The organism is Halioglobus japonicus, from assembly GCF_001983995.1.
Lineage (GTDB): Bacteria > Pseudomonadota > Gammaproteobacteria > Pseudomonadales > Halieaceae > Halioglobus > Halioglobus japonicus.
In genome coordinates this window covers 689,669-746,847 of record NZ_CP019450.1, presented here as the reverse complement: position 1 = coordinate 746,847, position 57,179 = coordinate 689,669, and the positions used below count along the sequence as shown (strand labels likewise).

Genomic DNA, 57,179 nt, shown 5'->3' with positions numbered 1-57,179 from the left:
TACCAACACCTGCACCGCAATCCCGAACTATCGCTGCAGGAAGAACAAACCGCCGCCTATCTTGCCGCAGAACTCAAGCGTATGGGCTATGCCATCAGCACCGGCATTGGCGGCCACGGTATCGTCGCCCTACTGGAGAACGGCGAGGGCCCCACGCTGATGTTTCGCGCCGATATGGATGGCCTGCCGATACCCGAGGCCACCGGCCTGCCCTATGCGAGCCAGGCAACCGGCGTTATCCCCTCCGGTGATGAAGTGCCGGTCATGCACGGCTGCGGCCACGACGTTCACATGACGGTGCTGCTCGGCGTTGCCAGCCAACTGGCCGAACGCCGCGACGAATGGCAGGGCACGCTTATGCTGGTGGGCCAGCCTGCCGAAGAAGTGGGCAAGGGCGCCAAAGCCATGCTCGAAGACGGTCTGTTCGAGCGCTTCCCACTACCGGAGGTCAACCTGGCGCTGCACGTCAGCGCCGGTCTACCCGCCGGAAAAATTGCCTGGGTAAGCGGCTACGCCATGGCCAACGTCGACTCCGTGGATGTGAGTGTTTATGGCCAGGGCGGCCATGGCGCCTACCCGCATAAAACCAAAGATCCGGTAGTCATGGCGGCGCAAATCGTCACCACCCTACAAACCATTATCAGCCGCGAGATCTCGCCGCTGGACTCGGCTGTTATTACGGTCGGATCAATTCACGGCGGTACCAAGCACAACATCATCTCTGACGAGGTGAAGCTGCAACTCACGGTGCGCAGCTATTCCGATGAATCCCGCGCTTACCTGCTTAGGCGGATTGAGGAAATCAGCCAGGGCGTCGCGCGCACCGCGGGCATGCCCGAAGACAGGCTGCCACTGGTGGAGGTCAAGGACGAATACACCCCGGCGGTATACAACAACCCGGAGCTGGTAGCACAGGTTGTGCCGCTACTGGAGCAGAGTCTGGGGGCAGACGCGGTCATCAAGACCAGTCCGGTCATGGGCGGTGAAGACTTTGCCCGCTACGGGCGCACCGAACACGCCATTCCGGGTAGCCTGATGTGGTTGGGTGCGGTGAAACCTGCCGACTATGCCGCTTCGGAGCGCGGTGAGCTGTCGCTCCCCAGCCTGCATTCAGCAAAGTTTGCGCCGGATGCTGCACCGGCTATCGACACGGGCGTACAGGCAGTCACTGACACACTACTGGGGCTGTTCAAGCCCTGATGGAGAGCGGGGCTCCGGACAGGCGCCCCGCGTCAATCAGCTCAGCCCTGGCCGAGCGCCTTGCTGGCCTCATCGGCTGCATCAGAAGCCGCTTTTTCAGCATCGTCAGCTGCATCGGCAGCCGCATCAGCCGCATCGCTGGCCATATCAGACGCTGCATCTGCCGCATCACTGGCCATTTCACCAGCGGCATCAACAGCGTCTTCCGCCATAGCCTGGGCGCTGTCCGCCGCATCGTCAATGGCATCGCCGGCCGCATCAGCTGCATCTTCAATAGCGTCGCCAGCATCTGCCATGGCCTCGCCGGTGGCCTTCGCGGCATCATTGGCGGCTTCCTCGGCGGCATCCACAGCGTCAGACGCGGCCTCAGACACTGAATCGACGGTTGATTGCGCAGAAGCTTTCGCGGAATCCATGTCTTCCTTGCTGCAAGCAGTAATCGACATGGCGAGAAGGGCCGCACAACTCGCGGCAAATAGTTTATTAATATTCATAAGAATCCCTAAATCGTTAGCGCCAGGTTGAGCACTTGTTTATTGATATTGGCCACCTGCGCCCAAGGCACAGGATTGACTGAGCCTATAACTGTACCCGCGGTCTGTAAAGCCTACAGATTTACAGGTGTCTGGAAGCAAACCATACTTCATTAAAAAATACGATTCAGGGAGCTCGACATATGCGATTTTTGTGGCTGGGTATTTTTGCAGCGGTACTGGTCTGGTCAGCCATTGAACCCAACGATCGGGTGACCTGGTGGCTGGAGGTTGCGCCAGCCCTCGTCGGCCTGATGGTGCTAGTCATCACGCGCCAGCGCTTTGTGCTTACCCCTCTACTCTACGGCCTGATTCTACTGCACTGCATTGTACTCATGGTTGGCGCCCACTATACCTATGCCGAGGTGCCCCTGTTCGACGGCCTGTTTGGCGCCGAGCGCAACAACTATGACAAGGTAGCTCACTTTGTGCAGGGCTTTGTGCCGGCCATGATTGCGCGGGAATTACTTATCAGGCAGCAGGTGATTAACGGCGTCTTCTGGCGCAACTTCGTCATCGTTTGTTTCTGCCTCGCCTTTTCCGCCTTTTATGAACTGCTCGAATGGCTGGCTGCCGTGGCCATGGGCAGCTCCGCAGACGCGTTCCTTGGCACCCAGGGCTACGAATGGGATACCCAGACCGACATGGCGCTGGCGCTATTGGGCAGTATCATTGCTCTGGTAACACTGGGCCGGGTTCACGACAAACAGCTGGAGAAACTGTAAATGGCTGACATACACATCCGTGCCGCTGTGCCCGAAGACAGCGGCCTGATCTTCCACTTTGTGCGGGAGCTGGCGATTTATGAAAAAGCCCTCGATGAGGTGGTCACCGATGAAGCGGGGCTGCGCGAGGCCCTGTTTGGAGACAAGCCTCTTGCCCACGGCCTGATCTGCAGCCTCGACGACACGCCCGTGGGCTTTGCCATCTATTTTTACAATTTCTCCACCTGGCTGGGAAAGTACGGCATCTTTCTAGAAGATCTGTATGTCTCCCCGGATTATCGCGGCCACGGCGCCGGCAAGGCACTTCTGCAATACCTGGCCAGGCAGACTGTGGTGGAAGGCTGCGGCCGGTTCGAATGGAACGTGCTGGACTGGAATGAGCCCTCCATTCGTTTCTATGAAGCCTGTGGCGCTGTGGCCATGAGTGAATGGGTTGGATACCGCTTGAGCGGGCAGGCCTTGCAGGACTTTGCCAATGCTGACTAGATCTCAGCTGCAACTCACCGCAGCCCGCTAACCACTCACCGCAATCCGCGGGCGATTCACCCGCACCCTTGCTAAATTCAGCCTGACATAAACCAGGTTGGCATGCAGGGGTGTAACGTGAACCTGACTGAGAAATCACTCAAAAATCCCGCCGGCGTTGCGGTGGCCGTGGCTGTCATTCTATTTTTTGGCGCCTACAGCCTGAGCCAGCTGCCGATCCAGCTGTTTCCCAATATCGAGAATCCAACCATCTCTATCCAGACGGGCTGGCGCGCGGCCTCACCGCGCGAGATCGAGTCGGAAATTGTTGAGCCCATCGAATCAGTGTTGCGCGGCATTCCGGGGCTGCAGGAAATGGCGGCCTATGCCAATGCGGGCAACGCCTGGATTAACCTCGAGTTCGGCCTGGAAACCGACATGCAGCGCACGCTCATTGAAGTGATCTCCCGCATGAACAGGCTCGATCCACTGCCGCGGGATGCCACCCAGCCGGTCATCATGCTTGGTGGTGGCAATGGTGACACCCCGGCCCTGACCTTCTTCTTCTTACAATTACTGCCGGGCACGCCCGGGCAGATTAACGATTACATTCAGTTTGCCGAGGATGTACTGCGCCCGGCCATTGAGGCTGTGCCGGGTGTGGCCCGCGTCAACACCATGGACAACGGCGCCGGCGAGCAGGAACTGGAAATCCTGTTTGATCCGGAGCGCGCCGCACAGCTGGGCATTACCCTTACCAACACTGCAGCGATGCTCGGTCGCGCCAACGATGTCAGCGGCGGCTTTGTCGAAGTGGGTCGGCGCCAGTACACCCTGCGGTTTGCCGGCCGCTATGAGCCCGAAGAACTGAGCGAGTTTGTACTCGAATGGCGCGACGGCCGCCCGGTACGCCTGGGTGATATCGCCGAAGTGAAAGTCACTCGCGGGGAGCAATGGGTAGGCCGCACCCAGAATGGCAACCCGGCCATCTCGCTGCGCATCGACAAGGAGAGCAGTGCCAACGCATTGCAAACACTCAACGCCGTAAAGGCCGTGGTGGAAGAACTCAACGAGGGGCCGGTGAAAGATCGCGGCCTGGTCATGGTCCAGTCCTTCGATGCATCAGTGTTTATCAACCGCGCCATTGGCATGGTCGGCGGCAATATCCTGCTGGGTATTCTGCTCGCCGTTGGCATTCTATGGTGGTTTCTGCGCCGCTTCCGGGCCACGCTCATCGTTGCCATCGCTATACCCGTGTCGCTATTGGCCACGTTCATCGTTCTCAAGCTCACGGGCCGTACGTTGAATATTATTTCCCTCGCCGGCCTGGCGTTCGCGGTGGGCATGGTGCTCGATGCGGCCATCGTCGTACTGGAGAACATTGTCCGCCTGCGCGAGAAAGGGCTGAGTACTTACGATGCATCGCTGCAGGGCGCCCGCCAGGTCTGGGGGGCGCTCCTCGCCTCCACCGCCACCACGGTGGCCATCTTCCTGCCGGTCATTTTCATGCGCGAGGTTGAGGGGCAATTGTTCGGCGACCTCGCCATCACGATTGCCATTGCAGTGGTGGTTTCACTCATAGTGGCGGTCACCATATTGCCGCTCGCCGCCAATACCTGGCTGCGCGATAGCACCCTGGAAGATCACAACAAAGCCCGCTGGCGCAGCATTGCCAATGTCATCATGCGCGCCACCTCCACCCCCACCAAGCGCTGGATGCTAAGCGCAGCACTCATCAGTGTGCCGCTGCTAGGCAGCTACACCCTGATGCCGGAGATGGACTACCTGCCACCGGTGAAGCGCGATGCAGTCGACGCCTATTTCCAATTCCCCCCGGGATTAGCGAACGCACCGTGGCTGAAGAATATGTGCGGGTACTGGATGAGCGGATGGCGCCGCTGATGAGCGGTGAACGCGAGCCCGCCCTGAAGAACTACTACATCCTCACCTGGGGTGACGGCGGCGGCATGGGTGCCCGAGTTAAAGACCAGTCGCGGGTGAAGGAACTTGAAAAAATCATCAACGAGGAGATCTTCGCCGACCTGCCCGACCTGCAGCACTTTGCTTCCCAGGGCAATTTGTTCGGCGGTTTTGGCGGAGACCGGGTTATCGACCTGCACCTGCAGGCCCGTGATCGCGAAGTGCTCACCGAGGCTGCGGCCCTGGGTGAAACGTTGCTGCGCGAGGCTCTCCCGGAGGCCAGCATCCGCGTGGGGCCCAACCTCGAACAATCGGAACCGGAACTCAAGCTCACTCCCCGTGACCGGCAGATCGCCGAAGCCGGCTGGGCCCGTCGCGATATGGGTACCCTGGTACGCGCCCTCGGCAACGGTCTCTATGTGGGCGAACATTTCGACGGCGAAAAACGCATGAATATCATCCTGCGTTCCGCCAAGTGGGATTCGCCAGAGGAACTCGGGTCGGTGCCGTTGGCCACGCCAGCGGGCAGCCTGGTACCGCTGGCCGAGCTAGTGGAGATTGATCGCACCGTTGGCCCCAGCCAGCTGCGCCGTATCGACAGCCGCCGCACCATTACCCTCAGCGTGCGTCCGCCCGAGGACATGTCGCTCGAGCACGTACTGAGCACCATCGAGACCCAGGCCGAGCCACAGATCGTCGCCGCTCTCGGCGAAGAGGGCAGCATTCTCTACGGCGGCAGTGCCAGCGCACTGAACCGGGCCATCGCATCCATGGCCAGCAACTTCGGGCTGGCGCTGGTGGTGTTGTTCCTGCTCATGGCCGCCCTGTTCCGCTCCATGAAAGATAGCCTGCTGGTCGTACTGGCCATGCCGCTGGCCATGGCTGGCGGTATCTTCGCCATTCGTCTGCTCAACCTGGTGACCTTCCAGCCCCTGGACCTGCTGACCATGATCGGCTTTGTGATTCTGCTGGGGCTGGTGGTGAACAATGCCATCTTGCTGGTGCACCAGACCCGCAGCGCCGAGCGCGAAGGCGTCAGCCGCCACCGGGCCGTGGAACAGGCCCTGCTTACCCGGCTGCGGCCCATCTTTATGAGCACTCTCACCAGCATCTTCGGCATGCTGCCGCTGCTGCTCATGCCCGCTGAAGGCAGCGTAATTTACCGCGGCCTCGCGGCGGTGATTGTCGGCGGTATGTGCGTGAGTACCTTATTCACCCTGTTATTACTCCCATGTTTCCTGCGCATGGGTGAAAGTCACAGCGGCGTGATTACCGGCGATGGTGGCCGTAAACCCACCCCCGCCCTGCAGTCCGTCGCCTGAGATGAGGAACCTATTATGAACTTCAACAAACGCTCCCTAGCCTCCCCACTGCTCGCACTGGCGCTGCTGGCCAGCCCAACGCTTGCGGAGGGCACCGCGGTCGCCGTTGAGGTAGCAGATGTCAGCGAAGGCGTGACCAGTGCGGTTGTGCGCCTGCCCGGCACCGTCATCAGTACCCGCGACGCCATGATTGCCACCGAGATCAGCGGCCGTCTGACCTGGGTCGCCCAGGTGGGCCAACAAGTAGCCGCCGGCGACGCCGTGGCCCGCATCGACGACCATCGCCTGCAACTACAGCTGCGCGACAACGAAGCGGAAATTGCCCGGCTGGAAGCAGATATTCAGTACAACCAGCGCCAGATCGGGCGCCTGGAAAAGCTCGCCATCACCAACAACATGGCCCAATCGGAGCTGGATCAGGTGCGCTCCCAGCTGGAAATGTTATTGCAGCAACAACGTATTGCCGAGGTGGCCCGAGACCGGACCCGCTACGACCTGGAACTCGCCCAGGTGCGCGCACCCTTCCCTGGCGTGGTGGCCAGCCGCGAAATGATGACCGGTGAGTACACCAATATCGGCGCCGCCATCGTGCGCCTGGTCGATACCCAGGCGCTGGAAGTGTCTGTTAATGCGCCGCTGCGCGCTGCACACTTTAATGAGCTCAATGCCGAGGTGCAGGTAGAGGCCGGCGACCGCCGCGCCATGGCGCCCATCCGCGGCATGGTGCCGGTCGGTGACAGTCGCTCGCGCATGATGGAACTACGCCTGGCGATTCCCGCCGGTAACTGGCTGATCGGCGAGGCGGTGACTGTCGAAATCCCCGACGGCGAAACCGGTAGCGCCCTCAGCGTTCCGCGCGATGCACTGGTGCTGCGCGACAAGGAGGCCTATGTCTATACCGTCTCTGCCGAAGGCACAGCGGTGAAAGTACCGGTACAACCGCTGGCTGGCCGCGGCAGTATGATTGCGGTGGATGGCGAATTGAATCGTGACGATCAGGTTGTAGTGCGCGGTGCTGAACGCCTGCAGGAAGGTCAGCAAGTGCGGATTACCCAGGGCAACCTGGCAGGCGTCTGGCCCTAGCTGAGCCGGACCGGAGCAACTCCGCGGGGCTCGGCACGGCCAATAATGCTCGCCTCGGCATACCCGGCATCATGCAGGGCCTGGCAGTAGGCGTCGGCTTTGCCGGCGGGCAGTGCCACCAACAAGCCACCACTGGTCTGGGGATCGACCAGAATCTCAAACCCTGTATCCGCGCCTACATACAGTGCCGCAAGCGCCTGCGCATTGGCTTCGTGCATGGAACTGCGCACGCCCGCAGCGAGCTGCTCCCTGGCACCCGACAGTGCCGGAATCACTTCAGCAATCAACTGCACACTGACCTGCTCGTCGAGCATTTCCAGCAGATGGCCGAGCAGACCAAAGCCGGTGATATCGGTACAGGCCCGGGCACCGTGGCCAAGCGCCAGTTCCGCTGCCCACGCATTGCTCTGCAGCATCATGTCGATAGCCGCCTGAACATCGCGGCCATCGGCGTGCAGCGCCATGTGCGCTGCGAACAACACGCCTGTGCCCAGCGGTTTAGTCAGCACCAGCATATCCCCGGCCTGCATACCGCGTTTTGTCATCACGCCCCGGGCGCTGTCCATGGGCTGGCCGTTAACGGTAAACCCAAGCTGTAATTCCGGGCCCTGCATACTGTGGCCGCCAGCCAGCTGGCAATCCACTTGGCTGAACTCGTGCAGGGCCCGGCGAGCAACTGCTCCAACTCGCGCTGCAGCAGTGAGCCGCTGGCAAAGGGCAATGTCACCGCTGCCAGCGCAGACACCGGGCGCACACCGCAGGCGTAAAGATCACTCAGGGCATGGTTGGCCGCAATGCGCCCCATCAGCCAGGGATCGGCCACCAGCTGGCGCAGCACATCAACGCTTTGCAAGGTGGGCTGGCCGGCCTCACCCAGGATTGTCGCTGCATCGTCGCCATCACCTGGTACCGGGCAATGGTCAGGAAATGCCATCGCCAGCCTCGCCAGAGTGGCGGCCAGACCGCGAGCCCCTACCTTGGCGCCACAGCCGCCACAGTGGGCCTGGCGATGTGGGTCCAGGGCACCGGGTATCGCCTCGCCGGTTGTCGTCGCAGGCATTGGCGGCAGGTTTTCGAAACGGCCCATAAATTCGCGGTCGATGCGATCTTTCCAGCGCCAGACCCAGCCACCGGAGGCATACAGTGGCCCGCGATCGGCAGCGGCGTTGCGATCCCCCAGCGACACCAGTGACAGAAAACGCTGCTGCGGGCGGTGCTCGCGCAATGGCTTGCCCAGCAAATAGGCGCGCAGGTTGGCCGCCAGCACGGGGCCCTGGCGCACCGCATATACGCCGGCCTTGGGCCGCGGGTATTCGTCTTGCGAAGCGATATCGCCAGCGCCAAATACATCGGGGTGATCTACGGACTGCAAGGTGTTGCTAATTCGGAGGAAACCCCGGTCGTCACAGGCTAGGCCGCTGTCTGCCACCCAGGCTGCGGCAGCGGCGCCGGTACACCAGAACAAATCGTCGTAGAGGTGGCGCGTGCCGTCGGTTAACACCAGCGCGGCGTCTTCCACTTCGGCGACGCGGCTGTCGAGGTGCAGGTTAATGCCGAAGGCTTTCAGGGCGCGCTCGGTTGCCGCTCTGGCACCCCGGTTATAACCCTGCAGGATTTCCGTCGCCCCACAAATCAGGTCGAACTTCAAATGGTTATGCGCCTGGGCGTGGGCCATCGCCAACACCAGTTCTACGCTGCCGGCGCCGCCGCCCACGACGACCACGCGATGGTCAGCGGTCGATTCCGCCAGGCGACCCTCGAGTTCACGCCAGCGCTGCCACAGGCCGGCAACCGGTTTCACAGGTACAGAATGCGCGCGGGCGCCGGGCACGGAATCAAGCTCAGGTTGAGAGCCAATATCCAGGCTGACCACGTCATATTCCACAGGCGGGCGCCCGGCCAGTTGCAGGGTCTTCGCATGCGGGTCCAAACCAGTCACTTCAGCAGCGACGAACCGCGCTCCTGCCCACTGACACAGGCGGGCCAGATCGATGTGGGTGTCTTCAAACTGATAGTGTTCCGCCACCAGGCCCGGCAACATGCCCGAGTATGGCGTATGGCTGGCCGGTGAAATCAGGGTGGTACGCAATCCGGCCAGTGGCTGCATGGCCAGCATCCGCAGTGCGAGTACATGGGCATGGCCGCCGCCGACCAGCACCAGGTCGCGCACATACTCGGCCTGGGCCTGCATTCAGCGCGCTCCCTCACACCAGCACACCACTTCATCCCGGCTGCCGCTGAACAGTACTTCACCCTCGCGTTGTTCCAGCTGGTATTCGTACATGGGGTCGTAATATTTCTCGAGCAGAAAGCCGATCCATTCCCGGTGGCCCTGCAGGTCTCCGCTTGCTGCCTGGGCGGCAAATGCATCGGCCATAACCGCGCTCATCTGCTGGTGGCGCTCACCCCCGAGGCGTTTGCGAATTTTGGCAAGATCGTCCTGCAACTTCTGGGCGTGGCGCGCATGGCCGTCGTCACCGTACAACGTGCGGTAGCGCTCACCGAGATCGACAATGTAATCGTCGATAACGACATCCACCCGCTCCGCCAGGTTTTGCTCGACAATCACCAGCGGTGCATGCTTCATTTTGTCGCGCAGAATTTCCGGCAGGTACAGGCGGCCGATCAGGCGGCCCTCATCTTCGAGATATACCCGCGGCCCGGCGCGATTGAGCAGTTTCATAAACGCAATGCTGAGCTGGTTCTCGAAGTCGATCTGGCTGGGCTGAGGGCTGGGCATCTGGCCAAAGGTAGAGCCGCGGTGATTGGCCAGCCCTTCGAGATCAATGCAGTCGGACAAATCCCACACAACCCGTGTTTTACCGGTGCCGGTTTTTCCGCCGATCAGGACAATATCTGCGGTAGCGAGGGAGCGCTCCAGTTCGTCGATGAGAAACCGGCGCATGGCCTTGTAGCCGCCTATCACCAGCGGGTAATCGATACCCTCGTCGCGCAGCCACTGGCGCACCGTCTGCGAGCGCAGGCCGCCGCGAAAGCAATAGAGATAACCGTCGGGGTGGGCCTGGGCAAATTCGCGCCATGCCGCCAGACGCTCGGCGCGCACCTCGCCACTCACCAGGCGATGGCCCAGCTCGATTGCGGCCTCCTGGCCATCGCGCTTGTAACAGGTGCCCACCTTGGCGCGCTCGATGTCAGTCATCACCGGCAGGCTGTGGGCGCTGGGAAAGGCGCCCTTATCGAATTCCTGAGGCGCCCGCATGTCCATCATGGGCGCGTCGGCAAGAAAAAGCGCTCGGTAATCCTGGGTGTCCGGGCGCTGGCTCAAAACCTATTCCGCCTCGCCACCGAAAATGGTGATGACGCGATCCTGCAGGCCGGTAATAGCGTCGGACATCAGCGCGAAATCCGCGTCGAGACGAGCGGCGTTATCGGCTTCGGGAATGTCGTCGTTTTCTTTCATCAGCTCTTCTGAGAACTTCAGGCGCCTAAGGCACAGATCTTCCGCCAGCACCAGTTTTACGCGCTCTTCCCACTGCAGGGCCAGGCGCGAAACCTGTTTACCGGCATTGAGGTGAGTTTCCACCTCTTCACTTAACAAATCAACGCCGCGACAGCGCACCACGCCACCTTCCTCGCCGAGTTCACGGAGCTCACACTCTTCCCCCAGAACGAAATCGTCAGGCAGGTTCTGGTGGGCCAGCCAACCGGTCATGGTCGCCGAAGGGGCGTTGTTCACCTGAGGCAGCACCACCGGAAAGCTGCCGATACATTCGCGCAACAGGTTGAGCAATTCCTCGGCCCGGGCGGCGCTGGCGGCATCCACAAAAATCCAGTTGGCGCGGGTGTCAATGTAGGCGAAAACCGCACTGGAGCGGCTGAATGCGCGGGGCAGGCAATCCTGGATGATCTCGTCTTTGAGGGTCAGGCGCTCCTTGCGATACACCTTGCGGGCCTGCTCTTCCTCGATGTGTGCCACTTTTTCCTCGAGCTGCTCACGCACCACCGTGGAGGGCAGGAGCTTCTCTTCACGCTTGAGCTTGATCAGCAGGCGACCGCCCGCAGAATGGGCAAGCTCACCGGATTCTTCGCCCAGGGGGGCAACCCATCCCAGGGACAGCGCCTGGGACTTGGCGCAGGGCTCAAAGGCCCGCTGCGCCAGTTGTTCTCCCAGCTGTTCGGCGGACAAATCAAAGGGAGTGGTGAGGCGGTAGGCCCGGATGTTCTTAAACCACATAGTTATACTGCTCTGGCAAAAGCGGCTGATTGTACCCCAGCCGCGGGCCAAAAAGAGGGCCGTGTACAAAATGTTAACCATTGCGGCCGCCTGGACCGTTGTTATCTTCGCCCCCAGGCAGTGTAATTTGCCTCCCAGACACAACTGCACTGAGACAGAGCCATGAGTGACACCAAAAAGGCCACCCCCACCCAGCCACGCCACGTTCGCGACGTGAGCAACTGGGACAAGGAAACCGACGTAGCCATTGTTGGCTTTGGCGGCGCCGGCGGCTGCGCGGCGATTGAGGCCGCTGATGCGGGTGCGGATGTCACCATATTTGAACTGGCCAGCGCCAGTGGTGGCTCCACCGCCATGTCCAGCGCCGAGATCTACATGGGCGGCAGTGGCGGCACCCGGGTGCAGAAGGCCTGTGGTTTTGATGACTCGACCGAAGACATGGTCACCTACATGATGATGTCCGCCGGGCCCCAGGCTGACGAAGCCAAGATCCGCAATTACTGCGAAAGCAGCTCCGCCCACTTCGACTGGCTGACGGGGCTGGGTGTGCCCTTCAAGGACAGCTTCCACGAGGAGCGGGCCATTATGTGCCTCACCGACGATTGCCTGCTCTACACAGGGTCAGAGAAGGCCTATCCGTTCCGCCACCACGCCAAGCCCTGCCCCCGTGGCCACAACCTCGAGATTGAAGGCGATAACGGCGGCCCGCTGTTCATGAAGATCGTCACCGAGAATGTTGAAAAGCGCGACAGCATCACCGTGGAGTACGAAACCCGCGCGCTGTGCCTGATTGCGGATGACGAAGGCGCGGTAGCGGGCCTGGTTATCCGTCAGGGCAAGAAAGAACTCAACGTGCGCGCTCGCAAGGGCGTCATCCTCTGCGCCGGCGGCTTCAACATGAACGAAGAAATGCTGCAGAAATACGCCCCCAAGCTGCTGCGCGGCAATGAGCCTATCGGCAACCCCGGCGATACCGGCACCGGCATTATGATGGGCATGTCTGTGGGTGGCGCCGCCATCAACATGCACGAAGGCTTTATCAGTATTCCCTACTACCCGCCCGCCAGCATTACCGGTGGCATCGTGGTCAACGATAAGGGCCAGCGTTTTATCAACGAAGACGTCTACCATTCTCGCCTCGGCCAGGCGGTGCTCGATCAGCCCGGTGATCGCTTTTATTTCATTCTCACCGTGGAGCAGTACGGCGACTACGAGAAGTTCAACTTTATGGGCGCCTCAATTGCGGGCACCGGCGAGACCATCGCCGAGCTGGAAGAAGAGCTGGGCCTGCGCAAGGGTACGCTGGAAAACACGATCAACATCTACAACGAAGATGTGGCCGCAGGCGAAGACACCCAGTTCCACAAAGGCGCAGAGTGGCTGCAGACCCTGGAACTGCCCCTGGTGGCGCTGGATATCACCCCCGGACGTGGTGCTTTCGTCCCCTACTTCACCCTCGGCGGCCTCGACACACTGCCCACCGGCGAAGTGGTAGACCCACAACGCAACGTGGTTCCCGGCCTGTACGCAGCCGGTCGCACCGCCTGCGGCGTGGTCCGCCGGGCCGACGGCTACTCCTCCGGTATGTCGGTCGGCGACGCCACTTTCTCAGGCCGCCTGGCCGGCAAGCAGGCCGCCGCCCGCAGTTGATTCCTGCTGACGGGGTTCTGATGTTCCCGGAGCCCCGAGATTCACCTATGTTCTGATAGGCCTCTCCTCAGTTGAGGCGGGCCCTAACAGAACCAAGGAAGGTGAATCTAATGAACACATCAACACATAATTCTTACCAACACACCAGAGAACTCACACTGTCAGAAATCGAGCGTATCTCTGGCGCCGGGCCAATGGAGCTAGCCACAGGCTGGGCAGGCACGGCAATGGGTGCACTTTCAGGTGGCCTCACCGGTGGCCTTAGAGGCCTGGCCATAGGCGGAGTTGGTGGTTTTGCTCTAGGATTAGCAATGGGTACCGCCTATTCCCTGGCAACCGGTTCCGGCAGCGGCCGAAAGCCAGTTGTTGACTCAACCAAAGCGGAATGAAAGCCGGCTACTATAACTGGATAGGCACCAACCCCCATTGAATAGAGCTCACTAGCGGGAGGCTGTTATGCCAGCTTCGATTGAGGAGTATATTTTTGCCCGGAACATTCCCCAATGGTCAGCCATCCCCGGTGAACAGAAAGCACAACTTGTTTCCGAGGCGAGAAACCTGACTTATCGGGCTGGCGGTAACGGACGCCTGGTTATCGTTGTTGTTATTGCGCTTGTGCTATCGTTTAGCCTGTTTACGGTCCTGCCTTCACTGCTCTTCGACAGCGAGTGGGCGGGGCCCGTTGGCGCAGGACTCGCATGTATCGCCACGCTGGCCGTTGCCAGCACGACGCGTGCGCGGCAAATGCTGCCGGCGCTAAAGACATTGGTGAGTGATATCACTTCAACGGAGGCTCAATGAAATACCTGCACACCATGGTCCGCGCCCGCGACCTGGACGAGAGCATGGACTTCTACTGCAACAAGCTCGGCCTGGTTGAAGTCAAGCGCTATGACAGCGAGGCCGGGCGTTTTACCCTGGTGTTTCTCGCTGCACCGGGTGATGAGGTCGACCCCGAAAGCGGGCTGGGCCGTATCGCTCCCTGCCTGGAGATCACCTGGAACTGGGATACCGAAAACTACGACGGCGGCCGCAATTTCGGGCACCTGGCCTATGAGGTGGAAGATATTTACGCCACCTGTCAGAAGCTGATGGACGCCGGTGTCACCATAAATCGTCCGCCCCGCGATGGCAGCATGGCCTTCGTGCGCTCACCGGATGGCATCTCGATCGAACTACTGCAGCAGGGTGACGCTCTCGCACCAGCCGAACCCTGGGCTTCCATGGAAAACACCGGTAGCTGGTAACCCGTGCGCGGCAGCATATCCACGCGCCTGATCGTCCTGATCACCCTGTGCACGGCGGTGATCGTGGGCGGTGGCATGCTACTCGACTATCGCGTCTCCCGCGCTGAAATTCTCGAGCGCCTCGACCTCGAATCCAACGAGCGTGTGAAGGCGGTGGTAGTCGACATTGAAAACTGGCTCAGCGGCGTAGAAGCAGCCACGGGCTTTCTGGGCCAAATTCTCTCCCAGCGCGAGTACAGCGAGGAAGGCCTCAAGCAAATGCTCCGCGACCTGGTCCAGGGCAACGAGGAGATCTACGGCGCAGCCATTGCGCTAAGCCCCAATCAGGCTGAATCCGGTGAGGGTTTTGCCCCTTACTTCTTCCATAGCGATACCGGCATCGCCTATGCCAACCTGGCAAGTCGCGAAGCCGATTACCAGCAGCAGCCGTGGTTCCGCGCGCCCATAGAAACGGCCAAGCCAGTCTGGTCTGAGCCCTACTTCGACAATGGCGGCGGCGAGGCATTGATGACCACCTACTCAGTGCCCGTGTACCGCATTGATGAGGAGGGGCAACGCTTCCTGTATGCGGTGGTGACCGCTGACGTACTCGTGGAAGACTTACACCGGGTATTGCAGCAGTTACACCTGGGTGAGCACAGCAATGGCCTGCTGCTCAGCACAGAAGGCATGTTGCTGAGCAGCCGCCAGGCCCCCGAGGCACTGCGCCATTATTCCGAGATAGCGATTGCGCCTGAGAACCTGAAACCCTGGCGGGACTTGCTCGATCATGTGCGCGGCGGCCAGGCCATTAGCCGCGAGGTCGAGTGCCCGGAGATCGAAGGTCAATGCACACTGCGCATGGGCACACTGCAATCAAATGGCTGGCCAATCGGCATCGTCTACTCCCAGAATGAAGTGCTGGAACCGCTGTACAACTACCAGATCAAAACCGTCATTATCAGCGTGTGCACGATTCTTGGCATGGCGCTGGTGGTGTCGCTGGTAACGCACAGTATTACCCGGCCGCTCTCCTACCTGAGTGCCGCAAGCGCCAATATTGCCCGAGGCAATATGGATTCGCCGCTGCCGCCGGCCAAGGGCAATGACGAAATCGCCACATTGGTGCGCAGCTTCGAAAGCATGAGTAAGGATCTCAAAACCTATATTGCTGATCTTGAAAGCGTCACCGCCTCACGCAGCCGCCTGGAAGGTGAGCTGGCTGCGGCCCGGGAAATTCAGATGTCGATGTTGCCCGGCGCCGGCGAGGCGCGCTTACAACAACCACCTGTAGACTTATGGGCACGGGTTGAGCCCGCCAAAACCGTGGGCGGCGATCTGTACACCTACAGCCTCAACGACAATCACCTGCTGCTTGCGGTGGGCGATGTCAGCGACAAGGGTGTGCCTGCAGCACTGTTTATGGCCCGTGCCATCAGCCTGATCCAACAACTGTCGAGCCTGTCTGTTGCTCCCAACGAGGCCATGACGTGGCTGAACAATTCCCTTGAGCGGGACAACCCCAGTTGCATGTTCGTCACCCTGTTTCTGGGGGTCTTGAATACGACGACGGGCGAACTGCGCTTCGCCACCGCCGGGCATACGGCTCCCAGCCTGTTGCGGAACAACGAGGTTACCGTCATCGATCAGGACACCGGACCTGCGCTGGGCCTTATACCGGATCAGGACTATCCGGATAATCTGCTGACGCTATGCCCCGCCGACCGGCTGGCCATTTACACCGACGGTATCGACGAGGCCTTTAACAGCGCCGGTGAGATGTTCGGGGTGGAGCGGTTCAACAAGCAACTGCAAAACACCGGAGCTCTGGATCTGGCCGCTGCCGGCGCGGCACTGTTCCAGGCGGTGGCGAGCCATGCCCAGGAACAACCCCAATCTGACGACATAACCCTGCTACTGCTGGAACCCTCGGCAGGCAAGCACGGCTCACAGCGCCAGAGCTTTGACCTCGCGCCGGGACTCACGCGCAGGGTACAGAGCTGGCTGGAGCCCGTTCTCAATAACTGGTCGGTGCCCGATGATGCGGTCATGGAAATGCTGCTCATCGCCGAAGAGCTGGTCACTAATGTACAGAAATACGGCGAGCTGCAGGCCAAGCATGAGATTGCCGTGACCTTACGCCTGGATGGCCAGACTCTGGCGCTGCAAGTGCGCGACCCCGGCGTGGCATTCAACCCGCTGGCACAGGCGGAACGAGCAGACCTGGGAGCGGATATAGAATCTGCCGAGATCGGTGGCCTTGGTGTACACTTGATCACCGGGCTGAGCAATCGACAGCACTATGCGCGAGAAGGCGAGTACAACGTACTCACAATTGAAAAGGACTTACCCGTATGGACCTGACAACCACTGTATCCATTGACGAAGAAAACTCGGTAGCCCGGGTCAGCCTCGACGGCGCCCTGAATACCGACACTGCGCCGGCGTTTGAATTGCGCCTGCAGGAAGTGGTCGATGCAGGTTACCAGCTCACCGTACTCGACATGAAAGAGCTGGATTACATCAGCTCGGCGGGGCTGCGGGTCATTTTCAAAGCGGCCAAACAAACCCGCTCAGACGGGCGCAACCTGGCGGCCGCCAATCGCAAGCCACACATCGACAAAGTATTCGAGATTCTCAAGGCGCTGCCGGATATGGCCGTGTTTGCCAACGAGCAGGAACTCGATGACTATCTCGATGCCATGCAGAGCAAATCCCGCGACGAATAACGCTATTCGCTGCGCAGGAAGTTGACGATCCAACGCGCCACGCGATCGCCCTGATCCGCCGTGGCCAGCGACGCCATTCCTTTCTCGTAGACTTCCTCGCCAATCATCTCCCGGCGGAAGTTCATAATTTCTGAGGAGTAGCCCGACGTGAATTCCGGGTGGCCCTGGAACGTGAGGATATGATTGCCGATCTGGACGACCGCATTCTCACAGAAATCACTACCGGCCAGCACCTCGGCGCCGTCGGCATTTTCGACCACCTGGTCCTGATGGCTGACCAGAATATTAAAATCAGGATTGTCGCCGTCGTGCCATTGCGGCGTCTGATTGAAGGTGTGGGTATGCAGACCCTGCCCCCAGCCCTTGGTGGACTTTTCGGTTTTTCCGCCCAGCGCCTGGGCCACCAATTGATGGCCGAAGCAAATACCCACCAGTTTCTTCTTGCGAGCGTCGATCTCGCGAATCAGATCCATGGATTGGGCGATCCATGCTTTGTCTTCGTATACGGAAGATTTGCTGCCCGTCATCAGGTAGGCATCAACCTCGTCGATATCTGCAGGAAACTGGCCTTCCTCGACATCGTATGTGACAAATTCCAGGCCAGGATCAACGTCGCTCAGCAGCTTGGCAAACATATCGGGATACTCGCCGTATTCGCCTACCCAACGTGGATTGACTGCGTCTGTCTTGAGAATGCCAATCTTCATGGTTCACCTGTCTAAATCATAGGAGGGCAAGGCCCGAATCCCTCATCTTAGGAGAGCGTTAAGGCCAGTGTCCATACCACTTAAGGGTGCCGGGCTGTCACTAAAAATACACGCAGCTGTAACGCATCTGCCACAGCCGGGACGCATGCTGGCGACATGGAAATACTCGGCAAATTGCAGAAACTGGAGATGCGGCTGCTGGCAGGTGTTTTCCGCCAGACCGAGCGCCGCATGGTCATTCCCATGGCGAAAGCCGTCTCGCATTCAGGCGACGGTTATCTCCATGTGCTGGTGCCACTCCTGTTGTGGTCCCTCGACCCAGCCGGCTTCAATGCATTGCTACCACTGCTCGCCCTGACACTGGTTATCGAACGCAGCGTGTATTTTTGTGTGAAAAACGGGCTGCGTCGGCCCCGGCCCCAGGAATCAGTACCGGGATTTCGCAGCCTGATCCGCGCCAGCGATCAGTTCAGCTTCCCTTCGGGACACAGCTCCGGCGCATTTCTGCTTGCCACCTGCCTGTTGCTGGTTTACGGCCCCGTCGCAGGGGGGCTGTTCCTCTGGGGGTTCGCCGTGGCCTTATCCCGGGTGCTGTTGGGCGTCCACTTTCCAGGCGACACCCTCGCTGGCGCGTTAATGGGAACTGGCCTGGCCCTGCTCACCGCGTCGCTACTGGGAGTGCACTAGCGTGAATATCTTATACGGCGTGCAGGGAACGGGGCAGGGTCATATCAGTCGCGCACGGGCAATGGCCCAGGCCCTCGCCGCGTGGCCAGTGGACGTCACCTGGCTGTTTTCGGGGCGGCCTCGCGAGGCGCTTTTTGATATGGAGTTATTCGGCGATTTCGTTTATCGCCGCGGCCTGACCTTCAGCACCAGCGCCGGCAAATTGCGCTACATGAGCACCACCTTCAACAACAATGTGCCGCGCTTTCTCCAGGATGCGCGCCAGCTCGACCTCGACGCTTTTGATCTCATCGTCTGCGATTACGAACCGGTAGTGGCCCGCGCAGCGGCAAAAGCGCGTCGTGATGTGATTGGTATCGGCCATCAGTATGCATTTGGCCCCACCACACCCAGAGCGGGCACAAGTTGGTTGCAAGAAACCATCATGTCCCGGTTCGCACCGGTGACAACCCCTATCGGACTGCACTGGCACCCCTACGCCGACAACGTCCTGCCTCCCATTCTGGACCTGCCGCCACTGGCCCTAGAACAGGGCGAGCACATGCTGGTCTACCTGCCCTTTGAAGACCAAAAAGCAGTGACAAAAGTGCTACAACAATTCCCTGGGTGGAAGTTTGTACAGTATTCGCCCGCTCTACAGAATGAGCAACAAGGCAATGTCAGCCTGCGCAAGGCAGATGTCACAGGCTTTAAACAGCACCTCGCCACCTGTAGCGGCGTCATCTGTAACAGCGGCTTTGAACTCATTAGCGAGTGCCTGCAGTGGCGCAAACCTGTGCTAACCAAACCCCTCGATGGCCAGATGGAGCAGCACTCCAATGCGCTCGCACTCAGCCAGCTAGGTTATGCCACCACCATCGCCAGCCTCGATGCACTGGCCCTGGCCCAGTGGCTGGCGCAACCCAAAGTCACAGCCAACATCCAGTTTCCGGATGTAGCCGCAGGCCTGGCCCGCTGGCTGGCCGCTGGCGCTAACACCCCACCGGAAGATCTCAGCCGGCAACTATGGGGCGCTCGGGCGCTCAACCTCATACCTGCGCCAAGACCGGGCGCGCCACTGGGCGTCGTCGCCTGAATCCCCTCTCCCCCGTACTTGGGTTAAAGACCTCATTCGGTTAAGGTGGAACGCCTTACTGAATCAAGGCACGCTCATCTTGATCTCGCGTATCCTGGCTTTTGCGGCACTGCTCGCCGCCGCGCCTTACCTGCATGCCAACAGCACTGATTTTGTCGGCAGTGACAGCTGTCGCAGTTGCCACGCCGAGGAGCACGCGCTGTGGCGCGGCTCACACCACGACCTGGCCATGCAGGTTGCGAATACCGAAACCGTGCTCGGTGACTTCGACAATGCCAGCTTCGAGTACAACGGCATCACCAGTCGCTTTTACCGCGACGGCGACAAGTTCATGGTGCGCACTGATAACGAGCAGGGTGAGCTGACCGACTTTGAAGTCGCCTATGTCTTCGGCGTGTATCCACTGCAACAGTATCTGCTGCCGCTGGATCGCGGCCGCCTGCAGGCCTTGAGCATTGCCTGGGACGCCCGCCCGGGCGACGAAGGTGGACAACGCTGGTACCACCTCTATCCTGACGAGCCTATTCTCGCCGGCGACCCGCTGCACTGGACCGGCCCTTATCAGAACTGGAATACACGCTGCGCGGAATGTCACAGCACCGACCTGAAGAAAAACTACGACGCGAAGACGCGCAGCTTTAACACTGTCTACGAAGAGATTAATGTCGCCTGTGAGGCCTGCCACGGGCCGGGCGGCAAACACATGCAACTGGCGGAAAAAGATGCACTGGCGAATGTCCATGCAGGTGGCTTCCCGGTGGACCTGGCACAACGCGGCGAGTGGGCCTTTCCCGAGGGCGAGAACATTGCCCGGCGTTCCGAACCTCTGGACAGCCGCGCCCAGGTAGATAACTGTGGCCGCTGTCACGCGCGGCGAGGCACGCTGGGTGACTATCACCACGGCGCCGACCTGCTCGACACCCACCGCCTGTCACTGCCCCAGTCGCCCTTGTACCACTACGACGGCCAGATACTCGACGAGGTGTATGTATACGGCTCTTTCCTGCAGAGCAAAATGCATCAGGCGGGCGTTGTCTGCAGCAACTGCCATGAACCGCACAGCGCCGAGCTACGTGCACCTGGCAACGGGGTTTGCGCACAGTGCCATAAACCCGCCGTGTATGACTCACCGGACCACCATTTCCACGCCGCAGACAGTGCGGGCGCTGCCTGTGCCAACTGCCATATGCCAGAGAGCACCTATATGGGTGTCGATCCCCGGCGCGATCACAGTATGCGAGTCCCCCGACCAGACCTGTCGGTGGTGATGGGCACCCCCAATGCCTGCAACCAGTGCCACACCGACAAGAACGCCGAGTGGACTCTCAACGCACTGCGGGAGCGAGGCGTTCAGTTCCACGACACCGGCAGCCACCCGGCGCGTTCATTTGCCCTGGCTGACCAGGGCGACGCGCGCGCCCTGCCCGCCCTCGCACAAATTGCCAATGACCCGGGCCAGCCCGCTATCTGGCGAGCTACCGCCATGGAAGCGCTGGGCCAGGTAGGCGGCCGCGAGGCCACGCAAACCATGGCCGCACTGCTGTATGACGACGATGCCATTATTCGCACCAGCACCGTGCGCTCTCTGGACTTTCTCTCGCTGCAGCAGCGCTTTCAGCTGCTGACGCCGCTGCTCAACGATCCGATTACCTCGGTACGTCTGGAGGTGGCGCGGCAGTTGGGCGGCGTACCCCTGGACCAGATACCCCCAGAGCAATCCACCGCGCTGGAAAAATTGTTCCGCGAATATGTTGCCGTTATGGGTGAACACGCCGACATGCCCAGCGCGCAGTTACAGCTCGGTGTGTTTTATGCCAATCGCGGTGATGGCCCCTCTGCGGAGAAGGCCTATCGCGAGGCGCTGGTACTGAACCCCCAATTGATTCCCGCCTATCTGAACCTGGCGGATCTGCTGCGCTCACAGCAGCGCGACGACGAGGCACGCACCCTGCTGCAAAAAGCGATTGAAATTTATCCAGACAGCGGCGCTGCCCTGTATGCACTGGGGCTACTGGAAACTCGCAGCGGCAACAGCGAAAAAGCGCTGGAGTATCTGTCCCAGGCGGCACGTCTGGAAACCGGCGGTACCCGCCATCGCTTTGTCTACGCGATCGCCCTGCACGACCTGGGCCAGCCCCAACAGGCGATACGTGAACTGGAAAAGCTGCTGTCGGCCGCGCCTTCAGATGAACAGGTGCTGTTAGCCCTGACCAACTACAACGCTGAAATCGGCCAGAAAGCCCGTGCCAAAGCCTATGCCCAGAAGCTGGTGCGGCTGAATCCGCGCAACCCCACCTACCAGCAACTGCTACAGGGGCTGTAACGCAAAGTACCTGTCGAGGTGGGTCTCATAGCTGGCGCGGATAGCGGTTGATTCATTGGCCAGCTGATGTCCGGCCTCTTCCAGGTAGACGATCTCGCTGTTTGGATAGAGTTTGGCGATCGCACCCATGTTATAGCGCCAGTCTACTGTGCCGTCGCGTCGCCCTTGAACGACCAGCGCAGGCCCCACACCCAGATCTGCCAGCGGCAGCGATTTGAGCCAGCGTTTCAGCGCCCCTAACCACCGCAGCGACACCCGGTGACATTGCAGGGGGTCGTCGCGCACAAACGCGAGGAAATCCAGGTCAGCTGAGTTCTGATTAAAAGTACGGCCCAGTGTGGCCACGAAAGGCTTGAGCAGTGCGTGGGCAACCTTCACACCGCGCCAACCCGCCGGGCGTACCAATGGCGCTAGCAGCGCGACGCGATCAAAGGGCCACTCATAGCGACGGGCAAACTCGGTAATGGCCGCGCCACCGGTACTCTGCCCCATGGCCAGCAGCGGCAACTCGGGCAAAGCCACCGCGCCGAGTACATCGGCAATGGCATCGCCATAATCGGCAAAGTCATCAATGACCGCAGGTTCACCACTGGAGAGCCCATGGCCGGGCAGATCAAACATCAACACATTACAGCCACGCCCAAGCCCATAGGCAATGACCTTGTCGTAAATGCCGGTGTGGTCGTAATAACCGTGCACCAGCAGCAGGGTGGCCACAGCACCGGGCTGCTGCCAGTAATGGGTCATCAGCTGGAAGCCGCCTGAGGAGATCAGGCCAGATTGATATTCTGCAGCCTGGGGGAAGTCGAGCCCATAAAACGCCAGGTAATCGTTGAACAGGGCGCTATCGGCAGCGCCCTCGGGGAAGGGCTGCAGGGCACGGCGCAATTCATCCAGTTGTTGTCGATTCACGCTGTGCCCTCGCGGCTTAATTGACTTGCGGTGTCAGCTCTCCGGCATCGTACATCAGGTGAATAGTTTCGAGTGACTTCACCTTGATCTTGTCCGCCGCGCCGGCGGTATTGAACGCCTCGTAACGGGCGATACAGATATCGCGCATGGCGTCGGTGCTCTTGGCCAGGAATTTGCGCGGGTCAAATTCGGAGGGGTTTTCGGCCAGGAAGCGACGTACGGCACCGGTGGAAGCCAGGCGCAGATCAGTGTCGATGTTGATCTTGCGTACGCCGTGACGAATGCCTTCCTGAATCTGCTCAACCGGCACGCCGTAGGTCTCGGGGATTTCACCGCCGAATTCATTGATGACCGCCAGCCATTCCTGGGGCACGGAAGATGAGCCATGCATGACCAGGTGGGTGTTGGGAATACGCGCGTTGATCTCTTTGATGCGATCAATGGCGAGAATGTCGCCTGTGGGTGGGCGAGTGAACTTGTAGGCGCCGTGGCTGGTACCACAGGCAATTGCCAGCGCATCCACCTGGGTGGCCTTGACGAACTCGGCGGCCTCTTCCGGGTCGGTGAGCATCTGGTCGTGGGTCAGCTTACCCACCGCGCCAACGCCGTCTTCCTCACCGGCTTCACCGGTTTCCAGCGAACCCAGACAACCGAGCTCACCTTCTACTGATACGCCACAGGCGTGCGCCATTTCAACGACCTGGCGCGTTACCGCGGCGTTGTAGTCGTAGTCCATCGGTGTCTTGCCGTCAGTACCCAGGGAGCCATCCATCATCACGGATGAGAAACCCAGCTGAATAGAACGCTGACACACCGCAGGCGAAGTACCGTGGTCCTGGTGAACCACCACGGGGATATGGGGAAACTCATTCATTGCCGCATCCATCATGGCGCGCAGGAACGGTGCACCGGCGTACTTACGCGCACCAGCAGAGGCCTGCATAATCACGGGTGAGTTGGTAGCATCGGCCGCTTCCATAATAGCGCGGGTCTGTTCCAGGTTGTTCACATTAAATGCCGGTACGCCGTAATCGTTCTCGGCGGCGTGGTCCAGCAATTGACGCAAGCTAATCAAAGCCATGTGGGGATACCTCTGCGGTGATTTTGTAGTGTGTCTTTTGTATTAGTCGTTAGCCCGGGATTCGAGCATCGCAACAGCCGGCAGCACTTTGCCTTCCACGTATTCGAGGAATGCGCCACCACCGGTGGAAATATAGGAAACCTTATCGGCGATACCGTACTTGTCAATTGCCGCCAGCGTATCGCCACCGCCCGCCAGGGAGAAGGCACTGGATTCAGCAATCGCCAGTGACAGGGCTTTGGTGCCAGCGCCAAACTGATCAAACTCGAAGACCCCCACGGGACCATTCCAGAGAATGGTGCCGGCGGTTTTGAGGATCTCGGCAATATCGTCTGCAGCCTGCGGGCCGATATCGAAAATCATGTCGTCGGCGACGACTTCATCGGCCGCCTTCAGCTCGGCGGCGGCCGATTCGGAAAACTCTTTGCCTGTAACCACATCAGTGGGCACGGGGATATTGGTCTTGGCCATCAGGGCCTGGGCGTTGGGGATCAGGTCTTCCTCGCACAGTGACTTGCCCACCGGCTTGCCGGCCGCAGCAAGGAAGGTGTTGGCAATGCCGCCACCCACAATGAGCTGGTCCACTTTGTCCGACAGCGTCTCCAGTACCGTCAGCTTGGTCGAGACTTTGGAGCCACCCACAATCGCTACCATCGGTCGCGCGGGCTCAGAAAGTGCCTGTTCAAGCGCAGTGAGCTCGCCTGCTAGCAACGGTCCGGCGCAGGCGACAGGCGCATATTTGGCAACGCCGTGAGTCGATGCCTGGGCGCGGTGCGCAGTACCAAAGGCGTCCATCACAAACACTTCGCACAAACCGGCATAGGCCTTCGCCAGGTTTTCGTCGTCTTTTTTCTCGCCGGGGTTGAAGCGCACATTCTCGAGCAGTGCAACCTCACCTTCATTGAGCTCAACGCCCAGCTTCCAGTCTTCTACCAACGTCACCTTCTGGCCCAACAGGCCGGCCAGGTGTTCGGCTACCGGTGCCATGGAGTACTGGGCTTCAAACTCACCCTCGGTGGGGCGACCCAGGTGAGACATCAGAATAACCTTGGCCCCGGCGGCTACGGCCTGCTGAATCGTGGGCAGCGCTGCACGGATGCGCGCATCGGACGCCACTGCCCCATCCTTGACCGGCACGTTAAGGTCTTCACGGATAAGTACCCGCTTGCCTTTCAGGTCGAGGTCTTTCATCAGTTTCACATTCAGGGACATGGGGTTGTTCTCCTACAAACTTGTCCAGTGGGCAGCTACATCCAACATGCGATTGGCGTAGGCCCATTCGTTATCAAACCAGGTAAGCACTTTCACCAGCCGCTGACCGCTGACGCGGGTCTGACTGGCATCGACAACACTGGAGTGAGGGTCCTGATTGAAATCACAGGACGCCAACGGCTCTTCAGTATAGCCCAGCACGCCCTGGAAAACGGTCTGCGCGGCACTGCGCAGGGCATCGTTGACCGCATCGATATCGGTGTCCCTTTCCACCTGTACGGTCAGGTCCATGGCCGAGACATTCAAGGTCGGTACGCGCAGTGCCTGGGCACTGAAGCGCCCGCCCATCTCCGGCAGAATGCGCTCCACACCCCGGGCAAGCCCGGTATCAATCGGGATTATCGAGTGGGATGCGGCGCGGGTCTTGCGCAAGTCCGTATGATGGTAAGCATCCAGCACCGGTTGGTCGTTCATGGCCGAGTGGATTGTGGTAATCACGCCACTCTCAATGCCCAGGCTGTCATGCAGCGCCTGGATCACGGGCACAATGCCATTGGTGGTACAGGAAGCGGCAGACACCACGGTGTGCTGTGCCTGCAGCAGGGATTCATTGATGCCGTAGACGATCGTCGCATCAACATCCGCTTGGGCAGGCTGAGAGAACAGGACTTTCCCCGCACCCTGCTCCAGATGCTGTTCCGCCGTCAACCTATCAGTGAAGGCACCGGTACATTCCAGGACCAGGTCGACGTCCAGCGCACGCCAGGGCAGGCTGTCGATCGTATCCTGACGTAACAGCTGGATGTACTGTCCGTCGACCACCAGCGATTGGTCGTCACCCTGAATATCTCCAGGGAAACGACCGTGGGTGGAATCATAGCGGGTGAGGTGGGCGACCGTGCCGGCATCTGCCAACTCGTTAATGGCCACCACCTGCATTCGCTCGCGCAGTGGGCTCTGGTGCAGCGCTCGCAACACACAGCGACCGATGCGGCCGTACCCGTTTATCGCCAGCCGGATCATCCAGAACGGACCTCTATATTAGTCGATTAGAACCTCTTCTACCGCAGCCACGACATTGTCTACGGTGAAGCCAAATTCCTTGAACAGTTCGCCGGCAGGTGCAGACTCACCGAAGCTGGTCATACCCACGATACGGCCGTCCAGGCCCACGTACTTGTACCAGTAGTCGGCGTGCAGTGCCTCCACCGCTACACGGGCGAGCACATCGGAGGGCAGCACTGCCTCGCGGTATGCCGCATCCTGGGCCTCAAAAATTTCGGTACAGGGCATGGAAACCACGCGCACCTGCTTGCCGGCGCCTGCCAGCTGCTCGGCAGCGGCCATGGCCAGTTGTACTTCCGAGCCGGTGGCAATAAGAATCGCATCGGGCGTACCTTCACAGTCCTTGAGGATATAACCACCGCGGGCAATTTCCGCCACCTGGGCCGCGCTGCGATCCTGATGGGGCAGGCCCTGACGAGAGAAGATCAACGCGCTGGGGCCGTCACTGCGTTCCACGGCTGTCTTCCACGCAACGGCAGATTCAACGGTGTCGCAGGGACGCCAGGTGTTCATGTTCGGTGTAGTGCGCAGGGACGCGACCTGCTCCACGGGCTGGTGAGTGGGGCCATCTTCACCCAGGCCGATAGAATCGTGGGTAAATACAAAGATGGACTGCTGCTTCATCAGCGCAGCCATACGCACGGCGTTGCGCATGTATTCCATAAATACCAGGAAGGTGGCGCCGTAGTTGATAAAGCCGCCGTGCAGGGCGATGCCGTTCATCATGGCCGCCATACCGAACTCACGTACCCCGTAGTAGAGGTAGTTGCCGTCTGCATCGTCCTTGCTGATGCCTTTTGAACCGCTCCAGATCGTCAGGTTGGAACCTGCCAGGTCGGCGGAACCGCCAAGCAGTTCAGGCAGCAGCGGGCCATAGGCGTTCAGGCAGTTCTGGGAAGCCTTGCGCGATGCAACACTGGCACCCTCTTCCTGGCACTGGGCAATATAGGCGTCCGATTTGGCGGAGAAATCTGCAGGCAGGTCCCCCGCCAGGCGGCGCTGGAGCTCAGCGGCCAGCTCGGGGTGAGCAGACTGGTATGCGGCAAAGTCAGTGTCCCACTTGGCCTGGGCAGCAGCGCCCTTCTCTCGGGCATTCCAGCCGGCGTAGATTTCCTCGGGAATAACAAACGGATCGTGCGGCCAGTCGATGGCGGTGCGGGTCGCAGCCACTTCGTCGCCACCCAGGGGCGCGCCGTGGCAGGACTCGGTGCCTTGCTTACCGGGTGAGCCCTTACCGATAATGGTCTTGCAGCAGATCAGTGTAGGCTTGCCCGGCTCGTGGCGGGCAGCTTCGATAGCGGCCTTGATCTCGGAGGAGCTGTGGCCGTTCACATCGTTAATCACCTGCCAGCCGTAGCTGGCGAAGCGCGCTGGAGTGTCATCGGTAAACCAGCCTTCTACTTCACCGTCGATGGAGATGTTGTTGTCATCGTAAAAGGCGATCAACTTGCCCAGGCCAAGGGTACCGGCCAGGGAGCACACTTCGTGGGAGATACCTTCCATCAGACAGCCATCGCCGAGGAACGCGTAGGTGTAGTGATCAACGATGTCGTGACCGTCGCGGTTAAATTGTGCCGCCAGTACTTTCTCGGCAACCGCCATACCCACTGCATTGGAGATGCCCTGGCCCAGAGGGCCTGTGGTGGTTTCAACGCCCGGCGTGTAGCCGTATTCAGGGTGGCCGGGGGTCTTGCTGTGCAGCTGACGGAAATTCTGGATCTCAGACATCGGCAGGTCGTAGCCGGTCAGGTGCAGCAGTGAGTAGATCAGCATTGAACCGTGACCATTGGACAGCACAAAGCGGTCGCGATTGGCCCAGCTCGGATCTGCCGGGTTGTGGACCATATAATCGTTCCACAATACTTCGGCAATATCGGCCATACCCATGGGAGCGCCAGGGTGGCCGGAATTGGCCTTTTGGACCGCGTCCATGGACAGGGCGCGGATGGCGTTAGCGAGTTCAATACGAGAAGAAGACATCGGTATCTCCGTGTTGGCGGGTGGGGCCGGGTTAGAAAAGGGCGCTATTTTCGCGTAACAGGCGGCGAACAGCAACGACAATAATACCGCTACAAGCCCCGCCAGCACTGCCATATCAAATAATTTTGATTTCGCCTTTCGAACTATATCAAATAATTTTGATATACAATTATTTCCCTGCTACACTCCTGCGCCATGTCTTCAGTCGAAAAAGCCATTTCCATGCCGGGCGAAGCCCTGGCCAGCGATCTCGCCGCCCTGTGCAAGGCCAGCGCAGATCCGCTGCGCCTGCAGGTACTACGCGTATTGCGCGAAGATTCCTTTGGCGTTTCCGAGCTGTGCAGCATTTTCGACATTCGCCAGCCCGCGCTGAGCCATCACCTGAAAGTGCTGGCGGGCGCCGGCCTGGTGGCAACCCGCCGCGAGGGCAACGCCATCTTCTACCGCCGCGCCCAACTGGGTCAGCGCCCCGAACTGGAAGCACTGCAGGCCGCTCTGTTCGAATCGGTAGACCAGATCGAGCTGCCCGAGCAAACCCAGCTTGCCCTCAGTGAATTGCATGTACAGCGCGAAGCCAACTCGCGCAATTTTTTCCGCGACAATGCCCACAAGTTTCGCCAGCAGCAGGATCTCATTGCCAGTTACGAACAATACGCAGGCACCGTGGCCGAAGTATTGCGCAATGCGCCCCTGACCCACCGCGGCACAGCCCTGGAAGTGGGCCCCGGCGACGGCAGCTTCCTGTTGGAGCTGGCACCGCAGTTTGACCGCGTAGTGGCCCTCGACATCGAAGCCATGATGCTTGAGCAGGCCCGCCAGAAAACCCAGGCAGCGGGCGCGGACAACATCGAGTTCATTCACGGCGACACGGCGAGCGACGCCCTCGAGGGGCTCCAGGCCGACTGTGCTGTGATCAACATGGTACTTCACCATACCCCTGCTCCCGGCCAGATCCTCAAGGATGTGGCCGCCCGCCTCGCCCCGGGCGGCGCCGTGCTGGTCACTGACCTGTGCGCACACGACCAGGGCTGGGCACGCGAGAATTGCGGTGATCTGTGGCTGGGTTTCGACCCGGCGCAACTCACCGAATGGGCCAGCGACGCTGGCCTCACCGACCTGGCCAGTGCCTATCTGGCCCAACGCAATGGATTTCAAGTACAGGTGCGCCTGTTCGGCCACCCCGGATAACACGCAGTAAGAAAGGAAAAACCCAATGAGTGAGTACAGTATTTTCACTTCTGAGTCGGTCTCAGAAGGCCATCCAGATAAAATGGCAGACCAGATCTCTGACGCCATACTGGACGCCATCCTGGCCGACGACAAAGACGCCCGCGTGGCGGTTGAAACTATGGTTAAGACCGGTATGGCCGTCGTCGCCGGTGAGGTGACCACCTCTACCTATGTCGACCTCGAAGACGTGGTTCGCCAGGTCATTCTCGACATTGGCTACGACAGCTCCGATGTGGGCTTCGACGGCGCCTCCTGTGCCGTACTGAATGCGATTGGCAAGCAGTCTCACGACATTGCCATCGGTGTGAATGAAGGCGAAGGCGCCCACGAGGAACAGGGCGCCGGCGACCAGGGTCTGATGTTTGGCTACGCCACCAAGGAAACACCGGTGTTGATGCCTGCCCCCATCTACTACTCTCACCGCATGGTGGAAAAGCAGGCCCAACTGCGCAAGGACGGCGTTCTGCCCTGGCTGCGCCCGGATGCCAAGAGCCAGGTAACCCTGCGCTATGAGAACGGCCTGCCCGTGGCCATCGATGCCGTTGTTCTGTCTACCCAGCACGATCCCGATATCAGCCAGAAAGATATCCACGAGGCTGTAATGGACATGATCGTCAAGGAAACCCTCCCCGCTGAGTGGCTGCACGCAGACACGAAGTACCACATCAACCCCACTGGCCAGTTCATCATTGGCGGCCCGGTTGGCGACTGTGGCCTGACCGGCCGCAAGATCATCGTTGACACCTACGGCGGCATGGCCCGTCACGGCGGCGGCGCCTTCTCCGGCAAGGACCCCTCCAAGGTAGACCGTTCAGCTGCATACGCAGGCCGTTACGTGGCCAAGAACATCGTTGCAGCGGGCCTGGCTGACCGCTGTGAGATCCAGGTGTCCTATGCTATCGGTGTTGCTGAACCCACATCTGTCTCAGTGAACAGCTTCGGTACCGGCAAACTCAGCGATGAGAAAATCGCTGAGCTGGTGGCCGAACACTTCGACCTGCGCGCCAAGGGCCTGGTCGACATGCTGGATCTGAAACGCCCGATTTACCGTAAAACTGCAGCATATGGCCACTTCGGCCGCGAAGATGCAGACTTTACCTGGGAAGCCACTGACAAAGCTGAGGCCCTCAAGGCCGCACTGTAAACCACCGAAAAAGGGGGACAGACCCCAATTTTTAATGGGGTCTGTCCCCAATTAGAGGAAAGAGCAATGAGCACTGCAGAAAACATTGAAACCACTGCCGACTACAAAGTCGCTGATATCGCCCTGGCTGAATGGGGCCGCAAAGAACTGGACATCGCCGAAGGCGAAATGCCCGCGCTGATGGCCCTGCGCGCCAAGTACTCGGACAGCAAGCCGCTGGCCGGCGCCAAGATTCTGGGTTGTATCCACATGACCATCCAGACCGGCGTTCTGATCGAAACCCTGACTGCGCTGGGCGCCGAAGTGCGCTGGTCTTCCTGTAACATTTTCTCCACCCAGGACCACGCTGCTGCGGCGATCGCTGCCGCCGGTATCCCGGTCTTCGCCTGGAAAGGTGAAACCGAAGAAGAATACGACTGGTGCCTGGAACAGACCATCCTCAAGGACGGCCAGCCCTGGGATGCCAACATGGTTCTCGACGATGGCGGCGACCTGACGGCCATGCTGCACGAGAAGTACGGCGCCATGCTGGAAAGCATCCACGGCATCACCGAAGAGACGACTACTGGCGTTCATCGCCTGCAGGAAATGCTGGAAGCCGGCACCCTGAAAGTGCCTGCGGTGAACGTGAACGACTCTGTCACCAAGTCCAAGAACGACAACAAGTACGGCTGTCGCCACTCCCTGAACGACGCTATCAAGCGCGGCACCGACCACCTGCTGGCCGGTAAGAAAGCGCTGGTTATCGGCTACGGCGACGTGGGCAAAGGTTCTGCCCAGTCACTGGCCCAGGAAGGCATGATCGTAAAAGTATCCGAGATCGACCCGATCTGTGCCATGCAGGCCTGTATGGACGGCTTCGAAGTCGTCTCGCCTTACATCGATGGCAACAACCAGGGTAACGACGAGTGCGTTAACCGCGATCTGCTCGGCAACACCGACCTGGTCGTCACCACCACCGGTAACTACAACGTGTGTGACGAGTACATGCTCAAGGCACTGAAATCCGGCGCCGTGGTGTGCAACATCGGCCACTTCGACAACGAGATCGACACCGCCTACATGCGTCGCAACTGGGAGTGGGAAGAAGTGAAGCCCCAGGTCCACAAGGTATACCGCGACCAGGCCAGCAACGATCACCTGATCCTGCTGTCTGAAGGCCGTCTGGTAAACCTGGGTAACGCCACCGGCCACCCCTCGCGCATCATGGACGGCTCCTTCGCCAACCAGGTACTGGCGCAGATCTACCTGTACGAGCGCAAGTTCGCCGACCTCGAAGCCGAGCTGAAGCCTGCGGCACTGTCGGTAGAAGTACTGCCCAAGAAGCTGGACGAAGAAGTAGCTGCGCACATGATCGGCGGCTTCGGTGCGGTTCTGACCAAGCTGACCTCCGAGCAGGCCGAGTACATCAACGTGAGCGTGGAAGGCCCCTTCAAGCCCGAAGCTTACAAGTACTAAGCAAGCCAAGAATAGAAAGGAGACACTGTGGCCAAGCCAAGAATCAGCTTTGAGTACTTCCCGCCGAAAACTGACGCGGGCAAGGACAAGTTGCTGAACGAGACCACCCCGGCGCTGAACGAGTTGAATCCTGAATTCTTCTCGGTCACCTACGGCGCCGGCGGCACCACCCGGGACACAACCCTGGGTGTGGTTTCCACCATGCGCGAGGCGGGTGTCGATGTTGCCCCTCACATCAGCTTCGGCGGTGATGACGAGGACACCATGGCGGAACTGCTGCAAACCTATAAGGCGCGCGGCATCAAACGCCTGGTTGCACTGCGCGGTGACATGCCTTCCGGCATGGGCACCGCCATGCAGCTGGTGCACGCCAATGACCTGGTGGCCTTTATCCGGGAAAAAACCGGCGACCACTTCAATATTGAAGTGGCGGCCTATCCGGAAATTCACCCCGAGTCCAAGAGCTACGACAGCGACATTCACTTCCTCAAGAAGAAAATGGATGCCGGCGCCAACAGCGCTATCACCCAGTACTTCTACAATGTGGAAGCCTATTTCTACTATCTCGATCAGTGTATGGCGGCGGGTATCGACAAGCCGATTTACGCGGGCATCATGCCGATTACCAACTTCGAAAATCTGGCGCGCTTCTCGCGTAACTGTGGCGCCGAAATCCCGCGCTGGATTTGCCGGAAGATGGAAGGCTATGGCGACGACCTGGAATCCGTGCGCAAGTTCGGCCTCGAAGTTGTCACCCAGCTCTGCCAGACCCTGATGGATTCCGGTTGCCCCGGCATCCATTTCTACACCATGAACCAGGTAGAGCCCACCCGGGAAATCTACAACAACCTGGGCCTTTGATACCTGTTGTTCAGCCTCTGGGAACTGCGATTCGCAGTTCCTGCTTCCCCTTCTTCAAAACCTCAGACCGACTGCAAAATCTGTAGTAGGATGCCCGCATGCGCATTCCCCGAATTCACACTGCCCAGGCGTTGCAGCCCGATAGTATCGTCGAGCTTGAGGCCGGACCCAGCCAGCACCTGGCCCGCGCCCTGCGTATGCAGGAGGGCGCTGAACTGGTTTTGTTTGACGGCACCGGCGGCCAGTATCCGGCGGTGATTACTTCGGTCGGCAAGAAGCAGGTGACGGTGCAAACCGGCGCTTTCGACGATTGCAACCTGGAGTCGACACTACGGGTCAGCCTGGGTATCGCCATCTCACGTGGTGATCGCATGGACTGGGTGATTCAAAAAGCCACTGAGCTAGGCGTCAGCAGCATTACACCCCTGCAAACCGAACGCACCGAAGTGAAACTGAAAGGCGATCGCGCAGCTAAAAAAATCGGGCACTGGCAGCAGATAGCGATCAGTGCGTGTGAACAGTGCGGCCGCAATATCGTGCCCGTTGTCAGCGACATTGCCCCCGTCGCCGCCTGGCTCGAGGCTCAGCCAGCACAACTGAAAGTGGTACTGCACCATCGCGCTGATCCATTGCCCGCAAGTGACGACGCGCCGGCGTCGGTGGCACTGTTGATCGGTCCCGAGGGTGGTCTCAGCACGAGTGAAATTAAAGCCGCCGAAGCCGCTGATTTCCTGTCGCTGCGACTGGGCCGCGAGTGCTGCGCACTGAGACTGCACCCCTGGCGGCGCTTACGGCACTTCAATTCAAGTGGGGCGACATGCCCTTCTAGTTTTCGGAATACCCATGCGCGACTTGGTGATCTTCGGCGAATGCATGGTAGAGCTCTCCTACGATGAGCAGGGCCAGTTGCAACAGGGCTTTGCCGGCGACGTATACAGCGTTTCGGTGTATTTGCGCCGGGCCAACCCCGACACCCTGGTACGAATGTTGTGTGCTCTGGGTGATGACCCGTTCAGCAATGCGCTGCGCATAGCGCTCGCAGACGAGGGCGTGAATACAAGCCTGCTGCTAAGCCACCCCGAGCGACATGTAGGGCTGTACTCTATCCACAACGGTGCAGCAGGTGAACGCAGCTTTATTTATCGGCGCTCCGAATCTGCCGCCCGCCACACGCTGCAACTCGTGAATGAGCAGCAGCTAAACCTGGCGGATCCGGCTCCGGATTGCTTCTACCTGTCGGGCATTTCGCTGGCATTGGCGGAAGCCGAAACGCCCGGCGCGATCTGGCCAATGCTGGACGCCCTCAAGGCCCGCGGCACCCAGATCATTTTCGATACCAACTACCGGCCGCGGCTGTGGTCTAGCCAAGCCGCCGCACAGGCGGCGTTCGACCGCATGCTCAGCTACAGCGATCTGGTATTACCGGGAGTGGAAGACCTTGAGCTACTCAACGGCCTGACTCATGCCGCAAGCATCGGCGCCTATCTGCATGACAAAGGCGTCGCTACAATGGTGTTGAAAAATGGACCTGCAGATATTCTGTACGGCGATCCTTTAGCACCCGCAAAGCATGTAATCGCACCGGTGGCCAATGTCGTGGACACCACCGCCGCCGGAGATTCCTTCAGCGGTACTCTGCTGGGTGAGCTGGCAGCCGGCAAATCACTGGCAGAAGCGGTCGCCGCGGGGCAAACATGTCAGCCCGGGTTATCCAGCACCGCGGGGCGATTTTGCCGCGTTAAAACGCCAGGCGCATTCGCACACCAAACACCCAGAGCGAATCTTCCTCTAAATTCAGTGCCGGATTGCGGATGTATTGCACATCGGGGGTAATGGCCAGTTCTTCGAAGAGCTGTATCCGGTAAAAGGCCTCGACAGTAGTCTGTTCTGGCAGGTCAGGCCCATAGGTGCTCTCCATCGGCACCCCCCAGTTGACGCCCACACCCAACTGGTTGCCGCCGGCGACCTTCGCCCAGGCAAACCCGGTACTCACAGACTCTTCCAGTATTGCGCCGCCATCGTCGGCATAGCCGCAGCGTAGGAATACTGTCCAGTGGCGATTGAATAACCTGCTCCACGACAGATTCGCACCCCACCCCTCTTCGACACCCGCATACTCTCGCTCATCCACCTGCCACAACGTGAGATGAACATTGTTCGGGAACGCCTGCTCGCGACTGCCGTTCCAGCCAATCTCTACATGTTTGAAGTATTCCCGCTCCTCAAAGAACGTATCGAAGCCTTCAAGGGGATCGTGGGGATCTGAATTCGCATTGGCAAAGCCACCCACCACGTACAGGTTGTCGTTGAGATAACCGCCAACGGCAAGGCCCAGACCTTCGTTGGGAACGGGCATGGATGTGCTGCCGGTGGAACAGGCGTAGTTGAAAAAAGTGGTCCAGGGGCTGGCCAGGGTGTACACATCCACGTAGTCGCTGGTGTCCAGCCAGCCGCCCAACACCACCAGGTTGCCGTCGAACATTCGCTGGCGCCAGTACAGGTTGGTCAGCCTCGCCTGTTGATCGCTGAGGGTCAGGTGCAGCAGTCCCGCGTAACCTATTTCACTACCCAGGCCCTGTGGTGAAACACGGCTGCCATAAGCATGGCGATGCTCCACCTTCCAGATCAACGCCCCGGAATCTGCGCCTGCACCGGTGTAGGCTTCCCACACGCCCAGAAACCGCAACGCACCGCCAACGCCCTTATCTTCGCCAGGACGTTCGGTGGCATGCAGGTAGGCATTGATATAGTCGAGGCTCCAGCTGACGCCTGTGCGCTTTTCAAAATCCAGCTTCCGCGCTCGCCAGTCGTCAAAGGTATCGCTGCGAAACACCGTGCCGCCGGGCACCGCATCAATGCCGATACGCCGCTCGACCTGATCAGGGCTGGCCAATGAAAACCAGCGCACCCAGCGACTCACTGCTTTGGAGTCACAGTCCTCCAACGCCTACTGGGTGCAGGCCACTTCCTCAAGCGTTTCGTTGTCATTCTCTGCAAGCGGCGCGGCCGCTATCGACAGGGCAAGCAGCGCCCCGCCCATACATTTCACTGCTCGCGCACCCAGCGAGCATGCGCCCACTCGAGGAATTCGGTTACTGCATTCACCGTGTGATCGGTGCGCACGGAGTGGAACACTTCAAAAGCATGCTGCCCGCCCGGCAGCTCGGCGTACGCCAGAGCTTGCTGCGAGGTCTTTTCCAGCGCGGAAACGAAAGCGCGAGCCTCCTCCACCCAAACCAAGGTGTCGTGAGTGCCGTGCACCACAAAGGTGGGAGGCGCATGATCGTTGACGTGGCTGATCGGCGATCCACTTTCCCACAGCTCGGGCTCTTCATCAGCCTTGCATTGCAGCACTTTGTCGGCCAGCAATTCATCCATCGACATTTCCGGTCGAATATCGTGCCGGTCGAGGAAATCGTATACGCCGTAAAAGGGGACGGCGGCCTGGACTGTCGTGTCGGCCTCTTCAAAGCCAGGCTGGAATGGCGCGTAATTGGGCGTTAACGACGCCAGCGAACTGAGATGGCCGCCTGCAGAGCCGCCGGTGATCGCAATGTAGTCGGGGTTGCCGCCATAGTCGGCGATATGCTCGCGAATCCACGCGATCGCTTTCTTAACGTCGATGATGTGCGCCGGGAATGCAGCCGCTGGGCTGAGCCGGTAGTTAATCGCCACACACAACCAGCCCCGTTCGGACAAATGGTACATCAGCGGCTTCGCCTGCTGTTCTTTCTCGCCGATGATCCAGCCTCCGCCATGGACCTGCAGCAGTACCGGAAAGCCGCCCTCGCGGGGTGCTTCCGGCTGGTAGATATCCAGCAGGTTGCGCTTGCCCGCATCGGCATAGGAAATATTGGCGTGCAGGCGCACACCGGGCCGGGTCATCGAAAAGGGTTTGAGCCAGGAACCTGCGCGGATGCCATCTTCAAGAACCAGGCGGCGGTCGGCGGGAATATCGTCCCGGTAGTTGTCACCCAGGCCCTGGCGCAGTGCATTGCCAAGTACGCGCGGTGAATCCATGGCCTGCACATGCAGGTAGATCAGGCCCAGCCAGGACAAGGCAAAAATACCCAGCCCGGTCTGCGCCAGCGGGCTGGTCAGCAATTCCATATGGGCTAGCAGGGCCGTCAATCCCACCTGCCAGATCACATGTATCAGCGCGAGTTCGCCCGCGAGCCAGGCCAGCAAAAAATAAATCGGTGCCAGCCAGTAGACACGCCGTGCCTGCACAATGGCCATCAAAGTACACACCGCTGACACCACCGCGAGGAAAAAGTACAAACCTGTCACCGCATATCTCCATCCGTTATAACAAAGTCCAGTTTAGGCGAGCTATCTGGATTTCACTACTGTCTTCACTTGCGTGTGCCCAAGCCATTGCGTAACGTAGCAAGCCCCTTATTTGTCGGAGCAGGATATGGCGATCAAGCTGGGTGTGGTGATGGACCCCATCGCCGATATCAACTACAAAAAAGATACCACCATGGCCATGCTGTGGGCCGCTCAGGCACGCGACTGGCAGCTGTTCTATATGGAGCAGAGCGACATCTACCTGCAAGGCGGTGAAGCCCGTGCAAGCATGTCACCGCTCACAGTTTTTCGCGATCCCGAGTCGTGGTTCGATATGAACCCTGCGGAGGACCGGCCGCTGGCCGACCTCGATGTCATCCTGATGCGCAAGGACCCTCCCTTCGACAACGAATTTATCTATACCACCTACATGCTGGAAGAGGCAGAACGCAAAGGCACGCTGATTGTGAATCGCTGTCAGGGCCTGCGCGACAGCAATGAGAAGGTCTTCGCCACCCAATTTCCTGAACTCTGCCCGCCCGTGCTGGTCAGCCGCGATATGGCCAGGCTGAAAGCCTTTCATGGCGAGCACGAGGATGTCATCTACAAGCCTCTGGACGGCATGGGTGGCAGCATGATTTTTCGCGCCAAGCCCGGCGACCCCAACGTCAATGTCATCCTGGAGACGCTCACCCAGTTCGGTGCGCAAACCATCATGGCCCAGCGGTATATTCCGGAGATCGTCGACGGTGACAAGCGCATACTGGTTGTTGGCGGCGAAGTAGTTCCCTACTGCCTGGCGAGAATTCCCCTGGCGGGTGAGACCCGCGGCAACCTCGCGGCCGGCGGTTCCGGCCGCCCCAACCGCTGACCGAGCGCGACCGGGAAATCGCCGAAACAGTGGCGCCGGAACTGGTCAAGCGCGGCATCCTGTTCGCCGGCCTGGATGTGATCGGCGACTATCTCACCGAGATCAATGTCACCAGCCCGACCTGTATCCGCGAAATTGATGCAGGCTACGATCTGGACATCGCCGGCCAGCTGATGGATTGTATTACTGAAGAGCTGAACCAAAGGGGCTGATAGTCCAGCGATGTATTACCTCGAAGCGTCGGCAGGGAGCAGCCAGCGCATGCGCAACGCGGTACTGGCCGCACTCGGCCTGCACGTGGCGCTGATTGCGGCAGTGTCTTTTGAATACAATTTCAGCGCCCCCAGCCAGAAACCACAGATCGAAGTCACGCTTGCCACCCAGCTAGCGAGCAACGCGCCCGACGAAGCTCGCCATATTGCCCAGGCCAACCAGGAGGGCAGCGGCCAGGAAGCGGAACTGGACGCCGTCACCAGCATTAATAATCAGCTGCCCATGCAATCGCCGACACCGCAGCAGGCTGCGCCACGCAGGATGGAGCAGGACACGCGCGCCAATGGCGATCTGCTCGCGACTGCCACTGCCACCCAGCGCCAGGTGGCGCTGGAGCAGGCGGAAGAAGCGCAACGCAAAAACCCCACGTCGGGTATCAGCCCGGAAATGGAGCGCCTGAATCAGCAGCTGGCCAGCCTGCAGGCTGAACTGGATGAACGCACCCAGGCGCAGGCAAAGAAACCACGGGTGCGGCGCCTCACCGCCGTCTCAGCACGCCAGGCCGCGGACGCGGCCTACCTTGCCGACTGGCGCCAGCGGCTGGAAGCCGTGGGCAACAAGTACTATCCCGAGGCATCTATTCGCTACGGTCTCTACGGCAACTTGCGTCTGCTGGTTGCCATCCGCAAGGACGGCACCCTGGAGGACATTCGCATTCTGGAATCCTCGGGCTATGCCGTCCTCGATGAGGCGGCCATCAAAATCGTTCGCATGGCCGCACCCTACTCACCTTTCCCCCCGGAGCTGGCAGCCTCTACAGACAAGCTCGAAATTATCCGTACATGGCAATTTCAGGAAAACGAGCTAAGCTCAAATCAACAGCGCCGACGCTGAGAAACCACGAGGGAGGGTCGGGCCAGCTCATGCCGGGAAGAAGTCATGTCACCACAGCCAGGAGCAGCGACAGCCTGCGGGATCACTTCCTGCTGGCCATGCCGAGCCTGACGGAAGGTATTTTTTCCCACAGCATTACCTATATCTGCGAGCACGGTGAAAGCGGTGCCATGGGCATTGTCATCAACCAGCCCCTGGACCTGAGTGTCGCGGAAATTTTTGAACATCTGCAAATCAACTCGCTGCGGGATTTTTCCGCAATCCCGGTCATGGCCGGAGGCCCCGTCCAGATTGACCACGGTTTCGTACTGCACCGCCACAATCACGACGAGTGGGAGGCGAGCCTGAAGGTCACCAACGAAATCACCCTGACCACATCGCGCGATATACTGCGCGCCATTGCCCACGGTACCGGACCGAACGAGCACCTGATCGCGCTGGGGTATGCGGGCTGGTCGGCGGGGCAACTGGAACAGGAGCTGGCCGAAAATAGTTGGCTCACCCTCCCCGCAGACAGCGATATCATTTTCACCACTCCTCATGAACATCGTCTCGGCGCCGCTGCAGCACTACTGGGCATCGACATGAACCTGATTTCCGGCGAGGCCGGTCACGCCTGAACAAGCCCGTTCGCACAGTCATGGCTTTTGACTATGGCCTGCGCCAGATCGGCGTGGCCATGGGTAATGTCTTGCTCGGTACCAGTCAGGCACTGCCCATACTGAAAGCCCGTGACGGGGTGCCCGACTGGCAGGCCCTGGAAGCGGTAGTGCGCGAATGGCAGCCCGACCTGCTCATTATCGGTGAGCCCCTCAACATGGACGGCACCGAAAGCGAACTCTCCCGCAGAGCCTGCAAATTCAGCCGCCGCCTACACGGTCGCCTGGGTCTGCCGGTGGTGTTAGTCGATGAGAGATTAAGCAGCTTTGAGGCCAAAGCCGTCAGCCGAGAGCAGGGCCACAGCGGCGATTATCACCGCGAGCCCATCGACAGCCTGGCCGCAGAACTTATTCTGCAGACCTGGCTGAACGAACAGGCGTAGTTAACTACGCCCCATAAAGCGACCGGTATCTTCCTGTTCTTCGAAGGAGATGCTGAGAGATTCGGCTTCGCCGGTACCGGCGCCCCGGTCGTGCATCTTGATCTGCAGGCGCACATCGTTGGCAGAATCGGCAAAACGAATGGCGTCGTCCTTGGTAATCTGTCCTTCCTTGTATGCCTTCACCAGCGACTGGTCCAGCGTCTGCATACCCAGCTCGGTGGACTTGGCCATCAGCTCTTTGATCAGGTGCACCTCACCCTTGCGGATGTAATCTGCAATCAACGGGGAATTGAGCATGACTTCTACCACCGGCACCCGGCCCTCACCGCTCTTATGCGGTAACAACTGCTGCGCGACCATCGACTTGAGGTTCAGAGACATGTCCATCCACACCTGGCGATGCTGCTCCGGCGGGAAAAAGCTCTGGATCCGGTCCAGCGCCTGGTTGGCGTTGTTCGCGTGCAGCGTACACAGGCACAGGTGACCGGTTTCCGCGAAGGTCAGCGCCTGCATCATGGTTTCGGCGGTACGCACCTCACCAATCAAAATCACATCCGGCGCCTGACGCAGAGTATTTTTCAGCGCCACCTGGAATGATTCGGTGTCAACGCCGACCTCGCGTTGGGTCACAATGCAACCGGCGTGCTGATGCATAAATTCAATCGGGTCTTCGATGGTGATGATATGCCCGCGGCTGTTCTGGTTGCGATAGCCCACCATAGACGCGAGGGAAGTCGATTTACCGGTACCAGTGGCGCCCACAAAAATGATCAGGCCGCGCTTGGTCATTGCCAGTTCTTTGATAATCGGCGGCAGGCCCAGCTCATCGATAGAGGGAATCTCTGACACGATGCGACGCAGGACCAGACCGGCCTCGCCCCGCTGGGTAAAGCAACTTATCCGGAAACGGCCCAAACCTTCTGCGCCGATCGCAAAGTTGTATTCATGGTGCTTGAAGAATACGTCCTGCTGATCTTCGTCCATAGTGGAAAGGACCAGTTCACGTGCTTCAGAAGGACTGAGTGGTTCTTCACGCATCGGAAAAATAGTGCCATCCACTTTAATGCTGGGTGGCGCGCCTGCCGAAATAAAGCCGTCCGAGGCCCCCTCGTCGACAATCCGCTGCAACATGTCGATAATTTCCATAACGAGATCTCCCTAATGTTCGCGCTCACGCGCGCACCAAATTCCTTAAAAGTTTTCCGGCATCCGCGCTTTTTCGCGGGCCACATCCCGCGTAATAACCCGCTTGTCCACGAGTTCGTGGAGACACTGGTCCATGGTCTGCATGCCAATCGCCTGACCGGTCTGAATGGCGGAGTACATCTGTGCCACCTTGTCTTCGCGAATCAGGTTTCGAATCGCCGACGTACCGCGCATGATTTCATGCGCCGCCACACGGCCGCCTGTTGCACGCTTCAGCAGTGTCTGGGAAATCACCGCCTGCAGTGATTCCGACAACATGGAACGCACCATGTCTTTCTCCGCTGCGGGGAATACGTCGATGACGCGGTCGATCGTCTTGGCCGCGGACGTGGTGTGCAAGGTGCCGAACACGAGGTGTCCGGTTTCTGCAGCGGTTAGGGCCAGGCGTATGGTTTCCAGGTCGCGCATCTCACCGACCAGAACAATGTCGGGGTCTTCACGCAGTGCGCTGCGCAGGGCCTCGGCAAAACCGAGCGTATCCTTGTGAACTTCCCGCTGGTTAACCAGGCACTTCTTGGACTCGTGAACAAATTCGATGGGGTCTTCAATGGTGAGAATGTGTTCGTACTTGTTGTCGTTGATGAAGTCGACCATCGCCGCCAGCGTAGTGGACTTACCTGAACCGGTAGGTCCGGTGACCAGCACCAGGCCGCGGGGCATCATGCTGATATCGCGAAATACCTGCCCCATACCGAGATCTTCCATGGTGAGCACCTTGGAAGGAATGGTACGAAACACAGCGCCAGCCCCGCGATTTTGGTTAAAGGCATTCACACGGAAACGCGCAACACCGGGCACTTCGAACGAGAAGTCGGTTTCCAGAAATTCTTCGTAATCCTTGCGCTGCTTGTCGTTCATGATGTCGTAGATCAACTCATGAACCTGCTTGTGTTCCATGGGCGGAAGATTAATGCGGCGAATGTCGCCGTCCACCCGGATCATTGGCGGCAGGCCCGCCGAAAGGTGTAAGTCAGATGCGCCTTGCTTGGCACTGAACGCCAGCAGCTCTGTAATGTCCATATACGTCATTCCCCTGTAGCCCGGCAGGTAGGCTTGGGCTACCATTCGCGCCATGATTCCATCTTCTATTACCGACAATATAGCAAAGGTACAGCATAGGGTAGGACTGAGTGCCAAAAAGTGCGATCGTGAAAACGACCGTATTCTGGTGCTCGCAGTCAGTAAAACCCGATCGGCTGAAGAGGTCCGTGAAGCCTTCGATTGTGGGCTCGATCACTTCGGTGAAAACTATCTGCAGGAAGCGCTTAGCAAAATCGAATCCCTCGCAGAGCTGCCGCTCAACTGGCACTTTATCGGGCCTATTCAGTCCAACAAAACCCGGCCGATCGCCGAACACTTTCAGTGGGTGCACAGCGTGGAACGTGCCAAAATTGCCCGCCGACTCAATGACCAGCGCCCCGCCCACCTGCCACCCCTGAACGTCTGCATCCAGGTCAATACGTCGGCAGAACCGAGCAAATCAGGCGCGTTGCCGGGCGACGTCGAGGCGCTGGCGCAGGAAATTGCACAAATGCCACACCTGGTACTGCGCGGGCTGATGAGTATTCCTGCCGCCAGCGATAACGAGGCCGCCCAGCGCAGCGCATTTGGACAATTGCGATCGTGTTTTGAATCGCTGCAGCCATGCCATCCCTCGCTGGACACGCTATCAATGGGTATGTCTGGCGATATGGAAGCAGCGGTTGCTGAGGGCTCGACGATTCTGCGCATCGGCACGGCGATTTTCGGTCCGCGCAACGGGTGATATAGCGCTCGTTGAGGCGTTATACTTGGGGTTTGCAAAGCCTCTTAAGGACACCTCTTGGAGCACCCCCAGATTACATTTATCGGCGCTGGCAATATGGCGTCCAGCATCATCGGCGGCCTGGTTGAAAGCGGCCAGCCTGCAGATCGGATTCACGCCGCCGATCCGTTCCCGCAAAGCCTGGAGCGGCTGCGCGAGATTGCGCCAGTAAACACCTATGATGACAACACCGCCGCTGTCACCGGCGCCGATGTGGTTATTCTCGCAGTGAAGCCGCAGGTCATGGCAGACGTATGCACAGGCATTGCCGAGGCCGCGCAGGCCAGCGGTGCGCTGGTCATCTCTATCGCTGCAGGCATTACCATTGCCAGCATGCGCCGCTGGCTCGGTGAACGGACCGCCATCGTGCGCTGCATGCCTAACACCCCCGCGCTGCTGGGGTGCGGCGCCACAGGCCTGTACGCTAACGAACAGGTGTCTCAACAACAGCGCGACTTCGCCGATACGATTCTCGGTGCGGTGGGCATCGTACGCTGGGTAGAGCGCGAGGCTGACCTGGATGCGGTCACCGCACTATCGGGAAGTGGCCCGGCCTATTTCTTCCTGTTTATGGAGTCCATGATCGACGCCGGTGTCGCCCAGGGGCTGGACCGGGACACCGCTACCGAGCTCGCCCTGCAAACCGGCCTTGGGGCAGCGCGCATGGCCCTGGAAAATGATGTCGACCTTGTTGAACTGAGGCGTCGGGTCACCAGCCCTGGGGGTACCACCCAGGCGGCTGTAGAGAGCTTCGAAGCCCGGGGCTTACGACAGCAGGTTACTGACGCTATGGCGGCAGCCGCCGCCAGGGCCGAAACAATGGCAAAGGAGATGGGCTGAACCGTGGGCACTCTTAATTCAATCTTTTTGTACCTGGTCCAGACCGCGATCAGTCTGTACCTGCTGATCGTGTTTTTGCGATTCCTGCTGCAGGCAGTAAAGGCTGATTTCTACAACCCGATCAGTCAGTTTATCGTCAAGGCCACCAACCCCGCGGTGATTCCAATGCGCAAAATTGTGCCTGGGGTCGGCGGTTACGATATGGCTTCGTTGCTGCTGGCATTCCTGCTGCAGATGCTGGCCATCGCAACCCTGGTCATTATCAAGTACCAGGCCATGCCCGGTGCTCAACTGCTGTTGGTTGGCGGGTTCTTCGGCCTGCTCGGACTGGCGCTGAACACGTTGTATATCGCGCTCATCATCATGGTGATCGTGAGCTGGGTAGCCCCCGGCAGTAATCAGCCGGCCATTTATCTGATCTACCAGATCACCGAGCCCTTTATCGCGCCGATTAGGAAAGTGATCCCACCCATGGGTGGCCTGGATTTTTCCGTACTGGTTCTGCTGATCGGCATGCATGTGATACGCATCGCGCTCTACGACAGCGCGGCTGCACTGGGTGTGCTCGGTGTCGCGCCCTGGTTGAGTTAACTGCGCAGCGCTATGCCTGAATCCATCTCCCAGAACTCCGTCGGCCTGGTCGAATCCCAGACGGTGAGCTTTAGCCAACCGTTCGCACTTTCCTGCGGGCGCGAGTTGGCTCGCTTCGATCTGGTGTACGAAACCTACGGCACGCTCAATGCCGAGCAGAGCAACGCCGTGCTGATTTGCCATGCCCTGAGCGGACATCACCACGCCGCCGGCTACCACAGCATGGAGGATCGCAAGCCAGGTTGGTGGGAAGAGTGCATTGGCCCGGGCAAGCCCATCGACACCAATCGATTTTTTGTGGTCAGCCTGAACAATCTTGGCGGCTGTCATGGCTCAACCGGCCCTAACAGTATCAACCCGGATACCGGCAAGGCCTGGGGCCCGGATTTTCCGCCCCTGCGGGCCCGGGACTGGGTGCACAGCCAGGCATTGCTTGCGGATTACCTCGGCATCGAATGTTGGGCTGCTGTCATCGGCGGCAGCCTCGGCGGCATGCAGGCTATGCGCTGGTCGCTGGAATATCCGGACCGTCTCAAGCACTGCATTGTGATTGCTGCAGCGATGAAGCTCAGTGCCCAGAATCTGGCGTTTAACGAACTGGCTCGCCAGGCCATCGTGGCCGATCCAGCCTTTGCGGATGGCCGCTATATGGACAACGACGCCATTCCCTCTCAGGGTCTGGCACTGGCACGCATGGTTGGTCACATCACCTATTTGTCTGACGAAGCCATGGCCAACAAGTTTGGCCGCGATCTGCGTTCGGGCAGCTTTGAGCTGGGCGACGAAGACAATGTCGAATTCCAGGTACAGAGCTATCTTCGCTACCAGGGTAGTCAGTTCTCGGGCAACTTCGATGCCAATACCTACATACTGATGACCCGGGCGCTCGACTATTTCGACCTCGCTCGCGAATATGACAACGACCCGGTGCAAGCTTTTGGCAGAGCCAAGTGCAGCTACTTCGTCGCCTCCTTCTCCACGGACTGGCGCTTCTCTCCAGCGCGATCACGCGAGATCGTCGACGCGCTGATTGCCGCAGAGCGTCCCGTTACCTATACCGAGATCGAGGCCGACGAGGGGCACGATGCATTCCTGATGCCAATCCCCCGCTACCTCGACGTGTTTAGCGCCTATATGCAGAGCGTGGGAGCCAAGGTCTAATGCGTCAGGATCTCACCCACATTCAGCGCTGGATCAAACCCGGCTCACGCGTACTCGACCTCGGCTGCGGCGACGGTGAATTTCTGAAGAACCTCCAGGAAGAGCGCCAGGTGAGAGGCATTGGCCTGGAAATTGACGAGGCCAATATCACCACCTGTATTGGCAAAGGGCTCAACATCATCGAGCAGAACGTCGACGCCGGTCTGGGGAATTTCCCTGACCAGAGCTTTGACACCGTGGTCATGGCGCACGCTATCCAGGCCGTTCACTACCCGGATCGGGTGCTTGAAGAAATGCTGCGCATCGGCCGTCAGGGCATTGTCACATTCCCCAATTTTGCCCACTGGCGCTGTCGGCTGTATCTGGGAACGCGCGGCCGCATGCCGGTATCCAAATTCATGCCCTATAGCTGGTACGACACACCCAATATCCACTTCTGCACCGTGCGCGACTTCGAAGCACTGTGTGAAGAACGCGGTATTCGCATACTCAGCCGCGATATGGTGGGTGTGTCGGAATGCGAACCACGCCTGGCGAGAGCCTGGCCTAACCTGTTCGCTACCACAGCGATTTATCACATCACCCGTTGAGGTTGCCATGAACAAGCTACTCACCTCCATCGCGCTGACCTTGCTGGCCTTACCCGCCCTTGGCCAGCAATCAGCAATGTTCGGCCCCTATGAGCTGCACTACAGCGTGGTCAACACCACCTTTCTCGAACCCAAGGTTGCCGCCACCTACGGCATTACCCGCGGTGATGAGCGGGCCATCCTCAACCTGGCGGTACGCGAACATCTGGAAGATGGCACCACCGTGCCTCGCACCATGATTCTCAAAGGCAAAACCTGGGACTTGCTGCAGACCACCCAGAACTTCGAATTTCAGGAAGTACGCGAAAATCCGGCCATTTACTACATCGCCGAATTCAAATACCTGAACGAGGAATGGCGCCACTTCGAGGTGTTTTTCCGCCCTGACGGGGCGACCGAAACCTACACCTTCAAACTGCGTCATCGCATGTATACCGACTGAGGCGGTCATGACAACACAGCAAGTGGTACTGGCCAGCGGCAACGCCGGCAAACTTCGCGAGTTGGGGCGCATTCTCACCCCGCTTGGCATGGAGTTGGTCTCTCAAGGTGAATTCGATATGCCCCAGGTACCGGAAGACGGCCTGAGCTTTGTCGAGAACGCAATCATCAAAGCCCGTGCCGCTGCAGCCCACTGCGGGTTACCGGCAATTGCCGACGATTCCGGCCTGGAAGTGGATTACCTCCAGGGTGCCCCCGGCATACACTCGGCGCGTTATTCCGGCCAGGGCGATGAGGCCAACAACGCCAAACTGTTGGCGGCACTGGAGGGTGTAGACGAAGCACAGCGCAGCGCACGCTTCCAATGTGTGCTGGTGTATATGCGCCACGCCAATGATCCGACCCCCCTCGTCTGCCAGGGCAGCTGGGAGGGACGCATCCTGACCGAAACCCGCGGCGTGGAAGGCTTTGGTTACGATCCTTTGTTCTACGTGCCGGAACACGACTGCAGTTCTGCGGAACTGCCCCGCGACCTCAAGAACGCCATCAGCCATCGCGCCAAGGCCAGCGCGTTGCTGCTGGACGCCCTGCGCTAGGGCGCTCATCGTATGCAACTGCCGCCGCTGGGGCTGTACATTCACCTGCCCTGGTGCGAGCGCAAGTGCCCCTATTGTGACTTCAACTCACACGAATCGGCGGAGATACCGGAAGGCGCGTACATCGATGCACTGCTGGAAGATTTGCGCGTTGATGCCCTGCAGGCCCAGGGGCGCGCGGTGCAAACCCTGTTCATCGGCGGCGGCACCCCGAGCCTGTTCAGTGCCAGCGCCATCCGCCGGTTAATGCAGGGCATTGCCCAGACCATAGCGCTCGCGCCGGATCTGGAGGCCACTATGGAAGCCAACCCGGGTAGCGCCGAGGCGGAGAAATTTGCCGGCTTTCGGGCCGCGGGCATCAACCGCCTGTCACTGGGCGTACAGTCATTCGATGACGCACGGCTCAAAGCACTGGGCCGTATTCACGATCGCAATCAGGCACTGGCCGCGATTGCCGCCGTCACTGAGGCCGGGTTCGACAATTTCAATATTGATCTGATGCACGGCCTTCCGGGACAGGATGAAGCGGGCGCCTCCAGCGATCTCACCACGGCACTGGGTTTCAATCCGCCCCACCTTTCGTGGTATCAACTGACCATCGAGCCCAACACGGTGTTTAACAAGCGTCCGCCAACACTGCCGGTTGAAGATGCGCTGGCCGATATCCAGGATCACGGCGAGGCATTACTGGCAGAGCACGGCATGCAGCAGTACGAAGTATCGGCCTATTCAAAGCCGGGCCAGCAGTGCCGACACAATCTCAACTACTGGAGTTTCGGTGATTACCTGGGCATTGGCGCCGGAGCCCACGCCAAAATATCCGGGGAAGATGGTGTCATTCGTCGATACGCCAAGACCCGTGGTCCCGCCGACTATCTGAACAGCGATGGCAATTACATGGCAAATGAACGCCGCCTGGATGCAGCAGAGGCAACGGCAGAGTTTATGCTCTATGCACTACGTCTCAATAACGGGTTTAGTATTGAATCCTTTGAGGCACGCTCGGGACAGGAGCTCGCGGTCATTGCAGACAAGCTGGACAGCCTGATGGAACGAGGGCTCCTGGAACGGAACGCCAACCAGATTCGCCCCACAGCCCTGGGGCGACGCTTCCTCGATTCGGTGATTGGCGAGTTTCTATAAACGCCGGAACAGTAAATCCCAGACACCGTGCCCCAGACGCTCGCCACGGGCCTCGAATTTGGTCAATGGCCGGTGCTCCGGACGCGGTGCATAGTGACCCGCACCACTGGTGTTTTCCAGGCCTTCGGCGGCGCTGAGTACTTCCAGCATCTGCTCGGCATAGTTTTCCCAGTCCGTAGCCAGATGCAGAATGCCACCAGGTTTCAGTTTGGTCGTCAGATCGGCAATAAATCCGGGCTGGACCAGACGGCGCTTGTGATGGCGCTTCTTGTGCCAGGGGTCTGGAAAGAATATCTGCACGGTATCCAGCGAAGCGTCGGCGATACAGTCGCGCAGAACCTCTACCGCGTCATGGCAGTAAACACGGATGTTATCGACGCCCTGCTCAGACATGCTGTGCAACAGTCTACCGACCCCGGGCTTGTGCACTTCAATGCCGACAAAGTTCTTCTCCGGCGCCGCTGCAGCCATCTCAACCAGCGAGGCGCCCATGCCAAAGCCAATCTCCAGCACGCGCGGTCCATCGCGACCGAACCGGGCAGCAAAGTCCAGGGCGCCGTCACTGTATTCCAGCCCCCAGCGCTCCCAGTTCTCGTTATAGGCGCGCTCCTGCCCTGGCGTCATGCGGCCAGTGCGGAGAACGAAGCTGCGGATGGGTCGGTGTTTCTGCTCACTCATATCAGGGCAACATCTTCCAGGAGGCAGTCGCCAGGCAAGCCCAGCCGCCAATAAAGGCCAGCCCACCCAGCGGGGTCACGGCTCCGAGCCACTTGGTGCCGGTTAGGGCCAGAATATACAGGCTGCCGGAAAACACCAGCGTACCTAACAGGAACAGCCAGCCACTGCTCTTGAGCAGCGTGGTCTGGGGTTGGCTAAGGGCCAGCACACCCACCGCCAGCAATGCCAGCGCGTGGTAGAAATGGTATTGCACGGCCGTTTCCCAGACACCGAGGGCGTAGGTGTCAAATCGCGATTTCAGGGCGTGGGCACCGAAGGCACCGAGTATCACTGCGAACATGCCGCTCAGGGAGGCGAGTGTAATGAAAAACTTGGCCATGAGAGTGCTCAATCAAAAAAGGGATCAGCACCCATGATATGGGCTCTGATCCCTTCGGGAAAGAAGGCTGATAATCAGGCGGCGATCGCGGCCTTCAGCTTTTTCATCGCATTGGCTTCCAGCTGGCGAATGCGCTCCGCCGAGACGCCATAGCGATCTGCCAGTTCGTGCAGGGTCGCTTTTTCCTCGGCCAGCCAGCGGCTTGCCAGGATATCGCGGCTGCGCTCATCCAGGTCAGACAGGGCGCCATGCAGCTGGGCCTCAGTATTGGCCTTCCAGTCACCCTCTTCGACTTCCAGCGCCGGATCGGCACTGTGGTCTTCCAGGTAATACTGGGGAGCCTGCCAACCTTCATCGTCATCGCTGCTGCTGTCAGAAGGCATATCGAAAGCGACGTCACGGCTGGCCAGGCGGCCTTCCATGCGATGCACTTCCTTAACGTCTACACCGAGGTCATCGGCTACGGCCTGGGCCTCGTCAGCACTGAGCCAGGACAGGCTCTTCTTCTGGCTGCGCAGGTTAAAGAACAATTTACGCTGGGCCTTGGTGGTCGCCACTTTGACGATACGCCAATTGCGCAGGATGTACTCGTGCATCTCTGCCTTAATCCAGTGCACGGCAAAAGACACCAGACGTACACCCTTCTCGGGGTCAAAGCGTTTAACGGCCTTCATCAGTCCCACATTGCCTTCCTGGATCAGGTCGGCCTCAGCCAGACCATAGCCGTTGTAGCTACGGGCAATGTGCACCACGAAGCGCAGGTGAGACATAACCAGCTCACGGGCAGCGTCGAGGTTGTCGTTGTAGTAGAGATCTTCCGCCAGTTCCCGCTCTCGCTCGGGGCTGAGGACGGGGATAGCACCGACGGCCTGCACGTAGGCCCCGAGATTCGCTCCCGGTACCATTTGCATTACTGGTTGCAGGCTGTTGCTCATGCGTGGTTCTCCAAAGTAAGGTCGGCAATATTAGCACTCTTTGTATTAGAGTGCTAACGACCGGAAAGTTCCACGTAAGAATAAAAATTTATTTGTTTATTTCTTTTAATAACAAGGACTTGCCATAACGGGTGGCTAGCGGGGCTCAATTTTAGCCAAATGCCGGCTCACCGCCAACCAGGCCCCTGCCAGTCCCAGGAGGCCGCCCAATACCAGCAGATTGAGGAAACCCATCAAGCCCAGGCCCGCCAATTCAAACTCAGACTCATACAGCGCAGCTAGTCTGGAGACCGGCTGCTGAAGAAACCACAGTGCGAGTGTCACCAGCAGACCGGCGAAGAAACCACCGCCCACACCGTACCAGAGGCCCGTATACAGAAAGGGTCGACGCACGAAAGGATTACTGCCGCCCACCAGCTTGACGATGACGATCTCGTCCCGGCGGGCCTCGATCGCCAGCCGAATGGTATTCCCGAGGATCAGCACCACACCCAGCACCAGCAGCGCTCCGATAGCCATAACCATGCGCCGACTGAGCTCCATAAGGCTGTTAAGCCGCTGCAACCAGGCCATATCCAGCACCGCCTCGGCCACCTGGGGCATGGCACCCAACTGGGCGCGCAGCCCGCCGGCCCCGGCACCACCAAGGTCACCGGCCGGACTCACCAGCAGCAGATTTGGGAGGGGGTTTTCTTCCAGGCTCGCCAAGACATCGGCAAAGCCAGAAAGCTCACTGAATTCAGCCAGCGCATCTTCCCTCGAGACAAAACGCACGCTGGCGACATCCTCGCGCGCTTCCAGTTCGGTGGCCAGTTGCCTGGCGGCCTCGGCCTGAATGTCGTCGGCGAGGAACAGGGAAATCTGGCTGGGACTGTCCCAGCCGGCGCTTAGCTCACCGGCATTATCCAGGGCGACATCGAGCGCCACCGGCAGCGCCAGGGCAATACCGATGACCAGCCAGGTCAGCACACTGGACACCAAATTGTCCAAAACCCGGAACAGGCTGTCGGCCGCCGACAGGCGGTGGTGGCGCAACCAGGCGTTGTACTGGTCGGCAAATTTGACCCGGCTCTGGCTGGCACCCTGGCTCACAGCACACCCCCGGTGACCAGACGGCCTTCTTTCAAAGTAAGAATGCGGTGGCGTAAACGCGAGATCAGGGCCAGGTCGTGACTGGCGATGAGAATTGTCACCCCCACCCGGTTGAATTCTTCAAACAGCTGCATGATCTCGGCGGACAGGTCCGGGTCGAGGTTACCGGTGGGTTCGTCGGCCAGCAGAATTTTCGGTTTGCACACCACCGCCCGGGCAATGCCCACGCGTTGCTGCTCACCTCCTGACAGGGTGACCGGCATCGCCCGCTCGCGGCTTAACAGCCCAACCTTGTCCAGTGCTGCACGCACTCGACGGCCAATCTCGCGGTAGTCATAGCCTCGGATTACCAGTGGCAGGGCAACATTGTCGAAGACCGGCCGATCGAACAGCAGCTGGTGATTCTGGAACACCACACCAATATCGCGGCGGTGGGCGGGCACACCGCGGCTGGGCACACTAGCCAGATCGCGGCCATCGATTAACACTTTGCCGCGCGTCGCCCGATCCATGAGCATAATGAGGCGCATGAGGGTGCTCTTACCGGCGCCTGAATGGCCGGTGAGAAACACCAGGTCGTCGCGCTCAATCTGGAAGCTCACTTCCTTGAGTGCGTCGTGCCCCTCTTCGTAGCGTTTGCTGACCCGCTCAAAGGTGATCATGCAGCGCTGTCATCCCTCGCAAATAGTGCCTCGATAAATTCTTCTGCAGCAAAAGGCCGGAGATCATCCGCGGCCTCGCCCACGCCAATAAAGCGAATGGGCAGACCCAGCTTCTTGGCGATCGCGAAAATAACACCGCCCTTGGCTGTGCCGTCCAGCTTGGTCAGGCTGATCCCGGAAACACCAACCCATTGCCGGAAATGATCTGCCTGCGCCAACGCATTCTGACCGGTGCCAGCATCGAGCACCAGCATCACCTCATGGGGCGCGGAATCGTCCAGCTTGCCCATCACCCGGACCACCTTCTTGAGTTCTTCCATCAGGTTGTCCTTGTTGTGCAGGCGACCGGCGGTATCGGCAATCAGCACGTCGATATTACGCGCCTGTGCAGCCTGCAGCGCATCGTAGACCACCGACGCACTATCAGCGCCGGTGTGCTGGGCAACCACGGGGACCTGGTTGCGCTCACCCCACACCTGTAGCTGCTCTACTGCCGCGGCTCGGAAGGTATCGCCGGCGGCCAGCATGACCGAGCGACCTTCTGCCTGGAAGCGCTTGGCCAACTTGCCAATGGTGGTGGTCTTGCCCACCCCGTTTACGCCTACCATCAAAATGACATAGGGTTTGTGCCCGGTGATCTGCAGGGGCTGCTCACAGGGCTTGAGCAGGCTCAACAACTCCTCTTTCAGAGCTTTGTGCAACGCCTGAGGATCTGTGAGCTCCTTGCGCGACACGCGCTGGGTGAGACGGCCAATAATGTCCACCGTGGCATCGACACCCACATCCGCCATCAACAGCTGCGACTCCAGCTCTTCCAGCAGGTCGGCGTCGATCTCCTTGCGGCCCAGGAACAGATTGCCCAGGCCCTGTGAGAGATTATCGCTGGTGCGACCCAGGCCGGCCTTCAACCGGGCGAAGAAACCCGGCTTACCCGGTTTCTCCTGCTCAGCGGCAGGCACTGGCGCATTTTCCTGAGCTTCGGTTTCGGTAGGCTCAGGCGTCGCTATCGGCGCTTCCGCCTGTGTTGCAGGGGTCTCGGGCTGTGCGGGCTCAACCTGGGATGAGGATTCAGGGGCTGCGGGCGCTTCGACAGCTGAGGGCTCTTCATAGGTTAAAGACTCTTCACCAGCTGAGGGCTCTTTACCAGCTGAGGGCTCTTCACCGGCTGAGGGCTCTTCACCGGCTAATGGCTCTTGCTGGATCGGAGACTCAACGCTCGCGGCGGCGTCAGGCACCTGCTCTATCGCAGAGGGAGTGGCAGCCTCGGCCTGCGGCGCAAGCGCGCCAGTGCTTTGTTCCTGGGTACCGGGATCGGGTGCAGCTGCGACATCCTGCGACTGCGCAGGGGCATCCGCGGCGGGGCAACCTGTTCCGCCTTCTTTTTACGTTTGAAAAACTTCATATATGTCGTGTTAGAGTTTGCAGGCGCCGGAAGGGCGCCCGGAAAAACAACTATCCTACCACTGCAGGATGAACTGAAGAAATGTCGAGATCACCCCGCGGGGAACCAGCCAGTTACGTATCATCGGCGGCCAATGGCGCGGCCGCAAGCTGGGGTTTACCCCGGCCGACGGGCTGCGCCCTACTGGCGATCGCATTCGCGAGACTCTGTTCAACTGGCTGGCAGCGGACATCCACGGGGCCCGCTGCCTGGACCTGTTCGCGGGCAGTGGCGCTCTGGGCCTGGAGGCGCTCTCACGCGGTGCGGCACACTGCGATTTCGTCGACACAGCGGCCGCCGGGATCGCAGATATCCAGCGACACCTGGGCACACTGGCAGCCACCGGCGGGCACTGTCATCGCAGCTCCGCGCTGGACTTTCTGGCACAGCCACACCCTCCCTGGGACATCGTCTTTATCGACCCCCCCTTTGGCCAGGCGCTGGTTGGGCCAGCCTGCGACCTGCTCGCTCGCGGGAGCGTACTGGCACCGCACGCCCTGGTCTATATCGAAACCGGGCTCGATGAAACCCTGCCCGAACTGCCCGCCAACTGGGAACTACACCGCGACAAAAGCAGCGGCCAGGTCAGCTACCGGCTGTTCGTTGTCGCTCCCGGGGAAAACGTTTAACATCCGCCGGCACAACAACATCGCAGGTCCACGCCATGCCAGAAACAACCGTCATCTACCCGGGTACCTTTGATCCCATTACCAATGGTCACGTGGATCTCACTGAACGGGCCGCCCGACTATTCGACAAAGTGGTTGTGGCAATTGCCTACAGTGAGAAGAAGGGGCCGCTGTTCAACATCGAAGAGCGCGTAGCCCTGGCCGAGGCCTGCCTCTCACACCTGCCCAATGTGGAAGTCACCGGCTTCAATTACCTGCTCACCAAATTTGTCCAGGATCAGGGCGCCCGCTGCGTGCTGCGGGGCCTGCGGGCAGTGGCAGACTTCGAATACGAATTTCAGCTGGCTAATATGAACCGCGCCATCTACCCGGAGTTTGAGAGCATCTTCCTCACCCCGTCAGAGCACCTGTCCTTTATTTCATCATCGCTGGTACGCGAAATTGCCAGCCTGGATGGCGACATCACCCCCTTCGTGCCGGCGAGTGTCGCCCAGGCACTCAGGGATAAGTTTGCAGATTAAATAGCCCACCGCGAGCGCGGCGGGCAGGAGTATTACTCTTCGGCTTCCCGCGCAGCGCGGATCGCTTCAACGTCCTTGCCGGTATAGCCGGTCACGCGGCAACCGAGGCAGCGCATAAAGGTTGCTTCACCGGGGCCCAGTACCAGGGTTTCAGCCGCTTCACCGGCATGGCCCGCCAACAGGGTAAAGGGCAGGCTCACCAGCCACACCGCTGCACCGCCTGCAGTCATAACCAGTCCGATCGGGCGCGCTACCAGCAAATCACCCACCATGGCCCACTCGTTGGGGCTCTCATCAATCGCCGATTGTGCCCAGAGCGCCTGAGGCAGCATCATGCATGCAATCAGCAGGGCTGTGACAGCGCGTCGTGCGCCAGTATTTTTTTTCATTGTTTTACTCCCCGGGTTCCCTTCCCGTCCCCTTTGTTTTTTTAAGTGTAGCCGTTTCACCGCTGGCAGGCCACGCAGTACACGGTGGTTCGCTGCCCCAATGTAGACTTTTTTAACATTCGTTGGCAGCGCTTACAGGGCTCACCTTCGCGGCCGTAAACAAACAACTGCTGAGCAAAATAGCCCGGCTTGCCATCACCCCCCACGAAATCTCGCAAGGTAGTACCACCTTGGTTTATAGCGAAAGTAAGTACTCGCTTAATTTCCTCTGCCAGACGCTCATAGCGCGCTCTGGAAATGCGCCCTGCGGGTCGATCCGGGCGGATTCCCGCCTGAAACAGGGCCTCGTTAGCGTAAATATTACCAACGCCCACCACCACCTTGCCGTCCATCACAAACTGCTTCACGGGCACCTTGCGGCCCCGCGATCGACGGAACAGCAGGTCGCCATCAAAGTCTGGGCCCAGCGGCTCGGGACCCAGCCCCTCGAGCAAGTCATGGCTCTCCCCAGGCCCCAGCCAAAGGCAGCAGCCAAATCGCCGCGGATCGTTATAGCGCAGGCAGCGGCCACCCTCGAATACAATATCGATATGATCGTGCTTGCCAGGTGGCTCTCTGGCATCAACTACGCGCAGTGATCCCGACATACCAAGGTGAATCATCATGGAGCCGGCGGCCGTGCGAAACAGCAGATACTTGGCGCGCCGCTCCACCGCCGTCACCTGCTGACCTCGCAACTTGCGCGGCAGCGACGCCGGTACGGGCCAACGCAGGCTGGGGTTGCGCACAATAACGCGTTTAATGGTCTGTCCGGCGGAATAGGGCTCTACTCCCCGGCGCGTGGTTTCGACTTCAGGTAATTCAGGCATTCGGACATCATAACCTGCACCCAGAAACAAAAAACCCCGGCAGTGCCGGGTTTTTTAAGCTTCTACGCAGGTAGGCAATTACTTGATTTTGCCTTCCTTGTACATCACGTGCTTGCGAACAACGGGATCGTACATTTTCTTCTCCAGCTTGTCCGGAGTAGTGCGCTTGTTCTTGTCAGTGGTATAGAAGTGTCCTGTACCAGCTGAGGAGTTCATGCGGATCTTGTCTCTCATGGTCTCTCTCCCTTATACCTTTTCGCCGCGAGCGCGCAGATCTTCAAGAACAGCTTCGATGCCCTTCTTGTCGATGATGCGCATGCCCTTGCTGGAAACGCGCAGGCTGACGAAACGTTTCTCTGATTCCACCCAGAAACGGTGCTGGTGGAGGTTAGGCAAAAAACGGCGACGGGTGCGGTTCTTTGCGTGCGATACATTGTTACCGGTGACCGGGCGCTTGCCGGTAACCTGACATACTCTTGCCATGATCCTGTCTCTCCCAAATCGCGGGAATTAATAAAAAAATGGAGGCTATCAGACCCCAAAAGAGGGACCCCAGCCGCGCGGAGCGCGACTTTATACCAGAACGTACATGCCATAGCAAGAAAAAGCGCGTGCGACACTCAGGCACCCAATGGCATCGCCGGGACCGGATACGGTATGCGGAACAAGCGCCGCTAGATCAGGCCGGCCTCAGCAAACGAGTATTCACTGCCACTGCCAACAATAATATGGTCCAGCACCCGCACATCCAGCAGCGCCAGGGCGGCAGTCAGGCGCTCGGTAATGCGCCGGTCCGCCGAACTTGGCTCTGCGACACCGCTGGGGTGATTGTGCGCAAAAATCACCGCCGCAGCGCGATAGCGCAGCGCCCGCACCGCCACCTCCCTCGGGTAGACCGCAGCGCCGTCCAGCGTGCCCATGAACAAGTCCTCACAGCGCAACAGGCGGTGCTGGTTGTCGAGGAACATGCAGCAGAACACCTCGCGCTCCCGGCGCCCCAGGTGGTGCTGCAGGAATCGTCGGGTGCAGCCCGGGCTGGAGAGCACACTACCCGCCTCCAGTCGCTGCTGGGCCTGGCGCCGCGCCAGCTCCAGGGCGGCCCGCACCACGGCGTACTTG

Annotated in this window: 59 protein-coding genes and 1 pseudogene (2 of these 60 running past the window's edge); 34 read left to right on the top strand and 26 right to left on the bottom strand. The window is 59.6% G+C overall.

The window, feature by feature from the left end; genetic code table 11:
• Positions 1-1,200 carry the 3' portion of a M20 metallopeptidase family protein gene (locus BST95_RS03565; RefSeq protein WP_084198190.1) on the top strand. 96 nt of this gene lie to the left of the window's left edge, so the window shows 1,200 of its 1,296 coding nt (coding positions 97-1,296); its start codon lies off the left edge, out of view; the stop codon is at positions 1,198-1,200.
• Between the two features lie 41 nt (positions 1,201-1,241).
• Here the strand turns inward: BST95_RS03565 and BST95_RS03560 are convergent, their stop codons facing one another.
• On the bottom strand, positions 1,242-1,694 hold the full coding sequence (locus BST95_RS03560) for a hypothetical protein (RefSeq protein WP_084198189.1): 453 nt from the start codon (positions 1,692-1,694) through the stop codon (positions 1,242-1,244).
• 182 nt (positions 1,695-1,876) lie between these two features.
• On the opposite strand from BST95_RS03560, the gene BST95_RS03555 reads away from it, so the two are divergent.
• The 5 genes from BST95_RS03555 to BST95_RS03540 all read left to right on the top strand — a co-directional run bounded on the left by BST95_RS03555 (position 1,877) and on the right by BST95_RS03540 (position 7,248).
• Positions 1,877-2,458, top strand: a complete 582-nt coding sequence (locus tag BST95_RS03555) for a DUF2238 domain-containing protein (protein WP_084198188.1) — start codon at positions 1,877-1,879, stop codon at positions 2,456-2,458.
• Complete coding sequence (locus BST95_RS03550) at positions 2,459-2,944, top strand: GNAT family N-acetyltransferase (protein WP_084198187.1); 486 nt, start codon at positions 2,459-2,461, stop codon at positions 2,942-2,944.
• A gap of 117 nt (positions 2,945-3,061) precedes the next feature.
• The gene (locus tag BST95_RS20295) at positions 3,062-4,825 is read left to right on the top strand and encodes an efflux RND transporter permease subunit (RefSeq protein WP_240500258.1); all 1,764 of its coding nucleotides are present in this window, start codon (positions 3,062-3,064) and stop codon (positions 4,823-4,825) included.
• Positions 4,777-6,165, top strand: a complete 1,389-nt coding sequence (locus BST95_RS20290; RefSeq protein ID WP_240500257.1) for an efflux RND transporter permease subunit — start codon at positions 4,777-4,779, stop codon at positions 6,163-6,165. Before BST95_RS20295 ends, BST95_RS20290 begins: the two co-directional genes overlap by 49 nt.
• Positions 6,166-6,180: 15 nt before the next feature.
• Positions 6,181-7,248 (top strand): efflux RND transporter periplasmic adaptor subunit, encoded by a 1,068-nt coding sequence (locus BST95_RS03540; protein WP_084198186.1) that lies wholly within the window; start codon positions 6,181-6,183, stop codon positions 7,246-7,248.
• Here the strand turns inward: BST95_RS03540 and selD are convergent.
• The 4 genes from selD to rdgC are packed head-to-tail and all read right to left on the bottom strand — an operon-like array spanning position 7,245 to position 11,443.
• Positions 7,245-7,892 carry a selenide, water dikinase SelD gene (gene selD / locus BST95_RS20285; protein WP_240500256.1) on the bottom strand — a complete coding sequence of 216 codons (648 nt, stop codon included), beginning with the start codon at positions 7,890-7,892 and terminating at the stop codon, positions 7,245-7,247. The genes BST95_RS03540 and selD overlap by 4 nt on opposite strands.
• Positions 7,793-9,439, bottom strand: a complete 1,647-nt coding sequence (locus BST95_RS03535; RefSeq protein WP_240500255.1) for an FAD-dependent oxidoreductase — start codon at positions 9,437-9,439, stop codon at positions 7,793-7,795. Before BST95_RS03535 ends, selD begins: the two co-directional genes overlap by 100 nt.
• Positions 9,440-10,534, bottom strand: coding sequence for a tRNA 2-selenouridine(34) synthase MnmH (mnmH, locus tag BST95_RS03530; protein ID WP_084198185.1), 1,095 nt, complete (start codon positions 10,532-10,534; stop codon positions 9,440-9,442). It lies immediately after the preceding gene.
• Between the two features lie 3 nt (positions 10,535-10,537).
• Positions 10,538-11,443 (bottom strand): recombination-associated protein RdgC, encoded by a 906-nt coding sequence (rdgC, locus tag BST95_RS03525; RefSeq protein WP_066057449.1) that lies wholly within the window; start codon positions 11,441-11,443, stop codon positions 10,538-10,540.
• 162 nt (positions 11,444-11,605) lie between these two features.
• Between rdgC and BST95_RS03520 the strand changes: the two genes are divergently transcribed.
• The 5 genes from BST95_RS03520 (at position 11,606) to BST95_RS03500 (ending at position 17,048) form a co-directional block, all read left to right on the top strand.
• On the top strand, positions 11,606-13,093 hold the full coding sequence (locus tag BST95_RS03520; protein ID WP_084198184.1) for an FAD-dependent oxidoreductase: 1,488 nt from the start codon (positions 11,606-11,608) through the stop codon (positions 13,091-13,093).
• A 456-nt stretch (positions 13,094-13,549) separates the two neighbouring features.
• Entirely contained in the window at positions 13,550-13,894 is a 345-nt protein-coding gene (locus BST95_RS03515; RefSeq protein WP_084198183.1) for a hypothetical protein, read from the top strand.
• Positions 13,891-14,340: a VOC family protein gene (locus BST95_RS03510; RefSeq protein WP_084198182.1), complete on the top strand. Its 450-nt coding sequence runs from the start codon at positions 13,891-13,893 to the stop codon at positions 14,338-14,340. Before BST95_RS03515 ends, BST95_RS03510 begins: the two co-directional genes overlap by 4 nt.
• Before the next feature lie 3 nt (positions 14,341-14,343).
• Positions 14,344-16,683 (top strand): SpoIIE family protein phosphatase, encoded by a 2,340-nt coding sequence (locus BST95_RS03505; RefSeq protein WP_084198181.1) that lies wholly within the window; start codon positions 14,344-14,346, stop codon positions 16,681-16,683.
• A complete protein-coding gene (locus tag BST95_RS03500; RefSeq protein ID WP_084198180.1) occupies positions 16,674-17,048 on the top strand; it encodes an STAS domain-containing protein in 375 nt (124 codons plus the stop codon). Before BST95_RS03505 ends, BST95_RS03500 begins: the two co-directional genes overlap by 10 nt.
• Before the next feature lie 2 nt (positions 17,049-17,050).
• Here the strand turns inward: BST95_RS03500 and BST95_RS03495 are convergent, their stop codons facing one another.
• Positions 17,051-17,755, bottom strand: a complete 705-nt coding sequence (locus tag BST95_RS03495) for a glutamine amidotransferase-related protein (RefSeq protein WP_084198179.1) — start codon at positions 17,753-17,755, stop codon at positions 17,051-17,053.
• Between the two features lie 156 nt (positions 17,756-17,911).
• Between BST95_RS03495 and BST95_RS03490 the strand changes: the two genes are divergently transcribed.
• From BST95_RS03490 to BST95_RS03480, 3 genes are all read left to right on the top strand, one after another.
• Positions 17,912-18,442 (top strand): phosphatase PAP2 family protein, encoded by a 531-nt coding sequence (locus BST95_RS03490; protein WP_066057012.1) that lies wholly within the window; start codon positions 17,912-17,914, stop codon positions 18,440-18,442.
• A gap of 1 nt (position 18,443) precedes the next feature.
• The gene (locus BST95_RS03485) at positions 18,444-19,517 is read left to right on the top strand and encodes an MJ1255/VC2487 family glycosyltransferase (protein WP_084198178.1); all 1,074 of its coding nucleotides are present in this window, start codon (positions 18,444-18,446) and stop codon (positions 19,515-19,517) included.
• 79 nt (positions 19,518-19,596) lie between these two features.
• A complete protein-coding gene (locus BST95_RS03480; protein ID WP_084198177.1) occupies positions 19,597-21,840 on the top strand; it encodes a tetratricopeptide repeat protein in 2,244 nt (747 codons plus the stop codon).
• Here BST95_RS03480 and BST95_RS03475 read toward each other — a convergent pair.
• The 5 genes from BST95_RS03475 to tkt are packed head-to-tail and all read right to left on the bottom strand — an operon-like array spanning position 21,826 to position 28,090.
• Positions 21,826-22,752, bottom strand: a complete 927-nt coding sequence (locus BST95_RS03475) for an alpha/beta hydrolase (RefSeq protein WP_084198176.1) — start codon at positions 22,750-22,752, stop codon at positions 21,826-21,828. The two genes, BST95_RS03480 and BST95_RS03475, sit on opposite strands and share 15 nt — an antisense overlap.
• A gap of 16 nt (positions 22,753-22,768) precedes the next feature.
• Positions 22,769-23,833 carry a class II fructose-bisphosphate aldolase gene (gene fba, locus BST95_RS03470; protein WP_084198175.1) on the bottom strand — a complete coding sequence of 355 codons (1,065 nt, stop codon included), beginning with the start codon at positions 23,831-23,833 and terminating at the stop codon, positions 22,769-22,771.
• A 42-nt stretch (positions 23,834-23,875) separates the two neighbouring features.
• Entirely contained in the window at positions 23,876-25,045 is a 1,170-nt protein-coding gene (locus BST95_RS03465; protein ID WP_373295110.1) for a phosphoglycerate kinase, read from the bottom strand.
• A 12-nt stretch (positions 25,046-25,057) separates the two neighbouring features.
• A complete protein-coding gene (gene gap / locus BST95_RS03460; RefSeq protein ID WP_084198174.1) occupies positions 25,058-26,068 on the bottom strand; it encodes a type I glyceraldehyde-3-phosphate dehydrogenase in 1,011 nt (336 codons plus the stop codon).
• 18 nt (positions 26,069-26,086) lie between these two features.
• Positions 26,087-28,090 carry a transketolase gene (gene tkt, locus BST95_RS03455; protein ID WP_084198173.1) on the bottom strand — a complete coding sequence of 668 codons (2,004 nt, stop codon included), beginning with the start codon at positions 28,088-28,090 and terminating at the stop codon, positions 26,087-26,089.
• A gap of 195 nt (positions 28,091-28,285) precedes the next feature.
• Here tkt and BST95_RS03450 point away from each other — a divergent pair, with 195 nt between their 5' ends.
• From BST95_RS03450 to BST95_RS03425, 6 genes are all read left to right on the top strand, one after another.
• Positions 28,286-29,278, top strand: a complete 993-nt coding sequence (locus BST95_RS03450) for an ArsR/SmtB family transcription factor (protein WP_084198172.1) — start codon at positions 28,286-28,288, stop codon at positions 29,276-29,278.
• A gap of 25 nt (positions 29,279-29,303) precedes the next feature.
• On the top strand, positions 29,304-30,464 hold the full coding sequence (gene metK, locus BST95_RS03445) for a methionine adenosyltransferase (RefSeq protein WP_084198171.1): 1,161 nt from the start codon (positions 29,304-29,306) through the stop codon (positions 30,462-30,464).
• Positions 30,465-30,530: 66 nt separating this feature from the next.
• Positions 30,531-31,922, top strand: coding sequence for an adenosylhomocysteinase (ahcY, locus tag BST95_RS03440; protein WP_084198170.1), 1,392 nt, complete (start codon positions 30,531-30,533; stop codon positions 31,920-31,922).
• Between the two features lie 27 nt (positions 31,923-31,949).
• Complete coding sequence (gene metF / locus BST95_RS03435; protein ID WP_084198169.1) at positions 31,950-32,783, top strand: methylenetetrahydrofolate reductase [NAD(P)H]; 834 nt, start codon at positions 31,950-31,952, stop codon at positions 32,781-32,783.
• 98 nt (positions 32,784-32,881) lie between these two features.
• Positions 32,882-33,679: a 16S rRNA (uracil(1498)-N(3))-methyltransferase gene (locus tag BST95_RS03430; protein ID WP_338073401.1), complete on the top strand. Its 798-nt coding sequence runs from the start codon at positions 32,882-32,884 to the stop codon at positions 33,677-33,679.
• Complete coding sequence (locus BST95_RS03425; protein WP_084198168.1) at positions 33,627-34,616, top strand: sugar kinase; 990 nt, start codon at positions 33,627-33,629, stop codon at positions 34,614-34,616. Before BST95_RS03430 ends, BST95_RS03425 begins: the two co-directional genes overlap by 53 nt.
• Here the strand turns inward: BST95_RS03425 and BST95_RS03420 are convergent.
• Both BST95_RS03420 and BST95_RS03415 read right to left on the bottom strand, forming a co-directional pair.
• On the bottom strand, positions 34,522-35,703 hold the full coding sequence (locus BST95_RS03420; RefSeq protein ID WP_169843841.1) for a carbohydrate porin: 1,182 nt from the start codon (positions 35,701-35,703) through the stop codon (positions 34,522-34,524). The genes BST95_RS03425 and BST95_RS03420 overlap by 95 nt on opposite strands.
• Positions 35,704-35,828: 125 nt before the next feature.
• A complete protein-coding gene (locus BST95_RS03415; protein WP_084198166.1) occupies positions 35,829-37,073 on the bottom strand; it encodes an alpha/beta hydrolase in 1,245 nt (414 codons plus the stop codon).
• 127 nt (positions 37,074-37,200) lie between these two features.
• Between BST95_RS03415 and gshB the strand changes: the two are divergent.
• From gshB to ruvX, 4 genes and pseudogenes are all read left to right on the top strand, one after another.
• A pseudogene (gshB, locus tag BST95_RS03410) lies at positions 37,201-38,156 on the top strand (glutathione synthase).
• A gap of 10 nt (positions 38,157-38,166) precedes the next feature.
• Positions 38,167-39,051: an energy transducer TonB gene (locus tag BST95_RS03405; protein ID WP_084198165.1), complete on the top strand. Its 885-nt coding sequence runs from the start codon at positions 38,167-38,169 to the stop codon at positions 39,049-39,051.
• Between the two features lie 29 nt (positions 39,052-39,080).
• Positions 39,081-39,671 (top strand): YqgE/AlgH family protein, encoded by a 591-nt coding sequence (locus tag BST95_RS03400; RefSeq protein ID WP_066056962.1) that lies wholly within the window; start codon positions 39,081-39,083, stop codon positions 39,669-39,671.
• Between the two features lie 20 nt (positions 39,672-39,691).
• Positions 39,692-40,093 carry a Holliday junction resolvase RuvX gene (gene ruvX, locus BST95_RS03395; protein ID WP_082850161.1) on the top strand — a complete coding sequence of 134 codons (402 nt, stop codon included), beginning with the start codon at positions 39,692-39,694 and terminating at the stop codon, positions 40,091-40,093.
• Here the strand turns inward: ruvX and BST95_RS03390 are convergent, their stop codons facing one another.
• Positions 40,094-41,239 carry a PilT/PilU family type 4a pilus ATPase gene (locus BST95_RS03390; protein ID WP_084198164.1) on the bottom strand — a complete coding sequence of 382 codons (1,146 nt, stop codon included), beginning with the start codon at positions 41,237-41,239 and terminating at the stop codon, positions 40,094-40,096.
• 45 nt (positions 41,240-41,284) lie between these two features.
• Positions 41,285-42,319, bottom strand: coding sequence for a type IV pilus twitching motility protein PilT (locus BST95_RS03385; protein ID WP_066057443.1), 1,035 nt, complete (start codon positions 42,317-42,319; stop codon positions 41,285-41,287).
• Between the two features lie 52 nt (positions 42,320-42,371).
• On the opposite strand from BST95_RS03385, the gene BST95_RS03380 reads away from it, so the two are divergent.
• Genes BST95_RS03380 through hemW form a run of 8 tightly spaced genes read left to right on the top strand, consistent with a single transcriptional unit; the run spans position 42,372 to position 48,465 of the window.
• The gene (locus tag BST95_RS03380; RefSeq protein ID WP_066056953.1) at positions 42,372-43,064 is read left to right on the top strand and encodes a YggS family pyridoxal phosphate-dependent enzyme; all 693 of its coding nucleotides are present in this window, start codon (positions 42,372-42,374) and stop codon (positions 43,062-43,064) included.
• A 57-nt stretch (positions 43,065-43,121) separates the two neighbouring features.
• Entirely contained in the window at positions 43,122-43,943 is an 822-nt protein-coding gene (gene proC / locus BST95_RS03375) for a pyrroline-5-carboxylate reductase (RefSeq protein WP_084198163.1), read from the top strand.
• A 3-nt stretch (positions 43,944-43,946) separates the two neighbouring features.
• Complete coding sequence (locus BST95_RS03370) at positions 43,947-44,534, top strand: YggT family protein (protein WP_084198162.1); 588 nt, start codon at positions 43,947-43,949, stop codon at positions 44,532-44,534.
• 12 nt (positions 44,535-44,546) lie between these two features.
• A complete protein-coding gene (metX, locus tag BST95_RS03365) occupies positions 44,547-45,695 on the top strand; it encodes a homoserine O-succinyltransferase MetX (protein ID WP_084198161.1) in 1,149 nt (382 codons plus the stop codon).
• Positions 45,695-46,285, top strand: coding sequence for a methionine biosynthesis protein MetW (metW, locus tag BST95_RS03360; RefSeq protein ID WP_084198160.1), 591 nt, complete (start codon positions 45,695-45,697; stop codon positions 46,283-46,285). The genes metX and metW overlap by 1 nt, the downstream gene beginning before the upstream one ends.
• Positions 46,286-46,292: 7 nt before the next feature.
• Positions 46,293-46,727, top strand: a complete 435-nt coding sequence (locus tag BST95_RS03355; protein ID WP_169843840.1) for a DUF4426 domain-containing protein — start codon at positions 46,293-46,295, stop codon at positions 46,725-46,727.
• 7 nt (positions 46,728-46,734) lie between these two features.
• Positions 46,735-47,322: an RdgB/HAM1 family non-canonical purine NTP pyrophosphatase gene (gene rdgB / locus BST95_RS03350; protein ID WP_084198159.1), complete on the top strand. Its 588-nt coding sequence runs from the start codon at positions 46,735-46,737 to the stop codon at positions 47,320-47,322.
• Positions 47,323-47,334: 12 nt separating this feature from the next.
• Positions 47,335-48,465 carry a radical SAM family heme chaperone HemW gene (hemW, locus tag BST95_RS03345; RefSeq protein WP_084198158.1) on the top strand — a complete coding sequence of 377 codons (1,131 nt, stop codon included), beginning with the start codon at positions 47,335-47,337 and terminating at the stop codon, positions 48,463-48,465.
• On the opposite strand, the gene trmB is transcribed toward hemW, so the two are convergent.
• The 6 genes from trmB to ftsY all read right to left on the bottom strand — a co-directional run bounded on the left by trmB (position 48,460) and on the right by ftsY (position 53,218).
• Positions 48,460-49,143, bottom strand: coding sequence for a tRNA (guanosine(46)-N7)-methyltransferase TrmB (gene trmB, locus BST95_RS03340; RefSeq protein ID WP_084198157.1), 684 nt, complete (start codon positions 49,141-49,143; stop codon positions 48,460-48,462). The two genes, hemW and trmB, sit on opposite strands and share 6 nt — an antisense overlap.
• A gap of 1 nt (position 49,144) precedes the next feature.
• Positions 49,145-49,522, bottom strand: a complete 378-nt coding sequence (locus tag BST95_RS03335; RefSeq protein WP_084198156.1) for a DUF423 domain-containing protein — start codon at positions 49,520-49,522, stop codon at positions 49,145-49,147.
• 74 nt (positions 49,523-49,596) lie between these two features.
• Entirely contained in the window at positions 49,597-50,457 is an 861-nt protein-coding gene (gene rpoH / locus BST95_RS03330; protein ID WP_066056925.1) for an RNA polymerase sigma factor RpoH, read from the bottom strand.
• Between the two features lie 135 nt (positions 50,458-50,592).
• Positions 50,593-51,549, bottom strand: coding sequence for a permease-like cell division protein FtsX (ftsX, locus tag BST95_RS03325; protein WP_084198155.1), 957 nt, complete (start codon positions 51,547-51,549; stop codon positions 50,593-50,595).
• Positions 51,546-52,211 carry a cell division ATP-binding protein FtsE gene (gene ftsE, locus BST95_RS03320; RefSeq protein ID WP_084198154.1) on the bottom strand — a complete coding sequence of 222 codons (666 nt, stop codon included), beginning with the start codon at positions 52,209-52,211 and terminating at the stop codon, positions 51,546-51,548. Before ftsE ends, ftsX begins: the two co-directional genes overlap by 4 nt.
• Positions 52,208-53,218: a signal recognition particle-docking protein FtsY gene (gene ftsY, locus BST95_RS03315; protein ID WP_219722780.1), complete on the bottom strand. Its 1,011-nt coding sequence runs from the start codon at positions 53,216-53,218 to the stop codon at positions 52,208-52,210. Before ftsY ends, ftsE begins: the two co-directional genes overlap by 4 nt.
• Positions 53,219-53,702: 484 nt before the next feature.
• Between ftsY and rsmD the strand changes: the two genes are divergently transcribed.
• Positions 53,703-54,281, top strand: coding sequence for a 16S rRNA (guanine(966)-N(2))-methyltransferase RsmD (rsmD, locus tag BST95_RS03310; RefSeq protein WP_084201032.1), 579 nt, complete (start codon positions 53,703-53,705; stop codon positions 54,279-54,281).
• Between the two features lie 35 nt (positions 54,282-54,316).
• A complete protein-coding gene (gene coaD / locus BST95_RS03305) occupies positions 54,317-54,802 on the top strand; it encodes a pantetheine-phosphate adenylyltransferase (protein ID WP_084198153.1) in 486 nt (161 codons plus the stop codon).
• 32 nt (positions 54,803-54,834) lie between these two features.
• Here coaD and BST95_RS03300 read toward each other — a convergent pair whose 3' ends face one another.
• The 5 genes from BST95_RS03300 to radC form a co-directional block, all read right to left on the bottom strand.
• Positions 54,835-55,191 (bottom strand): hypothetical protein, encoded by a 357-nt coding sequence (locus BST95_RS03300; protein ID WP_084198152.1) that lies wholly within the window; start codon positions 55,189-55,191, stop codon positions 54,835-54,837.
• A gap of 56 nt (positions 55,192-55,247) precedes the next feature.
• Positions 55,248-56,060, bottom strand: coding sequence for a bifunctional DNA-formamidopyrimidine glycosylase/DNA-(apurinic or apyrimidinic site) lyase (gene mutM, locus BST95_RS03295; protein ID WP_084198151.1), 813 nt, complete (start codon positions 56,058-56,060; stop codon positions 55,248-55,250).
• A gap of 78 nt (positions 56,061-56,138) precedes the next feature.
• Positions 56,139-56,294 (bottom strand): 50S ribosomal protein L33, encoded by a 156-nt coding sequence (rpmG, locus tag BST95_RS03290; protein WP_066056902.1) that lies wholly within the window; start codon positions 56,292-56,294, stop codon positions 56,139-56,141.
• 12 nt (positions 56,295-56,306) lie between these two features.
• Positions 56,307-56,543: a 50S ribosomal protein L28 gene (gene rpmB / locus BST95_RS03285; RefSeq protein WP_066056899.1), complete on the bottom strand. Its 237-nt coding sequence runs from the start codon at positions 56,541-56,543 to the stop codon at positions 56,307-56,309.
• Between the two features lie 191 nt (positions 56,544-56,734).
• On the bottom strand, positions 56,735-57,179 hold the 3' portion of the coding sequence (gene radC, locus BST95_RS03280) for a RadC family protein (RefSeq protein WP_084198150.1). 230 nt of this gene lie beyond the right edge of the window; 445 of the gene's 675 nt are visible here — the last part of the coding sequence; its start codon lies beyond the right edge, outside the window; it ends in the stop codon at positions 56,735-56,737.

Bases quoted from the DNA above. Each gene is read 5' to 3' on its own strand.
- BST95_RS03560 (WP_084198189.1), bottom strand. From the start codon at position 1,694: ATGAATATTAATAAACTATTTGCCGCGAGTTGTGCGGCCCTTCTCGCC.
- BST95_RS03555 (WP_084198188.1), top strand. From the start codon at position 1,877: ATGCGATTTTTGTGGCTGGGTATTTTTGCAGCGGTACTGGTCTGGTCA.
- BST95_RS03550 (WP_084198187.1), top strand. From the start codon at position 2,459: ATGGCTGACATACACATCCGTGCCGCTGTGCCCGAAGACAGCGGCCTG.
- BST95_RS03540 (WP_084198186.1), top strand. From the start codon at position 6,181: ATGAACTTCAACAAACGCTCCCTAGCCTCCCCACTGCTCGCACTGGCG.
- BST95_RS03535 (WP_240500255.1), bottom strand. From the start codon at position 9,439: ATGCAGGCCCAGGCCGAGTATGTGCGCGACCTGGTGCTGGTCGGCGGC.
- rdgC (WP_066057449.1), bottom strand. From the start codon at position 11,443: ATGTGGTTTAAGAACATCCGGGCCTACCGCCTCACCACTCCCTTTGAT.
- BST95_RS03520 (WP_084198184.1), top strand. From the start codon at position 11,606: ATGAGTGACACCAAAAAGGCCACCCCCACCCAGCCACGCCACGTTCGC.
- BST95_RS03515 (WP_084198183.1), top strand. From the start codon at position 13,550: ATGCCAGCTTCGATTGAGGAGTATATTTTTGCCCGGAACATTCCCCAA.
- BST95_RS03510 (WP_084198182.1), top strand. From the start codon at position 13,891: ATGAAATACCTGCACACCATGGTCCGCGCCCGCGACCTGGACGAGAGC.
- BST95_RS03500 (WP_084198180.1), top strand. From the start codon at position 16,674: ATGGACCTGACAACCACTGTATCCATTGACGAAGAAAACTCGGTAGCC.
- BST95_RS03495 (WP_084198179.1), bottom strand. From the start codon at position 17,755: ATGAAGATTGGCATTCTCAAGACAGACGCAGTCAATCCACGTTGGGTA.
- BST95_RS03490 (WP_066057012.1), top strand. From the start codon at position 17,912: ATGGAAATACTCGGCAAATTGCAGAAACTGGAGATGCGGCTGCTGGCA.
- fba (WP_084198175.1), bottom strand. From the start codon at position 23,833: ATGGCTTTGATTAGCTTGCGTCAATTGCTGGACCACGCCGCCGAGAAC.
- BST95_RS03465 (WP_373295110.1), bottom strand. From the start codon at position 25,045: ATGTCCCTGAATGTGAAACTGATGAAAGACCTCGACCTGAAAGGCAAG.
- gap (WP_084198174.1), bottom strand. From the start codon at position 26,068: ATGATCCGGCTGGCGATAAACGGGTACGGCCGCATCGGTCGCTGTGTG.
- tkt (WP_084198173.1), bottom strand. From the start codon at position 28,090: ATGTCTTCTTCTCGTATTGAACTCGCTAACGCCATCCGCGCCCTGTCC.
- BST95_RS03450 (WP_084198172.1), top strand. From the start codon at position 28,286: ATGTCTTCAGTCGAAAAAGCCATTTCCATGCCGGGCGAAGCCCTGGCC.
- metK (WP_084198171.1), top strand. From the start codon at position 29,304: ATGAGTGAGTACAGTATTTTCACTTCTGAGTCGGTCTCAGAAGGCCAT.
- ahcY (WP_084198170.1), top strand. From the start codon at position 30,531: ATGAGCACTGCAGAAAACATTGAAACCACTGCCGACTACAAAGTCGCT.
- BST95_RS03430 (WP_338073401.1), top strand. From the start codon at position 32,882: ATGCGCATTCCCCGAATTCACACTGCCCAGGCGTTGCAGCCCGATAGT.
- BST95_RS03425 (WP_084198168.1), top strand. From the start codon at position 33,627: ATGCGCGACTTGGTGATCTTCGGCGAATGCATGGTAGAGCTCTCCTAC.
- BST95_RS03405 (WP_084198165.1), top strand. From the start codon at position 38,167: ATGTATTACCTCGAAGCGTCGGCAGGGAGCAGCCAGCGCATGCGCAAC.
- BST95_RS03400 (WP_066056962.1), top strand. From the start codon at position 39,081: ATGCCGGGAAGAAGTCATGTCACCACAGCCAGGAGCAGCGACAGCCTG.
- ruvX (WP_082850161.1), top strand. From the start codon at position 39,692: ATGGCTTTTGACTATGGCCTGCGCCAGATCGGCGTGGCCATGGGTAAT.
- BST95_RS03390 (WP_084198164.1), bottom strand. From the start codon at position 41,239: ATGGAAATTATCGACATGTTGCAGCGGATTGTCGACGAGGGGGCCTCG.
- BST95_RS03385 (WP_066057443.1), bottom strand. From the start codon at position 42,319: ATGGACATTACAGAGCTGCTGGCGTTCAGTGCCAAGCAAGGCGCATCT.
- BST95_RS03380 (WP_066056953.1), top strand. From the start codon at position 42,372: ATGATTCCATCTTCTATTACCGACAATATAGCAAAGGTACAGCATAGG.
- metX (WP_084198161.1), top strand. From the start codon at position 44,547: ATGCCTGAATCCATCTCCCAGAACTCCGTCGGCCTGGTCGAATCCCAG.
- metW (WP_084198160.1), top strand. From the start codon at position 45,695: ATGCGTCAGGATCTCACCCACATTCAGCGCTGGATCAAACCCGGCTCA.
- BST95_RS03355 (WP_169843840.1), top strand. From the start codon at position 46,293: ATGAACAAGCTACTCACCTCCATCGCGCTGACCTTGCTGGCCTTACCC.
- rdgB (WP_084198159.1), top strand. From the start codon at position 46,735: ATGACAACACAGCAAGTGGTACTGGCCAGCGGCAACGCCGGCAAACTT.
- hemW (WP_084198158.1), top strand. From the start codon at position 47,335: ATGCAACTGCCGCCGCTGGGGCTGTACATTCACCTGCCCTGGTGCGAG.
- trmB (WP_084198157.1), bottom strand. From the start codon at position 49,143: ATGAGTGAGCAGAAACACCGACCCATCCGCAGCTTCGTTCTCCGCACT.
- BST95_RS03335 (WP_084198156.1), bottom strand. From the start codon at position 49,522: ATGGCCAAGTTTTTCATTACACTCGCCTCCCTGAGCGGCATGTTCGCA.
- rpoH (WP_066056925.1), bottom strand. From the start codon at position 50,457: ATGAGCAACAGCCTGCAACCAGTAATGCAAATGGTACCGGGAGCGAAT.
- ftsE (WP_084198154.1), bottom strand. From the start codon at position 52,211: ATGATCACCTTTGAGCGGGTCAGCAAACGCTACGAAGAGGGGCACGAC.
- coaD (WP_084198153.1), top strand. From the start codon at position 54,317: ATGCCAGAAACAACCGTCATCTACCCGGGTACCTTTGATCCCATTACC.
- BST95_RS03300 (WP_084198152.1), bottom strand. From the start codon at position 55,191: ATGAAAAAAAATACTGGCGCACGACGCGCTGTCACAGCCCTGCTGATT.
- mutM (WP_084198151.1), bottom strand. From the start codon at position 56,060: ATGCCTGAATTACCTGAAGTCGAAACCACGCGCCGGGGAGTAGAGCCC.
- rpmG (WP_066056902.1), bottom strand. From the start codon at position 56,294: ATGAGAGACAAGATCCGCATGAACTCCTCAGCTGGTACAGGACACTTC.
- rpmB (WP_066056899.1), bottom strand. From the start codon at position 56,543: ATGGCAAGAGTATGTCAGGTTACCGGCAAGCGCCCGGTCACCGGTAAC.